This is a genomic window from Streptomyces sp. NPDC057438 (assembly GCF_042802995.1).
GTDB lineage: Bacteria > Actinomycetota > Actinomycetes > Streptomycetales > Streptomycetaceae > Streptomyces.
This window is the reverse complement of record NZ_JBHVDD010000040.1, coordinates 1-56,674: the sequence shown is the minus strand read 5'-3', so window position 1 is coordinate 56,674 and position 56,674 is coordinate 1. Positions and strand designations below refer to the sequence as shown.

The following is a 56,674-nucleotide window of genomic DNA, read 5'->3' as shown; positions in this document are numbered from 1 at the left end:
CCTTCGTCGCCATGCCGGCACTGCGTCTGGACGCCGCGTTCGTGCACGTCAACCGGGCCGACCGGCAGGGCAACGGCCAGTACCTGGGTCCCGACCCCTACTTCGACGACCTCTTCTGCGAGGCCGCCGACACGGCGTACGTCTCCTGCGAACGGATCGTGGACACGGCCGAGTTGACGAAGGACGCCCCGCCCCAGTCGCTGCTGGTCGGCCGCCATGTGGTGACCGGCGTGATCGAGGCCCCGAACGGGGCGCACTTCACCTCCTGCGCCCCCGACCACGACCGGGACGAGGCCTTCCAGAGGATGTACGCGAGCACCCCGTGGGCGGAGTTCGCCGAACGGTTCCTGACCGGTGACGAGCCCGCCTACCAGTCGGCCGTGCGGGCGTGGCACAGGGAGGAGACGTGAGCGCGGCAGCCGTGAGCGGCGCGACGCGCGCCGAGTACTGCGTGATCGCCTGTGCCGAGGCGTGGCGCGGTGCCGGGGAGATCCTCGCCAGTCCGATGGGGCTCGTTCCGTCCCTGGGCGCGCGCCTCGCCAGGCGGACGTTCTCGCCGGACCTGCTGCTGACCGACGGAGAGGCGCTGCTCGTCGGCCTGGACGGCACCGTCGAGGGGTGGCTGCCCTACCGGCGGCACCTGGCCCTGGTCACCGGCGGCCGTCGGCACGTGATGATGGGCGCGAGCCAGATCGACCGGTACGGCAACCAGAACATCAGCTGTGTCGGCGACTGGGAGCGGCCGAGGCGGCAGCTGCTCGGAGTGCGGGGAGCGCCGGTCAACACCCTGAACAACCCGACCAGTTACTGGATCCCGCGGCACTCCCGGCGGGTCTTCGTGGAGAAGGTCGACATGGTGTGCGGGGTCGGCTACGACCGGGTGGCCCTGCATCCGGCCGCCGCCCGCTTCCACCACCTCCCGCGGGTCGTGTCCGACCTCGGGGTCTTCGACTTCGCTACCCCCGACCACACGATGCGGCTGGTGTCGCTGCACCCCGGGGTCACGGTGGAGCAGGTGGCGGAGGCGACGGGCTTCGTGCTCACCGTCCCGGACGAGGTGCCGTACACCCGTGAGCCGACCGGGGAGGAGCTGCGGCTGATCCGCGAGGTGATCGACCCCGGGAACACGCGGGCGCGGGAGGTGGCCGGCTGATGGAGACGGCTCTGACCCGGCTCGTCGGCGTCCGCCGGCCGATCGTGCAGACCGGGATGGGCTGGGTGGCCGGCCCCCGGCTGGTCTCCGCGGCGGCGAACGCGGGGGCACTCGGCGTGCTGGCCTCGGCGACCATGACGACCGGGCAGCTCCGGGCCGCCGTGCGGGAGGTGAGGTCCCGTACGGGCGGGGCGCCGTTCGGGGTGAATCTGCGGGCCGACGCGGGGGACGCGCGGGAGCGGGTGCGGATCATCGTCGAGGAGGGCGTGCGTGTGGCGTCGTTCGCGCTGGCGCCGTCGCGGGAGCTGATCACCGAGCTGAAGGACGCGGGGGTGGTCGTGATCCCGTCGGTGGGTGCCCGGCGGCACGCCGAGAAGGTGGCGGCCTGGGGCGCGGACGCCGTGGTCGTCCAGGGCGGCGAGGGCGGCGGGCACACCGGGGAGGTGGCGACGACCGTCCTGCTGCCGCAGGTCGTGGACGCCGTCGACATCCCCGTCGTGGCCGCCGGGGGCTTCCACGACGGGCGCGGGCTGGTGGCCGCGCTGGCGTACGGGGCGGCGGGGGTGGCGATGGGCACCCGGTTCCTGCTCACCTCGGACTCGACGGTGCCCGACGCGGTGAAGGCCCGCTATCTGGCCGCGACGGTCAGGGACGTCACCGTCACCAGGGCCGTGGACGGGCTGCCGCACCGGATGCTGCGTACGGAGCTCGTGAGCGCGCTGGAGGCGTCCGGCCGGGCGCGCGCCCTGGTGCGCGCCGTGCGCCACGCGGCGGGCTTCCGCCGGCTCTCCGGGCTGACCTGGCGGCGTATGGTCCGCGACGGCCTCGCCATGCGGCACGGCAAGGACCTCACCTGGAGTCAGGTCCTTCTCGCCGCCAACACACCGGTGCTGCTCAGGTCCGCGATGGTCGACGGCCGTACGGACCTCGGGGTGATGGCGGCCGGGCAGGTCGCCGGGGTGATCGACGACCTGCCGTCGTGCGCGGAGCTGGTGGACCGGATCATGAAGGAGGCCGAGGAGACGCTGACGTCCTTGGGGCGGCTCGACGCCCGACGGTGACCGTCACGGCCGACCCAGGTCCCGGCCCTTCCCCCCCACCGCCGCACGCCGACCGTCGTGGCGGCCGCCCGGCGACCGTCACAGCCGCCGGGGCCCGCCTCCCCTCACCCCCGCACGCCGACCGTCACAGCCGCTCGATGATCGTCACGTTCGCCTGCCCGCCGCCCTCGCACATCGTCTGGAGGCCGTAGCGGCCGCCCGTGCGCTCCAGTTCGTGCAGGAGGGTCGTCATGAGCTTGGCGCCGGTCGCGCCCAGCGGGTGGCCGAGGGCGATCGCGCCCCCGTTGACGTTGACCTTCTCAGGATCGGCGCCCGTCTCCTTCAGCCAGGCGAGGACGACCGGCGCGAAGGCCTCGTTGATCTCGACCAGGTCGATGGCGTCGAGGGTGAGGCCGGACTTCTTCAGGGCGTACGCCGTCGCCGGTATGGGCGCGGTGAGCATGCGGATGGGGTCCTCGCCGCGCACGGAGAGGTGGTGCACGCGGGCGCGCGGGGTCAGCCCGTGCTCCCGTACGGCGCGTTCGGAGGCGATAAGGAGTGCGGCGGCGCCGTCGGAGACCTGGGAGGAGCAGGCGGCCGTGACCGTGCCGCCCTCGATGACCGGCTTCAGGGCGGCCATCTTCTCCAGGGAGGTGTCCCGGCGCGGTCCCTCGTCGACGGTGACGTCCCCGTACGGGACGGTCTCGCGCGCGAAGCGGCCCTCGTCCACGGCCCGCACCGCCCGCCGGTGGGAGCGCAGGGCGTACTCCTCCTGGTCGCGGCGGCCGATGCCCCACTTCGCGGCGATCATCTCGGCGCCCGCGAACTGGTTCACCGGCCGGTCCCCGTACCGCGCCCGCCATCCCTCGCTGCCCGCGAAGGGCCCGTCGGTGAGACCGAGGGGGACGGCGGCCTGCCGGGAGGCGAAGGCGATGGGGATCATCGTCATGTTCTGCACGCCGCCCGCGACCACCAGGTCCTGGGTGCCGGAGAGCACTCCTTGCGCGGCGAAGTGCACGGCCTGCTGCGAGGATCCGCACTGCCGGTCGACGGTCGTACCGGGCACCTCCTCGGGCAGGCCGGCGGCCAGCCAGCTGGTCCGCGCGATGTCTCCGGCCTGCGGTCCGACGGTGTCGAGGCAGCCGAAGACGACGTCCTCCACGGCGGCGGGGTCCACGCCCGCGCGTGCGACGAGCGCTTTCAGGGCGTGCGCGCCGAGGTCGGCCGGATGGACCCGGCCGAGCCCTCCCCCGCGCCGCCCGACGGGCGTGCGGACCGCTTCGACGATGTAGGCCTCGGCCATGTCGGCTCCCTCGGTGTCAGAGGACGTTCAGGTCACGTACCGCTCTCCCGTACGGCGATCCCGTCCAGGACCATGGACAGGTACTGTCGGGCGATCTCCTCCGGGCCGTACTGTCCGCCGGACCGGTACCAGGACGCGGCGACCCAGACCGTGTCGCGCACGAACCGGTAGGTGACCCTCGTGTCGAGGTCGGCCCGGAACTCTCCCTGCGCGACCCCGCTCTCCAGCGTGGTCAGCCACGCCTTCTCGAACTTGGTCTGCGACTGCTCCAGGAAGAGGAACCGCGCTTCCCGGGCGATCAGCTGCTTCGCCTCGTTCTGGTAGATCCGGACGGCGTCGCAGTGCCGGCCGATCGCCCGGAAGGACTCCGTGACCAGCGCTTCGAAGGTCTCCCGGGGGCCCGTTCCGGCGTCCAGGACGGCGTCGTAGCGCTCCCAGAGTTCGTCGAGGAAGGTCCGCAGGATCTCCTCCAGCATCGCGTCCTTGGACGCGAAGTAGTAGTAGAGGCTGCCCGCGAGCATGCCCGCGTCGTCCGCGATCCGGCGCACGGTGGTGGCGTTGTACCCCTGGTCGGCGAAGACCTGGGCGGCCGTGTCGAGGAGCTCACGGCGGCGGGCGAGCCCGGCGGCGGGCACCTGCGGGTTGTTCTTCTTGGTCGGCACGTTGCTCGTTGTCCTCAGGGGTGCTGGTTGCTGACGGAGACGATCTCGCCCGTCATGTACGAGGAGTAGCCGGACGCGAGGAACACGATCACGTTGGCCACCTCCCAGGGTTCGGCGTACCGCCCGAAGGCCTCCCGCGCGGTCAGTTCGGCCAGCAGTTCGGGGGTCGTGACCTTCACCAGGTGCGGGTGCATGGCGAGGCTGGGGGACACGGCGTTGACCCGGACCCCGTAGTCGGCCGCCTCGATGGCCGCGCACCTGGTCAGCGCCATCACGCCCGCCTTGGCCGCAGCGTAGTGCGCCTGGCCGGCCTGGGCGCGCCAGCCGACGACGGAGGCGTTGTTGACGATCACCCCGCCACGGCCCGCACCGCCCCCACCGGCTTCCCGCATCAGCCGCAGGGCGGCCCTCGTGCACCGGAACGTGCCGTTCAGTGTCACGTCCAGCACCTTGGACCACTGCTCGTCCGTCATGTCGGCGACATCCGCCGTGCCGCCGAGACCCGCGTTGTTGACGACGATGTCGAGCCGCCCGTGCAGCCGGGCGCCCGCCTCGAACAGGGCCCGCACCTGGTCGTCGTCGGTGACGTCGCACGGCACCGCCGTGACGGACTCCTTACCGAACTCGGCGGTCAGCTCGGCCCTGAACTCCTTGAGCCTGCGCGTGTGGGCGTCACTGATCAGCACGCGCGCGCCCCCCTCCAGGAAGCGCCGGGCGGTCGCTCCGCCGATGCCCGCGCCGGCCGCGGCGGTGATGACGGCGGTGCGGCCGGCGAGGAGGGCGTGGGCCGGGGGGCACGTCGGGGGGTCGACGTTCGTCATGGGGGCACGCTAACCTACCAAACACTTGTTAGGGAAGGCCGAGTGTTCGTCCGGCACGCCGACCGCGCGTTCGCCGGATCGGCCGGACGCTCGTCGGACCCGCACCCTCCACCCCCGGTCAGGCAAAGAGGCGCGCTCCCATGGACCTCACCCCCTCCCCCGCCGACGAAGCCTTCCGCGCCGAGGCCCGCGCCTGGCTGCGCGACCGTGTCCCGGCCGAGCCGCTGCCCTCCCTGGAGACGGCGGAGGGCTTCGCCGCCCACCGCGCCTGGGAGGCCGAACTGGCCGCCGGCCGCTGGTCGGTGGTCGACTGGCCGGCCGCGTACGGCGGCCGTGACGCGGGCCTGCTGCGCAGGCTGGCCTTCGAGGAGGAGTACTCCGCGGCGGGCGCCCCGGGCCGCGTCGGCCAGAACGGCGTCAGCCTCCTCGCCCCGACCCTCTTCGACCACGGCACTCCCGAGCAGCGGGCCCGCGTCCTGCCCCCGATGGCCTCGGGCGAGGTGGTGTGGGCACAGGCCTGGTCGGAGCCCGAGGCCGGGTCCGACCTCGCCTCGCTCACCTCCAGGGCCCGGCGCACGGACGGGGGCTGGCTGCTGACCGGCCAGAAGACCTGGTCGTCGCGGGCCGCCTTCGCGGACCGGGCGTTCGGCCTGTTCCGCAGCGAGCCGGGCGCCCCCAGACCCCACCAGGGCCTGACGTATCTGATGTTCGACCTGCGCGCGCCCGGGGTGACCGTCCGCCCGATAGGCCGCCTGGACGGCAGGCCCGCCTTCGCCGAACTCTTCCTCGACGACGTGTTCGTGCCGGACGAGGACGTCATCGGCGAGCCCGGCCAGGGCTGGCGCATCGCCATGTCCACCGCCGGCAACGAACGCGGGCTGACGCTCCGCCCGCCGGGGCGCTTCCTCGCCTCCGCGGACCGGCTGCTCGGCCTCTGGCACGCCCAGGGCAGCCCGGCGTCCGCCCATGACCGGGTGGCGGACGCGCTGATCGGCGCCCGCGCCTACCAACTCTTCACCTGGGCGGCCGCCTCCCGCTTCCTGGAGGGCACCCCGGTCGGCCCCGAGTCCAGCCTGAACAAGGTCTTCTGGTCCGAGTACGACCTGGCCCTGCACGAGACGGCACTGGACCTGCTCGGCGAGGAGGGCGGGGCGGCGGACAGCCACTGGGCGGAGGGCTATGTCTTCGCCCTGGCCGGCCCGATCTACGCCGGCACCAACGAGATCCAGCGCGACATCATCGCCGAGCGCCTCCTCGGCCTGCCGAAGGGCCGCCGCTGATGGGCGGCCCCAGCCTGAAGGGCCACCGCTGATGCGTTTCCTCCTGGACACCGAGCAGCGGGCGTTCGCCCGGTCGCTGGACGCCATGCTGACGGCGGCGGACACCCCGAAGGCCGTACGGGCCTGGGGGCGGGGCGAGCACCGGGCCGGGCGGGCGCTGTGGTCCCGCCTCGCGGAGGCGGGCGTCTTCGCGCTGGCGGCATCCGAGGCGTACGAGGGCGTCGGCCCCCTCCCCGTGGAGCTGGCCGTCGCCTTCGTGGAGCTGGGGCGGCACGCGGTGCCGGGCCCCCTCGTGGAGACGGTCACGGCGGCGGTCCTGCTGGCCGGCCTGGAGGACCCGGGCCCGGCCGAGCGCCTGCTCCCGGCGCTGCTGTCCGGCGAGGAGATGGCCACGGTGGCGCCGTCACCGGAGGCGTACGCGCTGGACGGGGACGCGGCGGCCATCCACCTGTCGCTCGACCCGGGCCGGGGCGAGCTGCGCCTGCGCCCCGGTCACGGACCCGTGCGGCCCTGTCTTGACCCGGCCCGCCGCCCGACCCCGCTCTCCCCGGGCGGCGAACTCCTCGCGACCGACCCGTCCGGCCTCGCCCGGGCCCTCGTCTGGGCCCGGCTCGCGGTGGCCGCGCAGGCCCTCGGTGTCGGCCTGGCGCTCCTGGACAGGACGGTGGCGTACGTCCGGCAGCGCACCCAGTTCGGCGTGCCCGTCGGTTCGTTCCAGGCGGTGAAGCACCGGCTGGCGGACGCGAAGGTGGCCCTGGAGTTCGCGCGTCCGCTGGTCTTCGGAGCGGCGGTCACGCTGGACCCGGCGGACGCGGCGGCCGCCAAGGTGACGGCGTGCGAGGCGGCGTACACGACCGCGCGCACGGCGCTGCAGCTGCACGGCGCGATCGGTTACACGGCGGAGTACGACCTGTCGCTCTGGCTGACCAGGGCCCGGGCGCTGCGGACGGCGTGGGGCACCCCCGCCGAGTGCCGCGCCGCCGTGCTCAGCGGCGGTGGCCGCCGCTGATCCCCCGGCCGCGCCCTCGGGCGACGATGCCCTCGGCCCGGGCCGCCGCCAGCCACCGCGGGAACTCCCCCACCAGCCGGTCGTACAGCTCGGCGTCGGACACGGCCCGCGGGTCCCGGCCGGCGTGGAAGAAGCCGGCGTTGTCGACGACCCGTTTCCCCGGCACGGCCAGATCGTCGAGCCGCCGCAGGAAGTCGAACTGCTTGCCGCCGGGGTCGCCGAAGCCGATGAACTGCCAGAAGAGGGGGAGCCGGGCGGCCTTGCACATGTACCGTTCGGCGGCGAGCCTGCTGGTGGGCCCGCCGTCGGTCTGGAACACCACGAAGGCCGGGTCCTCTGCTCCGCGGTCGAGGTAGTGGTCGATGACGGCGTCCATGGCCAGGTGGTAGTCGGTCTTCCCCATGTGGCCGAGGCCGGACACGATGCGGTCGATCCGGCCGTGGTGGTCGGCGAGAGAGATCTCCGTGACCGCGTCGACCCCGGTGGAGAAGAAGACGACGGGCACGGTGCCGTCGTCGTCGAGCTGCGCGGACAGTCCGAGCACCCGGTCGGCGAGGGCCTGCACACTGCCGTCCTTGTAGTAGGGCCGCATGGAGCCGCTGTGGTCGATCACGAGATGGACGGCGGCCCGCTGCCCCCGGAGCCCGTGCCGGTCGAGGGAGTCCCCGGCCGCCTTGTAGAGGTTCACGAGCGCGGGGGCGGTCTCCATCATCTTGGTGAGACTGATCGCGGACATTCGGCGGTCCTCCTGACCCAGGGCTCTGCGGCAGCCCCGAGGTTAGGGCACTCCCCCTGTCCCCTCCGCCCTGATCGTTCGCTACTTTGTTCGCCGCCGTCCTCACCGGCTCGTCATCAGCCCCGCATCCCCAAGGAGCCGGCCGTGGAACCCGAGTCCCCGTCGTCGTCCGAGCCCGCCGTCACCACCTGCTACCGCCACCCGAAAGTGGAGTCGTACGTCCGCTGCACGCGCTGCGAGCGGTTCATCTGCCCGGACTGCATGCGGGACGCGGCCGTGGGCCACCAGTGCCCGGAGTGCGTGAAGGAGGGCGCGCGAACCGTCCGGCAGGCCCGCACCGCCTTCGGGGGCCGGATCTCGGCCGTCCCGCTGGTGACGTACGCCCTGATCGGTCTGAACGTCGTCGCCTACGTCGCCGAACTGCTCCGTGAACAGGTCGTGGACGACTTCGCGATGCTGGGCCGGGGGCTGCTCGGCCCGGACGGGCTGCAGTACGTCTGGCAGAGCGCCTACCCGTCCGACTTCCGCCTGGAAGGCGTGATCGACGGCGAGTGGTACCGCCTCCTGACCGGCGCCTTCCTCCATCTCCCACCCACCGAGGGCACGTTCGGCATCCTGCACATCGTGATGAACATGGTCACGCTGTGGAACGTCGGCAGGATCGTCGAGGCCCAGCTCGGCCGCGCCCGCTACCTCGCCCTCTATCTCCTGTCCGCCCTCGGCGGCTCCGTGCTGGTCCTCCTCCTGGCCCCCGACACCAGTACGGTCGGCGCCTCCGGCGCGATCTTCGGCCTGTGCACCGCGTACTACGTGCTGGCCCGTCGTCTCGGCGCCGACCCGGCGGGCATCAACCGCTTCATGGCGGGCCTGCTGATCTGGCTGGTCATCTCGGCGGTCGTGACGTCCTGGCAGGGACACCTCGGCGGCCTGCTGACCGGCGGCCTGATCGCCCTGGGCCTCGCGTACGCGCCTCGGGACCGGCGGAGGGTGCTGGTGCAGGCGGGGACCTGCGCGGCGACGGCGGCCCTGCTGGTGGTGCTGGCGCTCGCCAAGGCCGCGCAGATGACGACCTGAACCGGCCGCGAGCAATGGGGGCCCGCTCCCGACGTGCGACGGCGCCTGCCCAGTCGTCCGGTCGGGGACTGGCGGGCAGGCGCCGTCTCGGGGGGTCTGGGGGGAGTACCCCCAGATGACCCGCCCGTACGCCGTTGTACGGGACGTCTGTCGGCCCGGCGGGCCGGAGGTGGGTCGGGTGTGGGTCAGACCATGAGCGAGCGGTCCGTCGGACGGATCGGGGCCGGCAGTTCGCTCGCGCCGGTCAGGAAGCGGTCGCAGCCCCGGGCCGCCGAGCGGCCCTCGGCGATCGCCCAGACGATGAGCGACTGACCGCGGCCCGCGTCACCGGCCACGAACACCCCGGGCACATTGGTCTGGAAGTCGGCGTCGCGGGCGATGTTGCCGCGCTCGTCGAGGTCCAGGCCGAACTGGTCCACGAGACCGTTCTCGCGGTCCGTGCCGGTGAAGCCCATGGCCAGCGTCACCAACTGGGCGGGGATCTTGCGCTCGGTGCCCGGCTTCGGGGTCAGCCTGCCGTCGATGAACTCGACCTCGGTGAGGTGCAGGAACTGGACGTTGCCGTCCTCGTCGCCCTCGAAGTGGGTGGTGGACACGGAGTAGACCCGCTCGCCGCCCTCCTCGTGCGCCGAGGTGACCTTGTAGAGCATCGGGAAGGTCGGCCACGGCTGGTTCGGGGCACGGTCCTCGCCCGGCTGCGGCATGATCTCCAGCTGGGTGACCGAGGCCGCGCCCTGGCGGTGGGCGGTGCCCACGCAGTCCGCGCCCGTGTCGCCGCCGCCGATGACCACGACGTGCTTGCCCTCGGCCGTGATGGGGGGCGTCACGAAGTCGCCCTCCTGGACCTTGTTGGCCAGCGGCAGGTACTCCATGGCCTGGTGGATGCCGTTCAGCTCACGGCCGGGGACCGGGAGGTCACGGGCGGTGGTGGCGCCCGCGGCGATGACGACGGCGTCGTACCGCTTCTTCAGGTCCGTGGCCTTGAGGTCACGGCCGATCTCGATGCCCGTACGGAAGCGGGTGCCCTCCGCGCGCATCTGCTCGATACGGCGGTTGATGTGCCGCTTCTCCATCTTGAACTCGGGGATGCCGTAGCGCAGCAGGCCACCGACGCGGTCCGCGCGCTCGTACACCGCGACCGTGTGACCGGCCCGCGTCAGCTGCTGCGCGGCGGCCAGGCCCGCCGGGCCGGAGCCGATGACCGCGACCGTCTTGCCGGACAGCCGCTCCGGGGCCTGGGCCGCGACGTCGCCGCTGTCCCACGCCTTGTCGATGATGGAGACCTCGACGTTCTTGATGGTGACGGCCGGCTGGTTGATGCCGAGCACGCACGCCGACTCGCACGGGGCCGGGCACAGCCGCCCGGTGAACTCCGGGAAGTTGTTCGTGGCGTGCAGCCGCTCCGACGCCGCCGCCCAGTCCTCACGGTAGGCGTAGTCGTTCCACTCGGGGATGAGGTTCCCGAGCGGACAGCCGTTGTGACAGAACGGGATGCCGCAGTCCATGCAGCGGGAGGCCTGCTTCGAGATGATCGGGAGCAGCGAGCCCGGGACGTAGACCTCGTTCCAGTCCTTCAGGCGTACGTCGACGGGGCGGGACTTGGCGACCTCGCGCCCGTGGTTCAGAAAGCCCTTCGGGTCAGCCATTGATCGCCGCCTCCATCATCTTCTCGGTGATCTCGGTCTCGGAGAGACCGGCCTGCTCGGCGGCGGCCTTGGCGGCGAGCACTGCCTTGTACGTGCTGGGGATGATCTTGCTGAAGCGCGCCACGGCGACGGGCCAGTCGGCGAGCAGCTTCTCGGCGACCGTGGAGCCGGTCTCCTCGGCGTGGCGGCGCACCACGTCGTGCAGCCACTGCTTGTCGGTGTCGTCGAGGGCCTCGACGGCGCCCAGGTTGCCGACGTTGACGTTGTCGCGGTCCAGGTCGATGACGTAGGCGATGCCGCCGGACATACCGGCCGCGAAGTTGCGGCCCGTCTCGCCGAGGACGACCGCGTGGCCGCCGGTCATGTACTCGCAGCCGTGGTCGCCCACGCCCTCGGACACCACCAGGGCGCCGGAGTTGCGGACACAGAATCGCTCGCCCGTCCGGCCGCGCAGGAACAGCTCGCCGCCGGTGGCGCCGTAGGCGATGGTGTTGCCCGCGATGGTGGAGTACTCGGCGAGGTGGTCGGCGCCCCGGTCGGGACGGACGATCACCCGGCCGCCGGAAAGGCCCTTGCCGACGTAGTCGTTGGCGTCGCCCTCCAGGCGCAGCGTGACGCCGCGCGGGAGGAAGGCGCCGAAGGACTGGCCGGCCGAGCCGGTGAAGGTGATGTCGATGGTGTCGTCGGGCAGACCGGCCCCGCCGAACTTCTTGGTCACCTCGTGGCCGAGCATGGTGCCGACCGTGCGGTTGATGTTGCGGACCTTGACCTGGGCGCGGACCGGCTGGGCGTCGGTCGCGTCGTTCGCGGCCAGCGCGTCGGCGGCGAGCTTGATCAGCTCGTTGTCGAGCGCCTTCTCCAGGCCGTGGTCCTGCTCGATCAGCTGGTGGCGGACGGCGCCCTCGGGCAGTGCGGGCACGTGGAACAGCGGTTCCAGGTCCAGGCCCTGCGCCTTCCAGTGGTCGACCGCGCGGGTCACGTCGAGCGTCTCGGCGTGGCCGACGGCCTCCTCGATGGAGCGGAAGCCCAGTTCGGCGAGGATCTCGCGGACCTCCTCGGCGATGAACTCGAAGAAGTTCACGACGTACTCGGCCTTGCCGGAGAACCGGTCGCGCAGCGTCGGGTTCTGGGTGGCGATGCCGACCGGGCAGGTGTCCAGGTGGCAGACGCGCATCATGACGCAGCCGGAGACGACCAGCGGCGCGGTCGCGAAGCCGAACTCCTCGGCGCCGAGGAGCGCGGCGATGACGACGTCACGGCCGGTCTTCAGCTGGCCGTCGGTCTGGACGACGATGCGGTCACGCAGGCCGTTGAGCAGCAGCGTCTGCTGGGTCTCGGCGAGGCCGAGCTCCCAGGGGCCGCCCGCGTGCTTCAGCGAGGTGAGCGGCGAGGCGCCCGTACCGCCGTCGTGGCCGGAGATGAGGACGACGTCCGCGTGCGCCTTGGAGACACCGGCGGCGACCGTGCCGACGCCGACCTCGGAGACCAGCTTCACGTGGATCCGCGCCTGCGGGTTCGCGTTCTTCAGGTCGTGGATGAGCTGGGCGAGGTCCTCGATGGAGTAGATGTCGTGGTGCGGCGGCGGGGAGATCAGACCGACACCCGGGGTCGAGTGACGGGTCTTGGCGACCCACGGGTAGACCTTGTGGCCGGGCAGCTGGCCGCCCTCACCGGGCTTGGCGCCCTGGGCCATCTTGATCTGGATGTCGTCCGCGTTGACCAGGTACTCGGAGGTCACGCCGAAGCGGCCGGAGGCGACCTGCTTGATCGACGAACGGCGCGCCGGGTCGTAGAGACGGTCCGGGTCCTCGCCGCCCTCACCGGTGTTGGACTTGCCGCCCAGCTGGTTCATGGCGATGGCGAGCGTCTCGTGCGCCTCGCGGGAGATCGAGCCGTACGACATGGCGCCGGTCGAGAACCGCTTGACGATCTCGGTGACCGGCTCGACCTCGTCGATGGAGATCGGCTGACGGTCGCCGGACTTGAACCCGAACAGGCCGCGCAGCGTCATCAGACGCTCGGACTGCTCGTTCACGCGGTCCGTGTACTTCTTGAAGATGTCGTAACGGCGCGTGCGCGTGGAGTGCTGGAGGCGGAAGACCGTCTCCGGGTCGAACAGGTGCGGCTCGCCCTCGCGGCGCCACTGGTACTCGCCGCCTATCTCCAGGGCGCGGTGGGCCGGCGCGATGCCGCTGGCCGGGTACGCCTTGGCGTGGCGGGCGGCGACCTCCTTGGCGATGACGTCGATGCCGACGCCGCCGATCTTGGTGGCCGTGCCGTTGAAGTACTTCTCGACGAACTCGTCCGCGAGGCCGACGGCCTCGAAGACCTGGGCGCCCCGGTAGGAGGCGACCGTGGAGATGCCCATCTTGGACATGACCTTGAGGACGCCCTTGCCGAGGGCGTAGATCAGGTTGCGGATGGCCTGCTCGGACTCGATGCCGGAGAGGAAGGTGCCGGCGCGGACGAGGTCCTCGACGGTCTCCATCGCCAGGTACGGGTTGACTGCGGCGGCGCCGAAGCCGATGAGCAGGGCGACGTGGTGGACCTCGCGGACGTCACCGGCCTCGACGAGCAGGCCCACCTGGGTGCGCTGCTTGGTGCGGATGAGGTGGTGGTGGACGGCCGCGGTGAGCAGCAGCGACGGGATCGGCGCATGCTCGGCGTCGGAGTGGCGGTCGGACAGGACGATCAGCCGGGCGCCGTTGTCGATGGCGGCGTCGGCCTCGGCGCAGATCTCCTCGATGCGCGCGGCAAGGGAGTCGCCGCCGCCGGAGACCCGGTAGAGACCGGAGAGGGTGGCCGCCTTCATGCCGGGCATGTCGCCGTCGGCGTTGATGTGGATGAGCTTGGCCAGCTCGTCGTTGTCGATCACCGGGAAGGGCAGGGTGACGCTGCGGCACGACGCGGCGGTCGGCTCCAGGATGTTGCCCTCGGGGCCCAGCGAGGAGCGCAGCGAGGTGACGAGTTCCTCGCGGATGGCGTCCAGCGGCGGGTTGGTGACCTGCGCGAACAGCTGGGTGAAGTAGTCGAAGAGCAGCCGCGGGCGCGAGGACAGCGCGGCGATCGGCGAGTCGGTGCCCATGGAGCCGAGCGGCTCGCCGCCGGTCTTGGCCATCGGCGCGAGGATGACGCGCAGCTCTTCCTCGGTGTAGCCGAACGTCTGCTGGCGCCGGGTGACCGAGGCGTGGGTGTGCACGATGTGCTCACGCTCGGGCAGGTCGGACAGCTCGATCTCGCCGGCCTCCAGCCACTCCGCGTACGGGTTCTCCGCGGCGAGCTGGGCCTTGATCTCGTCGTCCTCGATGATGCGGTGCTCGACGGTGTCGACGAGGAACATCCGGCCGGGCTGCAGCCGGCCCTTGCGGACGACCTTGGCGGGGTCGATGTCGAGGACGCCGACCTCGGAGCCGAGGACGACGAGTCCGTCGTCGGTGACCCAGTAGCGGCCGGGGCGCAGACCGTTGCGGTCCAGGACCGCGCCGACCTGACGGCCGTCGGTGAAGGTGACACAGGCCGGGCCGTCCCACGGCTCCATCATCGTGGAGTGGAACTGGTAGAAGGCGCGGCGGGCCGGCTCCATGGAGTCGTGGTTCTCCCACGCCTCCGGGATCATCATCAGCACGGAGTGCGGCAGGGAGCGGCCGCCGAGGTGGAGCAGTTCCAGGACCTCGTCGAAGGACGCCGAGTCGGAGGCGTCCGGCGTACAGATCGGGAAGATCCGGTTCAGGGTCTCCTGACCGCCGAAGAGGTCGGAGGCGAGCTGGGACTCGCGGGCGACCATCCAGTTGCGGTTGCCCTTGACCGTGTTGATCTCGCCGTTGTGCGCGACGAAGCGGTACGGGTGGGCGAGCGGCCACGACGGGAAGGTGTTGGTGGAGAACCGGGAGTGCACGAGCGCGATCGCGGAGGCGAAGCGGCGGTCGGACAGGTCCGGGAAGAAGGGCTCCAGCTGGCCGGTGGTCAGCATGCCCTTGTAGACGATGGTCCGCGCGGACAGCGAGGGGAAGTAGACGTCGACCTCGCGCTCGGCGCGCTTGCGCAGCACGAAGCTCTTGCGGTCGAGGTCGATGCCCGTGGCGGACGCGGCCGATCCGTCGGCGACGAAGACCTGACGGAAGGAGGGCATCGTCGAGCGGGCGGTGGCACCGAGCAGCGCGGGGGCGACGGGCACCTCGCGCCAGCCGAGGACGGTCAGGCCCTCCTCGGCCGCGATGGCCTCGATACGGGCCGCGGCGTCGTCGGCGCCGTGCTCGGGCAGGAAGGCGATGCCGACGGCGTACGCGCCGGCCTCGGGCAGCTCGAACCCGGCCACCTCGCGGAAGAACGCGTCGGGGACCTGCGAGAGGATGCCGGCGCCGTCACCCGAGTCGGGCTCCGAACCGGTCGCCCCTCGGTGCTCCAGGTTGCGCAGAACCGTGAGCGCCTGCTCGACCAGCGCATGGCTCGCCTCGCCGGTGAGGGTGGCCACGAAGCCGACGCCACAGGCGTCGCGCTCGTTGCGGGGGTCGTACATACCCTGCGCAGCAGGGCGAGCATCCATGAAGGACCACTTCTGGCCGTTCGTGGAGTGCTGGGACGGCTGGCGCGGCGTACGCATCGGCTCTCCCGTCGTCGTCATCTGGCATGTGCATGTGCCGAGGGACGACGCTGGCCCTCTGCGTAAGGTGCAAAATTTCGTGCAGGTTACATGATGGAACGGTTCTCGGGAAGCGGATACTACGTCCCAACATGCGGACGCCACGGGCGCGGAGGAGTGCCGCGCACAGTGGCGTGGACAGGCGTCGACTGGCGTGTACTGGGGGGTCGGCCGGACAGATCCGTGTCGGCAGACCGCGGGGCGCAGGAGGCGTCGTCGCCACTGCTCGAGGTGCTTGGCAGGCGTCATTGCCTGCGGCGCTTACGGCTCATGCCCAGCGGTTAAGCGTTCGAAACCGCCTGGTAACGACTACTTATGCGGTCCCGCGCATACGTAGCCATCCGATCCATCATACGGCCGCGCCGATCAGGCTGCCCAGGGCGTACGTCACACCCGCCGCGGCACCCCCGAGGGCGAGCTGGCGCAGACCGCTGAACCACCAGCTCCTGGCCGTCACCCTGGCCACCACCGCCCCGCACCCGAACAGCCCCAGGAGCGCCACCAGCACGGCGGGCCACAGCGCGCCCGCGCCGAGCAGATACGGCAGTACGGGCAGCAGGGCACCCAGGGCGAAGGCACCGAAGCTCGACGCGGCGGCCACGGCCGGCGACGGGAGGTCACCGGGATCGATGCCCAGTTCCTCGCGAGCATGGATCTCCAGGGCCTGCTCAGGATCGCGCGAGAGCTGGCGCGCGACCTCCCGGGCGAGGCCCGCCTCGACGCCGCGGCTCTCGTAGAGCGCGGCCAGCTCCCGCTCCTCGTCCTTGGGGTGCTTGCGCAACTCCCGCCGCTCCACGTCGAGTTCGGCCTCGACGAGCTCCCGCTGGGAGGCCACCGAGGTGTACTCGCCGGCGGCCATGGAGAAGGCCCCGGCGGCGAGCCCCGCGAGCCCGGCGAGGACGACCGCCTCCCGGCCGGCCGAGCCGCCCGCGACACCGGTCATCAGGGCCAGGTTGGACACGAGCCCGTCCATCGCACCGAACACGGCGGGCCGCAGCCAGCCTCCGTTCACGTCCCGGTGGGTGTGGTTGTCGCGGTGCGCCTCGTGCAGCGCGGCCTCGGTGTCGATGATCGCCACGATCGTGCCCCTTTCCTCACGTCGAACGTACGCTCGGAAAATCTCTTCTGCCAGCAAGGAAGGCCGTACTTACCAGGCGATCCACCAGGGGCGGCGACTGTTCGAGAATCCCTGGCCGCTCATTCGTACAGGGCTCTGCACAGATGTCGACCGGGTGACACGTGGGTGTTCCGGCAGCCGGTGGGGCGCCCGGTGTGGCAGAGATCTTCACAGCGAGAGTCTTCGATCCCCACATCGCCGCATCACCGCATCACCGCATCGCCGCATCACCGCATCACCGCATCGCCGCATCACCGCATCGCCGCATCACCGCATCACCGCATCGCCGCATCACCGCATCACCGCATCGCCGCATCTTCCGATCTTCAGAGCGGATCGACCGCCCACGGGCCGGACGTGCCCCGAGGGCCAGACCTGCCCTCAGGGCCAGAGAGGCGCCATATGCCTTCCATCGCCTGCATTCCTTCCGTACCGGCGCCGGGGGACGCCACCGATCTGCGCGAACGGGCCCGCGGGGCCATGCTCGGGCTCGCTGTCGGGGACGCGCTGGGGGCGCCCGCGGAGAACATGAAACCCTCCGAGATCCGCGCGCGCTGGGGGCGCATCACGGGGTACGTGGCCGAGCACCCCTCGGGCACGGACGACACCGAGTACGCCATCTTCTCCGGGCTGCTGCTGGCCCGGCACGGCTCGGCGCTCACCGTCACGCACGTGGAGGCGGCCTGGCACCAGTGGATCGCGGACCGGGACGAGGGCCCGTTCCGGGGCGCCGGCTTCAGCGAACGCGGCACCCTGGAGAACCTCCGCCGGGGCCTCGCCGCGCCGATCTCCGCGCAGCACCGGCACGCCTGGAGCGACGGGCTGGCGATGCGCGCGGCCCCCTTCGGCGTCTTCGCCGCGGGCCGCCCGGCGGAGGCCGCCCGGCTGGTCGCCGTCGACGGCTCGGTCAGCCACGACGGCGAGGGCATCTACGGCGGTCAGGCGGTCGCGGCCGGAGTGGCGGCGGCGATGGCGGGCGCCCCCACCATCTCGGTCGTGGCCTCCGCGCTCGCCGTGATCCCCGACGACTCCTGGACGGCCCGCTCCCTGCGCCGGGCGGTCGCCGTCGCCCACCGCGGTGAACGCGCGGTCCGCTCCGCCGTCGTCATCGGCGGCTATCCCTGGACCGACCTGGCCCCCGAGGCCGTCGCCCTGGCCTTCGGCGCCTACGCGGCGGCCGACGGCGACTTCACCGAGTCGGTGCTGACGGCGGTCAACATGGGCCGCGACGCCGACACGACCGCCGCCGTCGCCGGCGCGCTGGCCGGAGCGACCCGGGGCGCGTCCTCGATCCCCCCGGAGTGGGCGGCGGCCATCGGCCCGGCGCGGGGTAGCTGCCTGCCCTCCATGGCGGGCCACCACGTCCTCGACGTCGCCGAACTCCTGGTCCCCGGCGAGGGCGGCAAATGGGCCACCGGCACGGCCCCCTTCCCTCACGGCGCCCGCCCCCTGCCGACCCGGACCACGCTCACCCCGACCACCCCCGCTCCGGCCGCCTTCACCCCGGCCGCCCCGGCTCCGGCCGCCTTCACCCCGGCCGCTCCCGCTCCTCCGGCCGCCCTCGCCCCGCCCGCCTTCACCCCGGCCGCCCCAACTCCAGCCGCCCCCACCCCGACCGCCTTCACCCCCGCCCCGGCCGACACGACGGAGACCCCGGCATGACCCCACCCACCCCGTGGGACGACACCATCCCCACCGCCCCCTCCGCACCGTACGACGAGCCGCCCCGCAGGAGACCGGCCGCGTCGCGCGCGACCCCGGCGGACAGGGCGGACGCGACGGACAGGACGGACACCGCAGTCACGGCAGTCACGGCAGCCGGCATCAGCGACCCGCGGCCCACGGCGGAGCCGACCGTGACCGAACCCCCGACTCCCACCCCCGCGACGGCGGCCCAAGCGCTCGCCCCCACCCCCTGGAACGTCAGCGAAGCGTCCGCCCCGGCGCGCTCGGCCGCGACCGGTCCTCTCGCCCCCAGGCACTTCGAACCCGCCCGCCCGCTCTCGGCGAAGCCGCTCACCCTCGGAGCCGCGGCCGCCGACGGTGAGGGAGTCCCACAGGGGCCACCCGCACCCGACGACGAAAGTGGCACGGGCGGGGCGGGTGGGGAGACAAAGGCCGAAGGCGGAGCCGAGGCCACGGCACACACCCCCCGCTCCCCCCGCCGTATCGAGGGCCTCCTCCTGGGCCTCGCCGCGGGGGACGCCGCCGGCTGGCCCGCCGCCCGCCACCGGGCCGCCCGCATGCCGGAGTGGACCCGCCGCCTCACCCGCGAACTGGACACCTTCGCCGAGCAGAACGCCACCACCACGCTCCCGGTCCCCATCGCCCTCAACCAACCGCCCGAGCCCCTGCGCCTCGGCCCCTCCGACGACGCGGAATGGGCGGCCTTCGCCGCGGAGGCCCTCCTGCGCGCCGGTGACGCCGCCGCACTCGGCGACCTCAGCCTGGAACGCCGCACCCGCGCCTCCATCGACCTCTCCTGGAACGCCGTGGCCAGCGAGATCGCCGCCGCCGCCGAACGCGCCCCCGAGGTCGAGTCCGCCGTACTCCCCCTGCGCGCCCGCATCTCGGTGCGCGCCGGCCTCGGCAACCTCGCCACCGGCCTGCGCCCGCCCGCCACCGGCCACGACAACCCGCACTACTTCGACGACGCGGCCTGCGTACGCGCCTGCGTGCTCGCCGTGGCCCACCCCGGCGACCCGCGAGGCGCCGCCGATCTCGCCGAGTTCGACGCCCGCTACACCCAGGACGGCGACGGCGTGCACGGCGCACGCGCGATGGCCGCCGCGCTGGCGCTGGCGCTCGCCGGCGCGGAGGTCGACGACTGCACGGCGGCCGCTCTGGCCGAACTCCCCGCCGGGACGGAGATCGGCCGCAACGCCCGCCACGCCCTGGACCTCGCCCACCGCCACAGAGAAGAAGGAACATTCGCTCTGGTACCGCTCCTGGAGCACCAGATCGTCGACCACGTCTACAGCTACGGCATCGCCGCCGCCGAGACCGTCCCCGTGGCACTCGCCCTGGCCACCGCCGCCGAGGGCCGGATCGCCGAGGCCGTCCCCGCCGCCGCCTGCCTCTCCCGCGTCGCCGACTCCGCCCCGGCCCTCGTCGGCGCCCTGACCGGCGCGCTCGGCGGCGGCGCCGCCGTCCCCGCCTCCTGGCGGGACGCCTGCCGCACCCTCTCCGGCTGCGCCCTCCCCCGCCTCACCGGAACCGATCTCGTACACCTCGCCGAACTTCTCGCAACCACGGAACTCGCCGCCCCCGGAGGATGATTCGGGCATGACGCCCTCGAAGGAACCCCCCACCGCGATGAGCCTCGAAGAACGCATCACCGGCGCCCTGGTCGGCGCCGCCGTCGGCGACGCCCTCGGCGGCCCCGTCGAGGGCTACACCCCGGAGCAGATCACCGAACGCCACGGCGGCCGCGTGCACGGCGTCGTCGGCCCCTGGAACGGCGACGACTGGCGCACCGCCCGCCCCATCGCGCCGTACCACAAGGGCGACGGCCACGTCACCGACGACACCCTCATGACCCACGCGCTGGTCCGGGTCTACGACCGCGTACGCGACCACCTGGACGCGTACGCCGTCGCCGAGCACCTGGTGCCGGACATGATGACGACCCCGCGCTGGATCCCCGAACTGGAGGCGGAGGCCCTCCCCCTGCAACGGGTCTTCCTCGCCGAGAAGTGGCTGGTGGCCCGTATTCACTACGGCCACGTCGACCCGCGCGAGGCCGGCACCGGCAACATCGTCAACTGCGGCGCGGCGATGTACATGGCCCCGGTCGGCCTGGTCAACGCGGCCGACCCGCGCGGCGCGTACGCCGAGGCCCTGGACATCGCCGGCGCTCACCAGTCGTCGTACGGCAGGGAGGCGGCGGGCGTGTTCGCGGCGGGGGTCGCGGCGGCGTGCACGCCGGGCGCGACCGCCGAGTCTGTGGTCGAGGCGTGCCTCACCCTGGCGAAGGACGGCACCCGCGCGGCGATCGAGGCCGTGTGCGAAACGGCCGCCCGTCACACGGACTTCGAGTCGGCGCTGCGCCCGCTCCGCGAGGCGGTGACCCCGTTCGACACGGTCGGCCCGGACTACCGCGCCCCCTCCCTGGGCGCCCGCCGCCCCTCCCGCCTCCACTCCATCGAGGAACTCCCCGTCGCCCTGGGCATGTTGCTCGTGGCCCGCGGCGACTACCGTCACGCGGTCCTGGGTTCGGTGAACTACGGCCGCGACTGCGACTCGATCGCCACGATGTCGGGTGCCCTCGCGGGCGCGCTGGGCTCGGACGTCCCGTCCGACTGGGCCAAGACCGTCGCGGAGGCCAGCCGCCTGGACCTGCACGCGCCGGCCGCGACCCTGGCCGAGGTCGCCCGCCAGATCCATGCGCGGGACGTACGGCGCCGCCGCGCCCACGAGTCCGCCTTCGCCACGCTGGCCTCCCTCCGGTGACCGCGCCGCGTCTCACCTGGGTCCAGCCGGAGGACCTCCTGGGCCACGAACTCCACCAGGCGGTCCAGGACGGCCGTGAGCCCTCGGCCGTCGCCGCCCGCTGGCGAGCGGCCGGCGGCCCCCCGGCCCCCCTGCGCGCCGGCGCCTCCCCGGGGCGCGTCTCCCGCTACCTGCGGCAGCTCGCCGAGGACCTGCTGGACGAACTCGCGGACCTGCCGAGCGGGTTCAGCGAGGCCGAGCCGACCGCCCTGAGCGGGATCAAGGCGCTGTGCCCCCACTGGCCGGCACCCCCGTCCGCCCCCGGCGCCCCGGGGGCACCACCCCGCCCCGCCCCGGCCGCGTACCTCCCCCGCCTGGAAGCCGCCTGGCTGGGCCGCGCCGCCGGCTGCCTGCTCGGCAAACCGGTCGAGAAACTCCCCCTCGCCGCGATCCGCGACCTCGCGCGGGCGTCCGGCAACTGGCCCCTCACCACCTGGTTCACCGCCCGGGGCGTCCCGGCGGAACTCCTCGCCGCCCACCCCTGGAACCGCCGCTCGGCCCCCACCTCCCTCGCCGAGAACATCGACGGCATGCCCGAGGACGACGACCTCAACTACCCCCTCCTCAACCTCCTCCTGCTCACCCGTCACGGCCGCGGCTTCACCACCACCGACGTGGCCACCCTCTGGCTGGACGAGCTCCCCGCGGGCCGCACCTTCACCGCCGAACGCGTCGCCTACCGCAACCTCCTGTGCGGCATCGACCCCCCGCTGACCGCCCGCCACCGCAACCCGTTCCGCGAATGGATCGGCGCTCTCATCCGCGCCGACGTCCACGGCTGGACCAACCCCGGCGACCCCGGCGCGGCGGCCGAACAGGCCCACCGCGACGCCACCCTCACCCACACCGCCAACGGCGTCTACGCGGCGATGTTCGTCGCGGCCACCATCGCGGAGGCCGCCACCGGCACGCACGACATCCACCACTGTCTGCGCACCGGCCTGACGGTCGTCCCCCCGGGCTCCCGTCTGGCGGGGGCGATCACCCACGCCGTCCGTCTCGCCACCCGCACCCGGGACTTCGACGTGGTCGTCGACGAACTCCACACCGCCCACGCCGGCCACCACTGGGTCCACGCCCTTCCCAACACCGCCCTGCTCACCGCCGCCCTCACCCACGCGGACGGCGACTTCACGACCTCCATCTGCCGTGCGGTGTCGGGTGGTTGGGACACCGATTCCAACGGCGCGACGGCGGGCAGCATCGCCGGCCTCCTCACCGGCTCCCCGGACGCGCTCCCCGGGCGCTGGACGGCCCCCCTCAAGAACCGCCTGGCCACCTCGATCGCCGACTTCAACGGCGTCGGCTTCGACACCCTGGCCCACCTCACGCTCCGGGAGACCCCTCACCCATGACCCAGGCGTACGACCCCCCGCTCTCCCACCTGCGCGTCCTCGATCTCGCCACCCTCTTCGCCGGCCCCCTCGCCGCCACGATGCTCGGCGACTTCGGTGCGGAGGTCATCAAGGTCGAGCACCCGACGAAGCCGGACCCGTCCCGCGGCCACGGCCCGTCGAAGGACGGCGTGGGCCTGTGGTGGAAGCTGCTGGGCCGCAACAAACGCACCCTGACGCTGAACCTCTCCACCCCCGGCGGCCGGGACACCCTCCTGCGCCTGGCCGCCACCGCCGACGTCGTCATCGAGAACTTCCGCCCCGGCACCCTGGAGAAATGGGGCCTGGGCTGGAAGGAACTCTCGGCGGTGAACCCCGGCCTGGTCCTCGCCCGGGTCACCGGCTTCGGCCAGTTCGGCCCGTACGCGCACCGTCCCGGCTTCGGCACGCTCGCCGAGGCGATGAGCGGCTTCGCCGCCATCACCGGCGAGGCGGACACTCCGCCGGTGCTGCCCCCCTTCGGTCTCGCCGACTCCATCGCGGGCCTGGCGACGGCATACGCGGTGATGACCGCACTCGCCGCGCGTGACCGGACCGGTCAGGGGCAGACGGTCGACATGGCGATCATCGAGCCGATCCTCACCGTCCTCGGCCCCCAGCCCCTCTGGTACGACCAGCTCGGGCACGTCCAGCCTCGCACCGGCAACCGCTCCGCCAACAACGCCCCCCGCAACACCTATCGCACGGCGGACGGTTCCTGGGTGGCCGTCTCCACCTCCGCCCAGTCGGTCGCGGAACGGGTGATGCGCCTGGTCGGCCGGCCCGAGCTGATCGACGAGCCCTGGTTCGGCTCGGGGGCGGAACGGGCCCGCCACGCGGACGTCCTGGACGAGGCGGTCGGCGTGTGGATCGCCCGCCACACCCGTGAGGAGGTCATCGAGGTGTTCGAGAAGGCGGAGGCGGCCGTCGCCCCCATCCAGGACATCACCGAGGTGATGACCGACCCGCAGTACCGTGCCCTGGACACCGTCACCACCGTGGACGACCCCGACCTCGGGCCCCTGCGCATGCAGAACGTCCTCTTCCGGCTCTCCGCGACCCCCGGCGCGATCCGCTGGGCGGGCCGCGCCCACGGGGCCGACACGGACGCGGTCCTCACCGAGCTGGGCCTGTCGGAGCCGGACATCGCGGCCCTCCGTCAGGAGGGCGCCCTGTGACCCCCCGCCCGGCCACTCCGTTCCCCCTGACCTGGCTGTACGTCCCCGGCGACCGCCCGGAGGTGGTCGCCAAGGCCCTGACCTGCGGCGCGGACGTGGTGATCGTGGACCTGGAGGACGCGGTGGCCCCGGACCGCAAGGCCTACGCCCGCGCCGCCACCGCCGAGCTGCTCTCGGCCCCGCCCCCCGTGCCGGTCCACGTACGCGTGAACGCCCTGCACACCCCGGAGGCCGAACAGGACCTCAAGGCCCTCTCCCCGCTGCCCGGTCTGTCGGCACTGCGCCTCCCGAAGGTCACGTCCCCCGCCGAGATCGCCGCCGTCGCGGAGGGAACGGCCCTCTCGGAAGGCGGCGCGATCCCCCTGTACGCCCTCCTCGAATCGGCCCTGGGCGTGGAACGCGCCTACGCCATCGCCACCGCCCACCCCGCGCTGCACGGCATCACGCTCGGCGAGGCGGACCTCCGCGCCGACCTGGCCGTCCGCCACGACCGGGCCCTCGACTGGCCCCGCTCCCGCGTGGTCGTCGCCGCGCGCGCCGCGGGGCTGCCCTCACCGGCCCAGTCGGTCCACCCGGACACAAAGGACCTGGACGGCTTGGCCGACTCCTGCGCCCACGGCCGCTCCCTCGGCTTCCTGGGCCGCGCCGCCATCCACCCCCGCCAGCTCCCGGTCATCGAACGCGCCTACGCCCCCACCCCGCAGGAGGTGGAGTCGGCCGAGGAGATCCTCAGGGCCGCGACCGCAGCACCCGGCGCCCAGGCCCTCCCCGACGGCCGCTTCATCGACCCGGCGATAGTGGCCTTCGCCCACAGAACCCTCTCCCTGTCCGACCGCCCCACCAGAACCTGACCCCCGGCCGGCCCGCCAGACCCGGGGGCCGGGCCTTTCAGCCCCACGGGCCCGGGTCCTTCAAGCCCCGCAGGGCTCAGGTCCTTCAAGCCCCACGGCCCGGGTCTTTCAGCCCCGCAGGGCTCAGGTCCTTCAAGCCCATGGGCCCGGGTCTTTCAAGCCCGCAGGGGCTGGCCTTCAAGGGGCGCGGGGAACCGCGCGAGAACCCCCACCGGACCCGCACCCACCCCAGAACCCGGAGCACCCACCCACCCCACAGGGGGCGGATGGGTGCTCGAACATCCTCAAGGAGTAGCGAACCGGCGGATCACCGCTACCGAAGCACGACGTCAGCTCTTGTCCGCGGACTCGGCCTTCTTCTCTGGCTCCGCCTTCTTCTCGACCACGGAGTCGGAAACCTCCGCGCCCTTCTCCCCCTTGGCGCCCGGGACGGCCTTGGTGCCCACGGCCCCCTTGGCGTCCTCGACGTCCTTCACGCCGGACGCGCCCGAACCCTCGTCGCCCTTCTCGGCGTCCACGGCGGCACCGCCCTCACCCTCGTCCCCGTCACCGTCGGAGACACCCGGCTCGACGACCTCTTCCCGCCCCGGCCGCTTCCGGGCCGACAGGACCAGGTAGATCACGGCGAGGACGAAGACGAACAGCGCGGTCCAGTTGTTGAGGCGCAGCCCGAGGATGTGGTGGGCCTCGTCGACCCGCATGTACTCGATCCAGAACCGCCCCGCGCAGTACGAGGCGACGTACAGCGCGAACGCCCGCCCGTGCCCGAGGGTGAAGCGCCGGTCCGCCCAGATGACGAGGAGCGCGACACCGATGCACCAGAGCGACTCGTAGAGGAAGGTCGGGTGGTACGTCCCCGGCAGCCGCCCGTCCGTGGAGGAGGTGATCTCCACCGCCCACGGCAGATCCGTCGGCTTGCCGTACAGCTCCTGGTTGAACCAGTTGCCCCACCGCCCGATCGCCTGCGCCAGCGCGAGACCGGGAGCGACGGCGTCCGCGTAGGCGGGGAGCGGGATACCGCGCCGGCGGCATCCGATCCACGCGCCCACCGCGCCGAGCGCGATCGCGCCCCAGATGCCGAGTCCGCCCTCCCAGACCTTGAAGGCGTCGACCCAGTCACGGCCCTCGCTGAAGTACAGCTCGTAGTCCGTGATCACGTGGTAGAGCCGCCCACCGACCAGGCCGAAGGGCACGGCCCAGACGGCGATGTCGGCGATCGTGCCGGCCTGTCCGCCCCGTGCGACCCAGCGTTTGTTGCCGAGCCAGACGGCTACGAAGACACCGATGATGATGCAGAAGGCGTAGCCGCGCAGCGGGACGGGACCGAGGTACAGCACCCCGCGCGACGGGCTGGGAATGTAGGCAAGTTCCATGGCAGGGTCGACGCTACCCTGCCGGGCCCGGCCGACGGCGGGCGGCCCGGCAACGGGTCCATAACGCCGCGTCACACCCGCCTCGACGGCCCACGGCCCCCTGCGGCCCCTCCCGGCTCACCCGTGGCTCACCCCTGGGCCTTCGCCTCCACCATCTGCTTCAGCTTGGCGGGGGTCATGGACTGGTCCGCGTAGATGTTGGTGCCGTTGAGGAAGACGCTCGGCGTGCCGGAGAAGCCGCCCTTCTGGAACGCCTTGTTCGACTTGGCGACCCAGCTGTTGTGCTTGCCGTCCTCGACGCAGGTGCGGAAGGGGGCGGTGTCCAGTCCGTCCACCTTCTTCGCCAGCTCGAGCAGCCTGGCCTCACCGGCGAAGTCGTCGTTCGTCTCGGGCGGCTGGTTCTGGTAGAGCACGTCGTGGTACTCGGGGAACTTGCCCTCGTTCTGCGCGCACGCGGCGGCGTTGGCGGCCTTGCGGGAGCCGCTGCCGCCCATGTTCCCGTCGATCAGGGTGGCGAGGTGGTACTCGACCTTCAGTTTCCCGGCCGCGGTCAGCTCGTGGATCGTCGAGCGGTAGGCGTCCTCGAAGGACTTGCAGGCCGGGCAGCGGAAGTCCTCCCACACGGAGAGGGTCGACCTGGCTCCGGCGTCCCCGACGGGGATCGCGAGGCTGTCCTCGCCGTTCGCCCCCGAGGGCGCCACCACCGGGCCCGAGGCGTCCGACTCGTCGTCCTTGCCCGCGTTCGCCGCGACCACGCCGATGCCGGCGGCCAGCCCCAGGACGCACACCACGGAGGCGCCCACGATCAGTACCCGGCGGCGCTTCTCGGCGGTCTTCTGCTTCTCGCGCTCCTCCGCCAGCCGTTCACGGGCGGTGCGCTTTCCCTCACGGTTCTTCTCGCTCACATCCCGCAGAACGAACCGGGGAGGCGCACCGCGCCTCCCCGGTCCCACTTCCACCCGTTCGAGTGAGCGGATCACCCGTTACGTCCGGCAGCCCCCGTACGACAAACGGGTGAACGTCACGAGGTGTCCCACGCCCCGGGTCACACGCCCCGGCGCACGCCCTTGGCTAGGTCGCCCGCCAGGTCCCGGACGGCGTCCAGACCGGCCGCCTCGTCGGGGGCGTCCAGCATCAGCTTCACGAACGCGGAGCCGACGATCACGCCGTCGGCGAACCCGGCGACCTCGGCGGCCTGCTCGGCGTTGGAGACGCCGAGGCCGACGCAGACCGGCAGGCCGGAGCCGGTGGCGCGGGTGCGTTCCACCAGGTCCTGGGCCTGCGCGCCCACCGACTCCCGGGTGCCCGTGACCCCCATCAGCGAAGCGGCGTAGACGAAGCCGCTGCCCGCCGCGGTGATCTCGGCGAGCCGGGCGTCCCTGCTGCTCGGCGCGACGACGAAGACCGTGCCGAGGCCGTGCTTCTCGGCGTGCTCCCTCCACAGCGCGGACTCCTGGACGGGCAGGTCGGGCAGGATGCAGCCCGCGCCGCCCGCCTGAGCCAGCTCGGCCGTGAAGCGCTCGACGCCGTAGCGGTCGATGGGGTTCCAGTACGTCATGACGAGGACGGGCTTCCCGGTGGCCTCGAATGCCTCCCGGACCGTCCGCATCACGTCCGCGATCTTGACGCCGCCGCGCAGGGCGATGTCGTCGGCGGTCTGGATGACGGGGCCGTCGAGGACCGGGTCGCTGTGCGGCAACCCGACCTCGACGACGTCGGCGCCGCCCTCGAAGACCGCCTTGACGGCGGCGATGCCGCCGTCGACGGTCGGGAACCCGGCCGGCAGATAGGCGATGAGCGCGGACCGCCCCTCCGCCTTGGCGGCGGCGAGGGTGTCACTCAACAGCTGGATGTTCCCGCTCACTTGGCGTCCCCCTCGATCTCGGCGAGATCGGCCGCGTCGGCGGCGACCTCGGCGTCGGCACCACCGTCATACAGGCCGAAGTACCGCGCGGCCGTGTCCATGTCCTTGTCGCCACGCCCGGACAGGTTGACGACGATCAACCCGTCCTTGCCCAGCTCCTGGCCGACCTCCAGGGCACCGGCGAGCGCGTGGGCGCTCTCGATCGCCGGGATGATGCCCTCGGTGCGCGACAGCAGCCGCAGCGCCTGCATGGCCGCGTCGTCGGTGACGGCGCGGTACTCGCCGCGGCCGCTGTCCTTGAGGTACGCGTGCTCGGGGCCGATACCGGGGTAGTCCAGGCCGGCCGAGATCGAGTACGGCTCGGTGATCTGGCCCTCCTCGTCCTGCAGGACGTAGGAGCGCGAGCCGTGCAGGATGCCCGGTTCACCGGCGGTGAGCGTCGCCGCGTGCTCACCGGTCTCGACGCCGTGGCCTGCGGGTTCGCAGCCGACGAGACGGACACCGGCGTCCGGGATGAAGGCGTGGAAGAGACCGATGGCGTTGGAGCCGCCGCCCACGCACGCGACGGCGGCATCGGGCAGCCGCCCCGCGCGTTCGAGGATCTGCCGCCTGGCCTCGACGCCGATGACCCGGTGGAAGTCGCGGACCATCGCGGGGAAGGGGTGGGGCCCGGCCACGGTCCCGAACAGGTAGTGCGTGCGGTCGACGTTGGCGACCCAGTCCCGGAACGCCTCGTTGATGGCGTCCTTCAGGGTCCGCGAACCGGACTTCACGGCGATGACCTCGGCGCCCAGCATGCGCATGCGGGCGACGTTCAGGGCCTGCCGCTGCGTGTCGATCTCGCCCATGTAGATGGTGCAGTCGAGGCCGAAGAGCGCACAGGCCGTGGCGGTGGCGACGCCGTGCTGGCCCGCTCCGGTCTCGGCGATGACCCGGGTCTTGCCCATGCGCCTGGTGAGCAGGGCCTGCCCGAGCACGTTGTTGATCTTGTGGGACCCGGTGTGGTTCAGGTCCTCGCGCTTGAGGAAGACGCGCGCGCCGCCGGCGTGCTCGGCGAACCGGGGCACCTCGGTGAGCGAACTGGGCCGCCCGGTGTAGTGGACGAGCAGGTCGTCGAGCTCGCGCGCGAACTCGGGGTCGTGCTTGGCCTTGTCGTACTCCACGGCGACCTCGTCCACGGCGGCGACCAGCGCCTCCGGGATGAACTTGCCGCCGAACGCGCCGAAATACCCCTCGGCGCTGGGAACCTGACCCTCGGGGTCGGGAATGAAGAACTCACTGGACATGCGCATACCTCGCAGGGGCGTGGCCCCGTCGTCGATCGGAATCCGGCTCACAGCGATCACGTACGCCACACACCACCCCGCGGCACCGGGGTCCCCCGCGTTCCGCCGGGACCCCGCACTCGGCCGCCGTCGCCCACCGGCCGCCGGGGACACGACACCCGGCGTTTCGGCGAGGGGAGACGCGGCTCAGCCGCCCACAGGGCGTCGGCGCGTACGTGTCCTGGGCCATCGCATGCCGTTCACCTGACCCGGCTCGTCACCGATGACGTAGCGGACCCGGCGCCCGTGGACGCGACGGGCGGGGGCCCGGCAGCCACGGGGACGGCACCCGCGCGCGAGGCGGGCGTAGGGGTCCCGGGGAGTCATGGTGATCGAGAACATCGGGGCACAGCCTACCGGCCCCGGCTCACCCGTGTGGGTGAACACGAGCGGTACGGCGGCTCCGCCGCACCCCGGCGCCCCGGCCGGGACGGATCCCGGCCGGTCGGCGGCGAGGGCGCGGCCGGTCATGGCCGGGTCAGCCCCGCCCGTGCCGCAGCGCCGGGTGCTCGCCGGCGGCGACGAGGTCGGCGACGGCGGTCTTGGGGTCCTTGCCGGTGACGAGGGACTCGCCCACGAGGACGGCGTCGGCGCCGGCGTTGGCGTAGGCGATGAGGTCGTGCGGGCCCCGGACACCGGACTCGGCGATCTTGACGATGGAGTCGGGGATCTCGGGGGCGACCCGCTCGAACGTGGAGCGGTCGACCTCCAGGGTCTTGAGGTTGCGGGCGTTCACACCGATCACCCGCGCACCGGCGTCGACCGCGCGCTCGACCTCGTCCTCGTCGTGGACCTCGACGAGCGGGGTGAGCCCGATGGACTCGGCGCGCTCGATCAGCGATTCCAGCGCCGGCTGATCGAGCGCGGCGACGATCAGCAGGACGACGTCGGCGCCGTACGCCCGCGCCTCCCACAGCTGGTACGAGGTGACGATGAAGTCCTTGCGCAGGACGGGGATGTCCACGCGCGCGCGGACGGCCTCCAGGTCGGCCAGCGAGCCGCCGAAGCGGCGCTGTTCGGTGAGGACGGAGATGATCGCCGCGCCGCCCGCCTCGTAGTCGGCGGCGAGACCGGCCGGGTCGGCGATCGCGGCGAGCGCGCCCTTCGAGGGGCTGGACCGCTTGACCTCGCAGATCACCTTGACGCCGTCGCCGCGGAGCGCGGCCACTCCGTCCTTGGCCGCCGGAGCCTTGGCCGCGCGCTCCTTGAGCTCGTCGAGGCTGACGCGCGCCTGCCGTTCCGCGAGGTCGGCACGGACTCCGTCGATGATCTCGTCGAGCACACTCACGCGAGCGGCCCCCTTTCAGACGGTGGGAACGATGAAAACGGCAAAAATCAGTGACAACGTTTGACGGTCATGTATTGACAGTCGGGCGGTTCTCAGGGTTCAGGCAGTTCACTGCGATGGTATCCGCAGGAAGGCGTAGGCCTCGCATCCGGTTGACGGCGGTCCCACTACCTGGACGTTCACGGTTCGATCAAGGATGGAGCCAGCCACCGAACGGCAGGTTCCGGACAACCGTGAAGACCAGCGCCAACGCGCCCAGGGACCACAGGTGGACGGGCCCGAGGCGCGGGCGCAGGGATCGTCCGCGCGCCGTACGGATCACCCAGACGGTCCACAGCACCGCGAAGCCCAGGAAGCCCGCCACGGCCAGCGCGTTGTCGGTGAGGGCGGTCGCGAGGTCCCCGTGCGCGAAGGCGTGCGCGCTGCGCAGGCCGCCGCAGCCGGGGCAGTACAGGCCGGTCAGGCGCCACAGCGGGCAGACCGGGTAGTGGCCGGGTTCGTCGGGGTCCACGGCTGCGACGTACGCGAAGGCCCCGGCCACGGCCGCGAGCACTCCGGCGGGCACCACGAGCGCGCGGAGCCTGTGCCCCGTGGCCCGGACGGGACCGGCGGTCGCCTCGCCCGGATCACCCGTGTCGCCCGTCGTGCCGTTCACGGCGCGGGGCGGTGGCGCGGTCGGCTGGGTCTCGGCGTTCACACACCGCATTCTGCCCCGCGCGGACCGTACGCGCGCCTGAGGGACGGCCCGCGGTGTCGCGGAACCGTCCCTCGGGCGGATGTCAGCCGTTGGCGCCGGCCGGCTCGGGGGTGGTCCCGGCCTGCGCGCGCACCGTCGCCGTCTCGTACACGGCGTGCGCGTCCTTCGGCTGGCCCATGCCCATGGCGCGCATGATCATGCCGACGACGCCGCCGAGGACGGTGATGACCATGCCGGCCCAGAATCCCAGCGGCTCGGCCATCACCATGAAGGCGCCCGAGACGCAGAAACCGATGAAGGCGATGGTGACGCCGGTCCAGGCGGCCGGGGTGTGACCGTGGCTGCTGCCCGCCATGACTTGCTCCTCGTTGTCCATTGCGTGGTGCTCGATGCGTGTCGCTCGATGCCTGTGCTGAGTCGGACGCTCGTCGTCCATTGTCCCGTACGGGTACGGGTGCCTTGAGCGGGGGTGTCCACTCCCGGCGTTCGGGGCGTCGTTGGGGGTCGTCCTGCGGGTGGCCCTAGGCGGGGCCGGGTCCCGTCGGGTCCTCGCCCCGGTCCAGGGCCTTCCACATGTCCTCGGGCCGGTCGGGGTCGACCGGCCGGGCCTTGCGCGGCCGGGGGGTGCCGTCGCGTTCGTAGCGGCCGGACATCGCGGGCCACCGCCGTCCGTGGCGCAGGGCGAGCAGTCCGGCGAGCAGGATGAGCGCGCCGCCGACGGCCGCGACGTAGGGCCAGCCGGTGTGACCGAGCGCGTCGACGGTCGCTGCGGTGTCGCCGGAGGCCTCGGCCGCCTTGTCGTCGAGCGCTGCGCTGTCCTGGGCGCCGAACAGCGCGGCGGCGATGGTGCCCGCCCCGGAGAGCGCGAGCAGCGCGGAGACCAGGACGCGCCCGGAGCGGCGTACGGCGAAGACGGCGACGAGCGCGGCGAGGCCCACCACGGCCAGCGCCGCGGGCACGCCCGTGACATCGCTGCCCTGGGCGGTCAGCGGAAAGTCGCCGCCCGCCACCGCGATGGTGCCCTGCGACCAGCGCTGCCGGCTGGCGAGCAGCACGACGGCCGCGCCCAGGGCACCGCTGAGCAGCGCCAGGGCGAGACTGCGCCGGCCGGCGCGGACGGACGCGGGTTCGGAACGGGGATGGTCAGGTGCTGCGGTCACGTACTCCACTATCGCCTGCCCCCCGGGTGCGTTGTCACCCGGGGCGCACGTGAGAAGCGCCCTACTCTCCGAGCCGGTTGGCCGTGTGGACCGCGCGCAGGACCGCCGCCGCCTTGTTGCGGCACTCGGTGTCCTCGGCGACGGGGTCGGAGTCGGCGACGATGCCGGCGCCGGCCTGGACGTACGCCGTGCCGTCGCGCAGCAGTGCCGTGCGGATGGCGATGGCGGTGTCGGAGTCGCCGGCGAAGTCGAGATAGCCGACGCAGCCGCCGTACAGGCCCCGGCGGGACGGTTCCAGCTCGTCGATGATCTGCATCGCGCGCGGTTTGGGGGCACCCGAGAGGGTGCCGGCGGGGAAGCAGGCCGTCAGGACGTCGAAGGCCGTACGGCCGGCCGCGACCCGGCCGGTGACGGTGGACACGATGTGCATGACGTGCGAGTACCGCTCGACGGACATGAAGTCGACGACCTCGACCGAGCCCGGCTCGCAGACCCGGCCCAGGTCGTTGCGGCCCAGGTCGACGAGCATCAGGTGCTCGGCGCGCTCCTTGGGGTCGGCGAGCAGTTCGTCGGCGAGGGCCTGGTCCTCCTGCGGGCTCGCACCCCGGTGCCGGGTGCCGGCGATGGGGTGGAGCATGGCGTGCCCGTCCTCGACCTTGACCAGGGCCTCGGGGGAGGATCCGACGACGTCGAAGCCGTCGAAGCGGAACAGGTACATGTACGGGGACGGGTTGGTCGCCCTCAGGACCCGGTAGACGTCCAACGCGCTTGCCGTGCAGGGGGTTTCGAAGCGCTGGGAGGGGACGACCTGGAAGGCCTCGCCGGCCCGGATGCGCTCCTTGATGTCCTCGACGGCCTCCTGGAAGTCGGGGCCGCCCCACAGCGCGGTGTACTCGGGCAGCTCGGAGGGCGGGAGGGCGGCGGGGGGCTGGGCGACGGGCCGGGCGAGGTCGGCCTCCATGGCGTCGAGGCGGGCGATCGCGTCGGCGTGGGCCTCGTCGACGCCGGTGTCCAGGTCGTTGTGGTTGATCGCGTTGGCGATCAGCAGGACCGAGCCCTCCCAGTGGTCCATGACCGCCAGGTCGCTGGTCAGCAGCATGGTCAGCTCGGGCAGCCGCAGGTCGTCCCGCCCGCCCGGGCCGATCTTCTCCAGGCGGCGCACGATGTCGTAGCCGAGGTACCCGACCATGCCGCCGGTGAAGGGGGGCATGCCCTCCTGGTGGGGGGTGTGGAGGGCCTCGATGGTGGCGCGCAGGGCGGCGAGGGGGTCGCCGTCGACGGGGACGCCGACGGGCGGGGTGCCGAGCCAGTGGGCCTGCCCGTCGCGGGCGGTGAGGGTGGCGTGGCTGCGGACGCCCACGAAGGAGTAGCGGGACCACGAGCGGCCGTTCTCCGCGGACTCCAGGAGGAAGGTGCCGGGGCGCTCGGCGGCGAGCTTGCGGTAGAGCCCGACGGGGGTGTCGCCGTCGGCGAGGAGCTTGCGGCTGACGGGGATGACCCGGCGGTCGCCGGCCAGCTTGCGGAACGTCTCGAGGTCCATGGCGGCTGACCTTACTGATCCAGTGACGGTGCGTCGGAATCGGCGCCACCCGGGGCGCCTTCCTCGGCCTTGAGGACGTCCTCGTCGAAGCAGGTACGGGCGCCGGTGTGGCAGGCGGCGCCGACCTGGTCGACCTTCACGAGGACGGTGTCGGCGTCGCAGTCAAGGCTGACGGACTTCACCCACTGGAAGTGACCGGAGGTGTCGCCCTTGACCCAGTACTCGCGGCGGCTGCGCGACCAGTACGTGCAGCGGCCGGTGGTGAGGGTGCGGTGCAGGGCCTCGTCGTCCATCCAGCCGAGCATGAGCACCTCACCGGTGTCGTACTGCTGGGCGATGGCGGGCAGGAGCCCGTCGGCGCCGCGCTTGAGGCGGGCGGCGATCTCGGGGTCCAGCGCGCCGGGAGTGCCGGAGCCGGCGGGGGCTCCGGGACGGTGGGGGCGGCTGGAGGACGGCGTGCTGGTCATGCGTGCCATTGTGCCGCGCCGCGCCGGGCGGCCTCGCCGGTTGTCCACAGGCCGGACCCTCTTGTCGTACGAATGACCGGTACGAATGACCGGCCCGCAGGCGACCGTCCGGGTATCCGTGGGCGGATCGGCCGGACCGGCGCTGGGCGGGGCGGTGGCCCGGTCGTAGGCTGGCTGCCATGTCTACCCATGCCAAGCGTGAACGGCTTCTCTTCGCCGACCTGTTGGAGACCGCGGGCCCAGAGGCCCCCACCCTGTGCGAGGGCTGGACGACCCGTGATCTGGCCGCGCACGTGGTCGTGCGCGAGCGCCGCCCCGACGCCGCCGGCGGCATACTCGTCAAACAGCTCGCGTCCCGCCTCGACCGGGTGATGGCGGAGTTCGCCGCCAAGCCGTACGAGGAGCTGATCCAGCTCGTGCGGACCGGTCCGCCGCGCTTCTCGCCCTTCAACCTCAAGCAGATCGACGAGGCGTCGAACACGATCGAGTTCTACGTGCACGCCGAGGACATCCGCCGGGCCCGGCCCGAGTGGACCCCGCGCGAGCTCGACCACGTCTTCCAGGACGCCCTGTGGTCCCGTCTGGAGCGCACGGCCCGCCTCATGGGCCGCCGCTCCCCCACCGGCCTGGTCCTGCGCCGCCCCGACGGACGGACGGCGGTGGCCCACCGCGGCGCCCCCGTCGTCACCGTCACCGGTGAGCCCGCCGAGCTGCTGCTGTTCCTCTACGGCCGCCAGCAGGTCGCCGATGTCGAACTGGAGGGCGAGAAGGAGGCGATCGCCAAGCTGCACGAGACGAAGCAGCTGGGGATCTGAGCCGAGTCGGCGTGGGCCCCGGTCACCTGGTGACCGGGGCCCAGGTCCAAGGGTCCGACGGCGTCACCGTACGGGGTGCCCGGCCGCCCGCAGCGCGTTCTTGACCTCGCCGATGCGCAGGTCGCCGAAGTGGAAGACGGAGGCGGCGAGGACGGCGTCGGCGCCCGCATCGACGGCCGGGGAGAAGTCCGCGAGCTTGCCGGCGCCGCCGGAGGCGATGACGGGGACGGTGACGTGCTTGCGGACGGCGGTGATCATCTCCAGGTCGTAGCCGTCCTTGGTGCCGTCCGCGTCCATGGAGTTGAGGAGGATCTCGCCCGCGCCCAGTTCGGCGGCCCGGTGGGCCCACTCGACGGCGTCGAGGCCGGTGCCCCTGCGGCCGCCGTGGGTGGTGACCTCGAAGGATCCGGCCTCCGTGCGGCGGGCGTCGACCGACAGGACGAGCACCTGGCGGCCGAAGCGCTCGGCGATCTCGCGGATGAGGTCGGGGCGGGCGATCGCCGCCGTGTTGACGCCGACCTTGTCGGCGCCGGCCCGCAGCAGCTTGTCGACGTCCTCGGCCGTCCGGACGCCACCGCCGACCGTCAGCGGGATGAAGACCTGCTCGGCGGTGCGGCGCACCACGTCGTACGTCGTCTCGCGGTTGCCCGACGAGGCGGTGATGTCCAGGAACGTCAGCTCGTCGGCACCCTCGGCGTCGTACACCTTCGCCATCTCGACGGGGTCGCCCGCGTCGCGCAGGTTCTGGAAGTTGACACCCTTGACGACCCGGCCGTTGTCCACGTCCAGGCAGGGGATGACTCGGACCGCCAGGGTCATGAATCCACGGCTCCTTAGAAATACCCGTAAAGGCTCGGCGAGGCTCTGGAGAGCCCCTAGCCCCGAAATGCTTCGATCTCTACTTCGACGAGGATGCGGGGGTCGACGAAACCCTCCACGACCAGCAAGGTCGCGGCGGGGCGCACCGGGTCGAAGATCTCCTTGTGGGCCCGCCCCACGTCCTCCACGTCCCGCATGTGGGTCAGGTACATCCGGGTACGGATCACCGACTCGGCGCCGAGCCCGAACTCGCCGAGCGCCTGGACCGCGTGGGTGAAGGCCGCCTTGGCCTGTTCGTAGGGGTCGCCCTCCCCGTGCAGCACGTCACCCCTGAAGGCCGTCGTGCCCGCCACCAGGACGCGGTCGCCCGCTGCGACGGCGCGCGCGAAACCGAAGGACTCCTCCCAGGGACTCCCGCTCTGCAGCCGCCGCACGGCTTCGGACGTCATGACGACACAGCCTCCAGGGCCTCTTCCAGGGTGAACGCCTTCGCGTACAGGGCCTTGCCGACGATGGAACCCTCGACGCCGAGGGGCACCAGCTCGGCGATGGCCCGCAGGTCGTCGAGGGACGACACGCCACCGGACGCCACGACCGGACGGTCGGTGGCCGCGCACACGTTCTTCAGCAGCTCCAGGTTGGGCCCCTGGAGGGTGCCGTCCTTGGCGATGTCGGTGACGACGTAGCGGGCGCAGCCCTCCTTGTCGAGGCGCTCCAGCGTCTCGTAGAGGTCCCCGCCGTCGCGGGTCCAGCCGCGGCCCTTCAGTGTCGTGCCGCGCACGTCGAGGCCCACGGCGATCCTGTCGCCGTGCTCGGCGATGACCTTGGCGACCCACTCGGGGCTCTCCAGCGCGGCGGTGCCGAGGTTGACCCGGGTGCAGCCGGTGGCCAGCGCCTTCGCCAGGGAGGCGTCGTCCCGGATGCCGCCGGACAGTTCGACCTTGATGTCCATGGCACGGGTGACCTCGGCGACCAGGTCCCGGTTGTCGCCGGTGCCGAACGCGGCGTCCAGGTCGACCAGGTGCAGCCACTCGGCGCCCGCGCGCTGCCAGGCGAGGGCGGCCTCAAGCGGGGAGCCGTAGGAGGTCTCCGTGCCGGACTCGCCGTGGACGAGCCGGACCGCCTGGCCGTCACGGACGTCGACGGCGGGAAGGAGTTCGAGCTTTGCCATGGCTACAGGGTTCCGATCCAGTTGTTCAGCAGCTGGGCTCCGGCGTCGCCGGACTTCTCGGGGTGGAACTGGGTGGCCCACAGGGCGCCGTTCTCCACGGCCGCCACGAAGGGCTTGCCGTGCGTCGACCAGGTGACCTTGGGGGCGGTGAGCGCGGGGTTGTGCGTCTCCAGGGACCAGTCGTGGACGGCGTAGGAGTGCACGAAGTAGAAACGGGCGTCGGCGTCGAGGCCCGCGAACAGCCGCGTGCCGGCCGGGGCCTCGACCGTGTTCCAGCCCATGTGCGGCACGATCTCGGCCTGGAGCGGCTCGACGGCGCCGGGCCACTCGTCCAGCCCCTCGGTCTCCACCCCGTGCTCGATGCCGCGTGCGAAGAGGATCTGCATGCCGACGCAGATGCCCATCACCGGTCGGCCGCCGGAGAGCCGCCGGTCGATGATCCAGTCGCCGCGCGCCTCCTTCAGCCCCTTCATGCAGGCGGCGAAGGCGCCGACGCCGGGCACCAGCAGCCCGTCGGCGTTCATGGCGCGGTCGAAGTCACGCGTTATCTCGACCTCGGCACCCGTACGTGCGAGGGCGCGCTCGGCGGACCTCACGTTGCCGAAGCCGTAGTCGAAGACGACGACCTTCTTGGGGGCGCTCAATTCCACACCTCCAGCCTCATGACACCGGCGACCAGGCACATCGCGGCGCCGACGGAGAGCAGCACGACGAGCTGCTTCGGCATCCCCTGCTTGACGAAGGAGATGATCCCGCCGACCAGGAAGAGGCCGACGACGATCAGGACGGTCGACAGGCCGTTCACAGCGCGCCCTTCGTGGAGGGAAGGATGCCGGCCGCGCGCGGGTCGCGCTCGGAGGCGTAGCGCAGGGCCCGCGCCAGCGCCTTGAACTGGCACTCGACGATGTGGTGGGCGTTGCGCCCGTAGGGCACGTGCACGTGCAGAGCGATCTGGGCCTGGGCGACGAAGGACTCCAGGATGTGCCGGGTCATCGTGGTGTCGTACTCGCCGATCATCGGCGCCATCTTCTCGGGCTCGGTGTGCACGAGGTAGGGGCGGCCGGAGAGGTCGACGGTGACCTGGGCGAGGGACTCGTCCAGCGGGACCGTGCAGTTGCCGAAGCGGTAGATGCCCACCTTGTCGCCGAGGGCCTGCTTGAAGGCGGCGCCCAGCGCGAGGGCGGTGTCCTCGATGGTGTGGTGGGAGTCGATGTGCAGGTCGCCGTCGGTCTTCACGGTCAGGTCGAACAGACCGTGGCGGCCGAGCTGGTCGAGCATGTGGTCGTAGAAGCCGACCCCGGTGGAGATCTCCGTCCGGCCGGTGCCGTCGAGGTTGATCTCGACGAGGACCGAGGTCTCCTTGGTCGTCCGCTCTATCCTGCCGACGCGGCCTTCGCGAGTCATGCGTCCGTCTCCTTCTTCAGTTCACGTACCGCGTCGAGGAACGCGTCGTTCTCTTCCGGGGTGCCGGCGGTGACCCGGAGCCAGCCCGGTACTCCGTTGTCCCGGACCAGGACGCCCCGGTCGAGGATCTGCTGCCACACGGTGTGGGAGTCGTCGAAGCGGCCGAACTGCACGAAGTTGGCGTCGGACGCGGTCACCTCGTAGCCGATCGCCAGCAGCTCGCCGACCAGGCGGTCCCGCTCCGACTTCAGCTGCTCGACGTACTTCAGCAGCGTGCCGGTGTGCTCCAGGGCGGCCAGGGCGGTCGCCTGGGTGACGGCCGACAGGTGGTACGGCAGCCGGACCAGCTGGACGGCGTCCACGACCGCCGGGTGGGCGGCGAGGTAGCCGAGGCGCAGGCCCGCCGCGCCGAACGCCTTCGACATCGTGCGCGAGACGACGAGGTTCGGCCGGCCCTCGATGAGGGGCAGCAGCGAGTCACTGTGACTGAACTCGACGTACGCCTCGTCGACCACGACGAGCGACGGCTTCGCCGCCTGCGCGGCCTCGTACAGCGCGAGGACGGTCTCGCCCGGGACGGCGGTGCCCGTGGGGTTGTTGGGGGTGGTGACGAAGACGACGTCGGGACGGTGCTCGGCGATCGCCTTCTCGGCGGCGGCGAGGTCGATCGTGAAGTCGTCGTTGCGGGGGCCGGAGATCCATGTGGTGCCGGTGCCGCGGGAGATCAGACCGTGCATCGAGTACGAGGGCTCGAACCCGATCGCGCTGCGGCCGGGCCCGCCGAAGGTCTGCAGCAGCTGCTGGATGACCTCGTTGGAGCCGTTGGCCGCCCACACGTTCGCCACGCCGACCTCGTACCCGGAGGTCTTCGTCAGGTACTCGGCGAGCCGCGTCCGCAGCTCCACCGCGTCCCGGTCCGGGTAGCGGTTGAGGTCGCGGGCCGCCTCCCGCACCCGCTCGGCGATCCGCTCGACCAGCGCCTCGGGCAGGGGGTAGGGGTTCTCGTTGGTGTTGAGGCGTACGGGGACGTCGAGCTGGGGGGCGCCGTAGGGGCTCTTGCCGCGCAGTTCGTCCCGTACGGGGAGGTCGTCGATTCCGAAGCTCACTTGCCGGGTACCTTCCAGCCGAACCTTGCCTTGATCGCCGCGCCGTGCGCGGGCAGGTCCTCCGCCTCCGCCAGCGTGACCACGTGGTGCGCGACCTCGGCCAGCGCGTCCTTCGTGTAGTCGACGATGTGGATGCCGCGCAGGAAGGACTGGACGGACAGACCGGAGGAGTGGCAGGCGCAGCCGCCGGTCGGCAGGACGTGGTTGGAGCCGGCCGCGTAGTCGCCCAGGGAGACCGGCGCCCAGGGGCCGATGAAGATCGCGCCGGCGTTGACGACCCGCTCGGCGACCCGGGCGGCGTCGGCCGTCTGGATCTCCAGGTGCTCGGCGCCGTACGCGTTGACCACCCGCAGGCCCTCGTCGACGCCGTCGACCAGCACGATCGCGGACTGCCGGCCGGCCAGCGACGGCCGGATCCGGTCCTCGACGTGCTTGGTGGCCTCGACCTGCGGCTCCAGTTCCTTCTCTACCGCGTCGGCGAGCGCGAGGGAGTCGGTGACGAGCACCGCGGCGGCGAGCGGGTCGTGCTCGGCCTGGCTGATCAGGTCGGCGGCGACGTGCACCGGGTCGGCGGTGTCGTCGGCGAGGACGGCGATCTCGGTCGGGCCCGCCTCGGAGTCGATGCCGATGACACCGGTGTAGTACCGCTTGGCTGCGGCCACCCAGATGTTGCCCGGCCCGGTGACCATGACGGCGGGCGGGCAGGACTCGGTGCCGTGGGCGAACATCGCCACGGCGGTGGCGCCACCGGCCGCGTACACCTCGTCGACGCCGAGCAGCGCGCAGGCCGCGAGGATCGTGGGGTGCGGGAGTCCGTCGAACTCGGCCTGCGCCGGGGAGGCCAGGGCGATCGAGGGGACACCGGCCTCCTGCGCCGGGACCACGTTCATGATCACGGAGGAGGGGTACACCGAGCGGCCGCCGGGGGCGTAGAGGCCGACGCGCTCGACGGGCACCCACTTCTCGGTGACCGTGCCGCCGGGGACGACCTGGGTGGTGTGGGTGGTGCGGCGCTGCTCGCGGTGGACGATGCGGGCGCGGCGGATCGACTCCTCCAGGGCCGCGCGGACGGCCGGATCGAGGTCCTTCAGCGCCTGGGCGATGGCCTCGGCCGGGACCCGTACGGAGGTCAGACGTACCCCGTCGAACTTCTCCGCGAAGTCGATCAGCGCCGCGTCTCCCCGATGATGCACGGCCTCGCAGATCGGCCGCACCTTCTCCAGGGCGGCCGAGACGTCGAAGTCGGCTCGGGGCAGCAGGTCGCGCAGGGCGGGTCCCTCCGGGAGGGCGTCGCCGCGCAGATCGATTCGGGAGATCACGTCCCCAATTCTCTCAGACCCGCGTCGGCCTACATCCGCGCGTTCCACTGGCTGATACGGGGCGGTCCGGGAACCCGGAAGATCACCTTCACGTCTTGCGTTCAGGACGTCACTCAGCGGGCATCACCAGCGTAAAACAGGTGCGCGATACACGTGAGTGCACGTGGGTGTGCGCGAGTGGCACGGGACGGGGGAAGGAAGCGCTGTGAGCGAGGGGCCCGGCATCCGGGACGACGGAGAGCTGCCGGACGACCTGACCGCCGCCGAAGCGGGCATGTGGCAGGCCTTCCGCAACGGCAGCGTGTACGACCTGAGCGACGGGGACCTCCCCGTGGACGACCCGCACGGCGGCCACCCCTGGGGGCCCGAGCGGACCGTACGGGCACGGATCGTGGCGTGGCTGCTGCTGGACGGGCCGCCCGCGCTGGCCGGGCGGGTGTCGGCACTGAAGCTGGTCGGTGTGCAGATCAAGGGCGTCCTGGAACTGGCGGGCGGCCAGGTGGTGCCGTACGTGGAGATGAAGGGGTGCCGGTTCGAGAAGGAGATCCTGCTGCCGGAGGCCCGGTTCACGACCGTGCGCCTGGTGGACTGCTCGGTGCCCCGGCTGGAGGCGGCCCGGCTGCACACCGAGGGCGATCTGCATCTGCCGCGCTGCCGGTTCCACAACGGGGTGCGGCTGGCGGACGCCCACATCGGCACCGATCTGCTGCTCAACCAGGCCGTCGTCTACCGTGACCGGCACGGACGCTCGCTCTCCGCCGACGGGCTGACCGTCGCCCAGGACGTCCAGGCCGAGATGCTGGAGTCGCACGGCGAGCTGAGCCTGCGCGGCGCGACCGTCGGTGCCTCGCTCAGCCTGCGCGGCAGCCGGCTCGCCAACCCCTACGGCCGCCTCGCGCTGAACGCGCCCCAGCTGACCGTCGAACGCACCCTCTATCTGACCCCGGCCGGCATCGGCAATCCGCTGCACACCAGCGGCAGTACGCCGGCGCGCGGCACCCGGGTGCAGCGGTTCGAGTGCACGGGCGGGATCCGGCTGGACGACGGGCGGTTCGGTGACTCCGTCGACCTGGAGCGGGCCCGCTTCACCTTCACGGACGAACAGGAGCTGTCGCTGCGCCGCGTCCAGGTGCCCGAGCTGCGGTTCCTCGGCGACCGGCCGGAGCGCGGCAAGGTCGTCCTGTCCGGCGCGCGCGTCGGCGTCCTGATCGACAGTTCGGAGAGCTGGCCGGGCCCCGGCAACCTCCACATGGGCGGCTTCCAGTACGAGTCGCTGGTGCCGCGCGACCGGTTCCCGCTGGCCAGACGGCTGGAGTGGGTGGCGGCGGCGACCGCCGAGTACAGCCCGGAGCCGTACGAGCGGCTGGCGAGCGTGCTGCGGGCCGGCGGGGACGACGAGGGGGCCCGCGAGGTGCTCCTCGCCAAGCAGCGCCATCGGCGGCAGGGCCTGCCGCTCGCGGCCAAGCTCTGGGGCCACGCGCAGGACTGGACCGTCGCCTACGGGTACCGGCCGGGCCGGGCGGCGGTGTGGATGACGGTGCTGTGGGCGCTGACCTCGCTGGCCTTCTCGCAGTCGGACCATCCGCCGATGAAGAGCGGCGAGCACCCGAACTGGAGTGCCTCCCTGTTCGCCCTGGACCTGCTGCTGCCGATCGTCGACCTCGGCCAGGTCGGGTACTGGCAGCTGGACGGCGGCTGGCAGTGGCTCGCCGCGGTGGTGATCATCCTGGGCTGGATCCTCGCGACGACGGTGGCGGCGGGCGCCACCCGGCTCCTGAGCAGGAACTGACCCGTCCTCCCGCCGGCCGCCGGGCGGTCCGGACCCTGATGGGGGCGGCACACAACCGGACTCGCCGTCCCGTCGTCTTGCTACCGGGAGCGCCGATCGCGACCTCGCCGATCGCGCGACCACGACAGCGGGAACCCGGTCCGCGCGGGCGGCGCCGGTCCGAGCGCAAGGGGGTGTCATGGGGCCGCTGCGCGCGTTCGTGCGTACCGTCCGGATGGCACGGCACACCTCGCGGCTCGCCGCCGGGCTGGTCCCCGACGACGAGGTGCTGCTCGACGCCCCCGACGAACGGCTCGGGCCCGCGCTGGTGGCGGCCGGCCGCGGCGTGTACGCGCCGGCGGCGCAGCTGCTGGCGACCACCCGGGAGGCCGCCGAGTGGGAGAACCGCGACCGGTACGTGTTGCGTCTCGCCGCCTTCGCACGCTCGCGCGACGCGTGGCTGCGGGCCTGGCAGGCGGCGGCCCCGCGCGACCCGGACGTCCTGCTGATCAGGGCCGAGCTGGCGGTGGTTCGCGGCCTGCGCTCCCCCGCCCGCGTCGAACGGCTGCGCGACGTGGGCCCGTTGATCGCCGCGGCCGCGGAGGGCGAGCCGCGCGACCCGGTGCCCTGGCGGATCGCCCTCGACCACGCCCGGGGCACGGGCCTCGGCCACGCCGGGTTCGAGCGGCTGTGGGCGGAGGCGGTCCGTCGCTCCCCGCACCACTACGGATGTCATGTATCGGCCCTGCAGTACCTCTCGGCCGCCTGCTGTGCCCGGTGGGGGGACACTCCCCACACTTCCCGGTGCGAGCACCGGGAGGGCTTCGACTTCGCCGAGCGGGCCGCCGAGGACGCGCTGCCCGGCTCCCTCGTCCGGGCCCTGCCGGTCCGGGCGGCCCTGGCCCACCTCACCGAGGACGGAGGGGCCGTGGTCCCGCGCGCACGGCTGGACGCGGCGGCGGACGGCGCGATCGCGCTCTCCGCCGCGTACGGGCCGGGCGACCCCTGGCCCGCGGAGGTCCGCAACCTGCTGACGTACGTCCTGGTCCGCCTGGAACGCTGGCCGGACGCCCTGGCCCAGCTGCGCATGATCGGCCCGTACGCCACGTCCTTCCCGTGGGACCGGGTGTCGGGCGATCCCCTGGGCCAGTTCCTGCAGTTGCGGGACGGCGTACGGCTGGAGGTGGCGTGCTCGATCCCGCTCCGTGCACGGCCGCTGCGGCCTGGGCGGGCCGGCTGACGGACACCGCCGGAGGTCACCAAACGAGTACGGAGAGACGCGCGCGGCCCGACGACCATTAGGCTCTGGCCTCGTGACCACCGTCCGGCTGCCGCTCTTCCCCCTGAACTCGGTGTTGTACCCGGGGCTCGTGCTTCCTCTGAACATCTTCGAGGAGCGCTATCGCGCCATGATGCGCGAGTTGCTGAAGACCCCCGAGGAGCAACCCCGCCGCTTCGCCGTCGTCGCCATCCGCGACGGCCACGAGGTCGCGCCGAGTGCTCCCGGCATGCCCGATCCGACCGCCCAGCCCGACCGGGGCCCGACCGCGGGCTTCGGCGGCGAACCGACCAAGGCGTTCCACTCCGTGGGCTGCATCGCGGACGCGGCGACGATCCGGGAGCGCGACAACGGCACGTACGAAGTGCTGGCTACCGGGACGACCCGGGTGCGGCTGCTCTCGGTGGACACCACGGGCCCGTTCCTCGTGGCGGATCTGGAGGAGTTGCCGGAGGACGCAGGTGACGAGGCGGGCGCGCTCGCGGAGGGCGTCCTGCGGGCGTTCCGCCAATACCAGAAGCGGCTCGCGGGGGCCCGGGAGCGCTCGCTGTCCACGGGTGCGGACCTGCCGGACGAGCCGGCCGTCGTCTCGTACCTGGTCGCCGCCGCGATGATGCTCGACACGCCCGCCAAGCAGCGGCTCCTGCAGGCTCCCGACACGGCGTCCCGGCTGCGCGACGAGCTGAAACTCCTGCGCGCCGAGTCCGCCATCATCCGTAGTCTGCCGTCGTTGCCCGCGTCGGAGCTGACGCGGAGCCCGACGAGCCTCAACTGACGTACACGAGAAGGCCGATGGCGAAGAAGTCGAAGAAGCAGCAGGCGGGCGGCACGCCCGCGACGGTGGCCCTGAGCGCGGCGGGCGTGGAGTTCACCGTGCACGCCTACGAGCACGATCCGGCGCATCCGTCCTACGGCGAGGAGGCGGCCGAGGCGATGGGCGTGTCCCCCGAGCGGGTGTTCAAGACCCTGGTGGCGGACGTCGACGGCGCGCTCGTGGTCGCGGTCGTGCCGGTGGCGGGCTCGCTGGACCTGAAGGCGCTGGCGACGGCGGTCGGCGGCAAGCGGGCGGCGATGGCCGACCCCGCGCTGGCGGAGCGCACGACGGGCTATGTCCGGGGCGGTATCTCCCCCCTCGGCCAGCGCAAGAGGCTCCGCACGGTGCTGGACGCGTCCGCGGAGGGCCACGAGACGATCTGTGTCTCGGCGGGGCGGCGCGGTCTGGAGGTGGAGCTGGCCCCTCAGGACCTGCTGAAACTGACGGAGGCGGTCGCGGCGCCGATCGGCCGCGGGTGACCCTCCGGGGGCGGGTGGGGTGCGCTGTCGGGTGCGGGTGAGTGGGGGCTGGTCGCGCAATTCCCCGCGCCCCTGAAAAGCAGGAGCCGCGCCCCGAGCTTTTCAGGCCCGCAGGGCCGTTGGCTTCCAGGAGCACACAGCCTGGGCCGGGCTAGGCGACAGGCTCAGGGGCGCGGGGAACTGCGCGAGGAGCCCCACCGGACCCGCACCCGTCGATGAACTCCGGCCCTCCTGGCGATCAGGCGCCCAAAACCGTCACGCGGCCGGCGCCCCGTACCCGTCCTTGAACGGCGGCTCGTGTTCCGGCGGCTCCGGGTCCCGCGGACCGAACAGCGCGGTCAGGCACAGGTGCACCAGCAGCGCCGCCATCGGCCACACCAGCAGCACCCCCTTCGCGGCCAGCTTCAGCGGCGCGGAGAACGTCACGCCCCGCCCGACCTCCTTCGCCCGTGCGGCGACGTCGGTCTCGGGCCCGAGCCAGACCCCGAGCCGCCACGCCAGCACGCCTGCGAGCAGGCCGCCGACGGTGAGCGCCACGACGAGCGGCACCCCGCCGTGCCGGCGCAGCAGGAAGACGACGAGCGCGGACAGCGCGCCGGCGCCGAGGGCCAGGAGGGTGAAGGTCCCGTCGACCCCTACGGCCTGTTCGCCCTCGGTGTCCTTGAAGTAGACCGCCGACCCGTCGGAGACGAGCGGCACGTGCGGCGCGAGCCACCACCAGAGCAGACCCAGCAGCACCCCGCCGAGCAGCGCCGTGACCACGGTGACGACGGCGGCCTCGATCAGTTCGGTCCGCAGTCCGGGACCGGCCGGCTTCTGCGGCTCGTACCAGAGGTCCGCCCCGCCCCCGCCGCCGGTGGGCGGCGGACCCCAGGGGTCGTTCGGGGACTGGTTGTGCGGCGGCGGAGGGGGAGTCAACGGTGCGGTCACCCTGCCATCGTGCCAGGCCCGGCCGCGCGCCGCGTCACCGGACGGCGGCCCGCCGGTACGCCCAGGTGGCGACGGCGAGCGAGACGACCCCGACCCCCGCGCACACGGCGAGGTCCCCCAGTACGAAGGCCCAGTCGGGGTTCGGCCCGAAGGTCCGCGCGAGGGCCTCCACGCCGTACGTCGAGGGCAGCAGGTCCCGTGCGAACTGGATGAAGCCCGGCATCCGGTCGGCCGGCAGCACGCCCAGCAGCAGCGCCGCCGACATGCCCAGCTGTCCGAGGACGGTGGCCAGTTCCGGTCGCGGGGCGAGCAGGCCCAGCGCGGCGCCCAGCCCGGCGAGGGCGGCACCGGCGAGCGGGATCACGGCGGCGAGCACCCAGAGGTGGGTCAGCGGCAGTCCGAAGAGCACACAGCCGAAGACGGCGGTCACGACGGTGCCCGGCACGGTGAACGAGGCGTACGCCCCCGCCGCGCCCAGCACCACCGCCGCCGGCGGCACCGGCAGCGTCGCGTAGTGGTCGAGTCCGCCGCTGGACCGCAGCTGCCCGAAGTACTGGGCCAGCAGGTTCAGGGCGACGAAGGCGACGACCAGGACCGCCGAGCCGGCGACGACGGCGTGCGCCTCGGCCCCGCCGTCCACCACTCCGCGCATCAGGATCATGATCCCGATCGACTGGAAGGTGGCCACGAACAGCAGCGGGATCCGGGCGACCCGCGCCCGGGACAGCTGTGCCCGGTACACGGCGCAGAGCGAGGGCCACAGGCGCGCACGGGGCCCGAGCTCGGCGGCTGCGCGCTCCACGCGCCCCCCTGGGCCCAGGGCCTGGCCCGGCAGGATCTCGGCGGGTACGACACTCACGTCGAGCTGCTCCTCTGCGCTTCGGCTGTCGCCCATTGTCGTACGGCCGCGACAGCCCTGCCGTTCACGTCCGCACCGGCCCTGCTGCGGTTCATGCTGCGGTTCACGCCCGTGTCCCTCACCCCTTGACCAGTCCCTGTGCGCTGCCCGCGCTGCCGCCGAGCGCCAGGTAGACGTCCTCCAGGCTCGGCGTGGCGAGGGTGAAGTCGTCCAGCGCCACGAAGGCGGCGCCCCCGGTCACCGTGGCCACCACGGCGCGCGCCTCCTCGGGCGCGAGCCGGAGCGTCCAGCTGCGTCCGGACTCCACGGCGCGCGGGCGCAGCGCGGCCACCTCGGGCACGTCCAGCGGGGCGCTGTCCCGCCACACCAGCTCGACGCGCACCTCGCCCGCTACGCGCTCCTTCAGACCGGCCGGGGTGTCGCAGGCGATGACCCGTCCCTGGTCGAGGACGGCGACCCGGTCGAGGACGGTCTCCGCCTCGATGACGTTGTGGGTGACCAGCAGGACCGTGGTCCCGGACTGGGCCCGCCGCCGGTCGACGGCGGCCCACACGGCCCGCCGGGCCACCGGGTCCATGCCGCTGGTCGGCTCGTCGAGCACCAGCAGGGGCCGTTCCCCGACGAGCGCGGTGGCGAAGCAGGCGAGCCGCCGCTGTCCGCCGGACAGCTTCTTCAGTGGCCGTGCGGCGAGCCCGGTCAGGCCCAGCTCCTCCAGCACGGCGTCCCGCTCGGCCCGCGCCCGCCGTACCTCCAGCCCCCGCAGCCGCCCCGTGGTCTCCGCGGCGAGGGCCACGGTCAGCTCGTCCAGGGCGGTCGATTCCTGCCCGAGATAGGCGAGGATCCGCGCGGCCCGCTCGGGATGGCGCACGATGTCGTGGCCCAGGATGTCGACGGTGCCGTCGTCGGGCCGCATCAGCCCGGTCAGCTGACGTACGAGCGTGGTCTTGCCCGCCCCGTTGGGTCCGAGCAGTCCGAAGATCTCACCGCGCCGGATCTCCAGCGCCACCGCGTCGTTGGCCCGCACCTCGGGGGTCCCCGGCGTCCCACGGCGTCCCCGGGTCGCCGGATAGGTCTTGGTGAGCCCCCGCACAGCACACACGACATCCCCACCATGCCGGACCGCCTGTGCCGTACGCGTACTCACGAGGAACGAGCCTAAGGGGTCCGGAGGGTCGCCCCCTGCCCGGGGCACCGCAGCGTGCCCCGTCAGGGGCATGGGCAACCGCGCTACCAGCCGGAATCAGCCCGCAGCCGCCCGAAAACAGTCGGCCCCGGCCCGTGGGGCGCCCTCACCGCTCCCCCGTCGGCGCGTGCTCGACCCCCGTCCGCACGTCGATCTCCCGCCAGAACCCGGCCCGGATCGCGTACCGGTCGTGCTCGTCGATCTGGTCGTCCTTGTGCGCCAGCAGCCCGAACCGGGCCGCGTAGCGCAGCAGCTCCCCGTCGACCCGGTGCGGCACCCGCGGGTACATGCCCGACAGCTTCTGCAGATGCGTCTGGTCGGTCAGCCGGGCCATCCACCGTCGGGCGAACACCTGTCCGACCTCGAAGGGGTCGCCGCCGACCGTGGTGATGTCCTCCTCCCGGTCGGCCCACCGCTGCTCCGCGCTGGTCAGCTGGGCCAGGGTCGGCATCGCCGCCGCCTCGGGCGGCTCCGCCGCGCCGCCGGGCCGGTCCACCCAGCCCTTGTCGGAGGACCACCGCAGGGTGGCCGTCGCCGGGTGCTGCGCGGCGTGCGCCCCCGGCCCCCGCATCGCCGCGAGATCCTTCGGCGTCGGCACGCCCTTGTGCGGGGCCACCCGCTCCTCGGTCCCGTTGCGCGCGGCGCCCGCCGCCGAGGCGTGTTCGGGCTCCCCCGGCGGCCGCTCGGCGGCGGCCGCGAGGGCCGACTCGGGCAGCGGCGCCGACAGGATCGCGGCGATCTCCGGCCGCGGCACCGGCTGCGGCGCGCAGACCCCGCCGAGATCCTTCGCCCGCACCGCCTTGGTGATCCACATCCGGTCGAGCACACGCCGCTCGTCGGCCTCGGCCACCAGGTCCTCGGACTGGTTGTAGTCGCCGTCGGCGGCCTGCACGGCCCACAGGTGCACGGCGACGCCGTGCTCCTTGGCGGCCATCATGCCCGGCAGCAGATCTCCGTCGCCGGTCACGAGGACCACGTCGGAGCAGGCGCCGTTGCGGGCCAGTTCGGTCAGTTCGGCGTGCATGGCGGCGTCCACACCCTTCTGCGCCCACCGCCCGTCGCTGCGGGTCAGCGCACCGAGCCGCACGGTCACCCGGGGCATCACGCGCAGCCTGCGGTGCTCGGGCTGCGGGACGCGGTCGGGGGCGCCGTCGAACCAGTAGATGCGCAGCAACGGCCGCTCGGTGTCGGCCTCGGCGCGCTCGCGCAGCCCCTGGATGAGGGCGGCGTGATCGACGGTGATGCGGGAGCGGGAGGGTTCCCCGGCGAGGAGGCTGGCGGCCGCGCCGAGCAGATACCCGGCGTCCACCAGGACGATGCAGCGGTCCACGCGATCCACCCTCTTTCCGGGAGGTTTGCTTCGGGCTTCCTTCGAGTCTGCCCGACCGCGCGGAGGTTAACGGCCGGAACTCGATCTTCGGCGTGGCGTCTTCGCCGTACGCCCTCCCGTGACACGGCGCACAGGGCGACAACTCTCGTCACCGACGGTGATTTTCCGAAATGCGCGCCTTGTCATGCTATGTGAATCTGGTCGCGGCCCTGGCCCCTAGACCCCCTTCAGGAGGCAGATCACCATGGCCAAGAACAAGAAGCAGGACCGCAAGCAGCCGCAGTCCGAGCGTGGCCGTCAGGAGGCCCAGCAGCCCTCGCCGGCGTCGCAGACCGAGACGCGCATGACGCAGGTGACACCCGGCGACATGGCCCGCAAGGGCCGGGAGAAGCGTTTCGGTCACAACTGACATCGGTGCAACGGGCTGTTGCAGCCCGGACACACCGAAGGGCGCGTCCGGAACACCGGATGCGCCCCTCGCGCGTTCACGCCCTCCCGGGTCCGCCGCGGTCCGCTCAGCCGGCCAGGCAGGACGGGCCGAGCAGCACCTTCAGATCGCCGAACAGGGCCGGGTCCGGCTTCACCCGGTGCCGGTCCAGGCGCAGCACGGTCGTCTTGGTGGGGCCCTGGAGCCTGATCCGGACCTCGCTGTCGCCCTTGTGGTGGGTGAGGATCTCGCCGAGCCGGCTGACCATGGGCGGGGTGACGCGGGTGGCCGGGATGGTGAGGATCACCGGCGCGTTGGTCCCCGCGTTGGACAGGTCGGGGACCTGCATCTCCATGGCGACCAGCCGCGGCACCTCCTCGCGCTTGTCGAGGCGGCCCTTGACGAACACGACCGCGTCCTCGACGAGTTGGGTCGAGACGAGCTGGTAGGACGCAGGGAAGAACATGCACTCGATGGAACCGGCGAGGTCCTCCACCGTGGCGATGGCCCAGGCGTTGCCCTGCTTGGTCATCTTGCGCTGGAGGCCGGAGATGATGCCGCCGATGGTGACGACCGCGCCGTCCGCGTGCTCGCCGCCGGTGAGCTGGGAGATGCCCGCGTCGGCCTTGTCGGAGAGCACGTGCTCCAGACCGAAGAGGGGGTGGTCGGAGACGTAGAGACCGAGCATCTCCCGCTCCTGGGCGAGGAGATAGGTCTTCTCCCACTCGTCGGTGGTGAACTCGACGTCGAGTCCGAAGCCCGGCTCGGTGCTCTCCTCCTCGCCCATACCGCCGAAGAGGTCGAACTGTCCCTCGGCCTCCTTGCGCTTGACCGCGACCACGTTGTCGATCATGGAGTCGAAGTGCGCGGTCAGGCCCTTGCGGGTGTGCCCCATCGTGTCGAACGCGCCCGCCTTGATCAGCGACTCGGTGGTGCGCTTGTTGCAGGCGACGGCCTCGACCTTGTCGAGGTAGTCGGGGAAGGAGGCGTACTTCCCCTTGGCCTTGCGGCTGCGGATGATCGACTCGACCACGTTCGTGCCGACGTTGCGCACGGCCTCGAGGCCGAACAGGATCACGTCGTCGCCCTGGGCGGCGAAGTTGTGCTCGGACTCGTTGACGTTCGGCGGGAGCACCTTGATGCGCATGCGCCGGCACTCGTTGAGGTAGACCGCCGACTTGTCCTTGTCGTCCTTGACCGAGGTGAGCAGGGCGGCCATGTACTCGGCCGGGTAGTTGGCCTTGAGGTAGGCGGTCCAGTAGGAGACGAGGCCGTACGCGGCGGAGTGGGCCTTGTTGAAGGCGTAGCCGGCGAAGGGGACCAGGACGTCCCACAGGGCCTGGATGGCCTCGTCGCTGTAGCCGTTCTTCTTGGCGCCGGCCTGGAAGATGGTGAAGTTCTTCGCCAGTTCCTCGGGCTTCTTCTTGCCCATCACGCGGCGGAGGATGTCGGCCTCGCCGAGCGAGTACCCGGCGATGATCTGGGCGGCCTTCTGCACCTGCTCCTGGTAGACGATCAGGCCGTAGGTGACCGCGAGGACCTCTTCGAGCGGCTCCTCCAGTTCCTTGTGGATCGGCGTGATCTCCTGGCGCTTGTTCTTGCGCTCCGCGTAGTTGATGTGCGAGTTCATGCCCATCGGACCCGGCCGGTAGAGGGCCGAGACGGCGGAGATGTCCTCGAAGTTGTCGGGCTGCATCTGGCGGAGCAGCGAGCGCATGGGGCCGCCGTCGAACTGGAAGACGCCGAGGGTGTCACCGCGGCAGAGCAGTTCGAAGGTCTTGGGGTCGTCCAGCGGGAGGGCGAGCATCTCCAGGTCGATGCCCTTGTTGGCCTTCACCATCTTGATGGCGTCGTCCATGATCGTGAGGTTGCGCAGGCCCAGGAAGTCCATCTTCAGCAGGCCGAGCGACTCGCACTGCGGGTAGTCCCACTGGGTGATGGTCACGCCGTCGGTGTGCCGCACCCAGATCGGGGCGTGGTCGACGATGGGCTCGCTGGACATGATCACGCCGGCCGCGTGCACACCCATCTGCCGGACCAGGCCCTCGACGCCCTTGGCGGTGTCGATGACCTTCTTCACGTCCGGTTCGTTCTCGTACATCGACCGGATCTCGCCCGCCTCGCTGTAGCGCGGGTGGGAGGGGTCGGTGATGCCGTTGAGGTCGATGCCCTTGCCGAGGACGTCGGCGGGCATCGCCTTGGTGAGCCGGTCGCCCATCGCGTACGGGTAGCCCAGCACGCGCGCGGAGTCCTTGATGGCGTTCTTCGCCTTGATCTTGCCGTAGGTGCCGATCATGGCGACCTTGTCGGCGCCGTACTTCTCGGTCACGTACCGGATCACCTCGACGCGCCGGCGCTCGTCGAAGTCGATGTCGACATCGGGCATGGAGATGCGCTCGGGGTTGAGGAACCGCTCGAAGATCAGTCCGTGCGGGATCGGGTCGAGGTCGGTGATGCCCATGGCGTACGCGACGATCGAGCCGGCGGCGGAGCCACGGCCGGGGCCGACCGCGATGCCCTGGCTCTTGGCCCACATGATGAAGTCGGCGACCACGAGGAAGTATCCCGGGAAGCCCATCGAGATGATGGTGTCCATCTCGTACTCGACCTGCTTCATGCGGTCGTCCGGGATGCCGTCCGGGAAGCGGCGGTGCATGCCGCGCATGGTCTCCTCGCGGAACCAGGTGACCTCCGTGAAGCCCTCGGGGATGTCGAACTTCGGCATGAGGTTCTTGGCCTCGAACATGCCGGAGGTGTCGATCTGCTCGGCCACCAGCAGGGTGTTGGCGCAGCCCTCCTGCCAGGCGTCCGAGGAGTCGACGGCGTACATCTCCTCGGTGGACTTGAGGTAGTAGCCGGTGCCGTCGAACTTGAAGCGGTCCGGGTCGGAGAGGTTCTTGCCGGTCTGGATGCACAGCAGCGCGTCGTGCGCGGTCGCCTCGTGCGCGTACGTGTAGTGCGAGTCGTTGGTGACGAGCGGGGGGATGCCGAGCTTCTTGCCGACGCGCAGCAGGTCCTCCCGGACCCGGTGCTCGATCTCGATGCCGTGGTCCATCAGCTCCAGGAAGTACCGGTCCTTGCCGAAGATGTCCTGGTACTCGGAGGCCGCCTTCACCGCCTCGTCGAACTGGCCGAGGCGCAGCCGGGTCTGCAGCTCGCCGGAGGGGCAGCCGGTGGAGGCGATCAGCCCCTCGGACCACTGGGAGATGGTCTCCTTGTCCATCCGGGGCCACTTCTGCAGCCAGCCCTCGGCGTACGCGTCGGACGAGAGCTTGAAGAGGTTGTGCAGACCCGTGCGGTTCGCCGCCCAGATCGTCTTGTGGGTGTAACCACCCGAACCGGACACGTCGTCCCGCTTCTGGTGCGGCTGGCCCCACTGGATCTTGCGCTTGTTGCGCCGGGACTCGGGGGCGACGTACGCCTCGATGCCGATGATCGGGGTGACGCCGGCCTTCTTGGCGGTGTGGAAGAAGTCGTAGGCGCCGTGGAGGTTGCCGTGGTCGGACATGGCGATGTGGGTCATGCCCATCTCGTTGCACGCGTTGAACATGTCCTTGAGCCGCGCGGCACCGTCCAGCAGCGAGTACTGGGTGTGGACGTGCAGGTGCGTGAACGGCGGCTTTGACACGGCTTCGGCCTCCAGGGGACACGGGGGAAACAGGCGTGAACGACTGCCCCACGGGCTGCGGACAGTCTGGGGGACAGCGTCGAAGTCTATGCCTCGGGACTGACACCGCGAGGGGTGTCCCCCGTACCTTTCGACAGTGGAGTCGCGGGCACTCGCGCGCGCCTTCGCACGTTGAGAAGTCGACCCACCCGTGATCACCAGGAGGCACCCCGCGATGTCGGTCCCCCAGCTCGACGACGAGCGACGCGGCGAGGAGATCCTCGCCGTCTTCGACACCGCCTTCGGCCAGCTCCTGGCCGCCGACCCGGCCGCGTTCCGCGTGAAGTTCCGGAAGATGGCGGCATCGGCCTTCGCGTTCTACCGGGGCACGGCATGCCTGTTCTACAAGGACCTGGACGACGAGAAGGCCTCCGGTCCGTACCTGGACGAGCGCACCTCGCGCGTGTGGATCCACGGCGACCTGCACTCGGAGAACTTCGGCACGTACATGGACTCCACGGGCCGCCTGATCTTCAACGTGAACGACTTCGACGAGGCGTACGTCGCCCCCTTCACCTGGGACCTGAAGCGGTTCGCCGCCTCCGTGGCGCTCATCGGGTACGCGAAGGCGCTGAGCGACGAGCAGATCACGGAGCTGGTGGAGACCTACGCGGCCGCCTACCGCGAGCGGATCCACGCCGTGGCGGCCGGCGCCAAGCGGGACGAGGTGCCTCCGTTCACGCTGGACACGGCCCAGGGCCCGCTGCTGGACGCGTTGCGCGACGCCCGCTCGCTCACCCGTTTCGGCCTGCTGGACTCGATGACGGAGATCCGTGACTTCGAGCGCCGGTTCGCGCCGGGGGGCGGCTCCATCGAGCTGGACGCGGCCACGCGCTACAAGGTGCTGGCCGCCTTCGACGGCTATCTGGAGACGCTCCCGGAGTCCTCCCTGACCCGCCCCGACTCGTACCGGGTGAAGGACGTGGTCGGCCGCCGGGGCATCGGCATCGGCTCGGCGGGCCTGCCGTCGTACAACATCCTGCTGGAGGGGCAGAGCGACGCCCTGGAGAACGATGTGGTGATCTACATCAAGCAGGCCCAGACCCCGGCCGTCTCCCGGCACGTCACCGACCGGCGGATCCGGGACTACTTCCAGCACGAGGGCCACCGCACGGTCATCTCCCAGCGGGCCCTCCAGGCGCACGCGGACCCGTGGCTGGGCTGGACCGAGCTGGACGGCGCCGGGCAGCTGGTCGCCGAGGTGTCGCCGTACGCGGTGGACCTGGACTGGAGCGACATCGACGACCTGGAGGAGATCGCGGCGGTCGTCGCCGACCTCGGCCGGGCGACGGCCACGATGCACGCGGCGGCGGACGACCTGACCGGGCAGTCCCTGGTGCCGTTCTCCACGGAGCGTGCCATCGACGCGGCGATCGCGGCCGACGAGGAGGGCTTCGCCCCGCTCCTGGTGGACTTCGCGCACGCGTACGGGGCACGCGCGCGCAAGGACCACCAGATCTTCGTCGACCTCTTCCGCAACGGCCGGATCCCCGGCCTGCGCAACCACTGAGGCCCCCGGGAGGGACAGCGACGGGACGAGATCCCGTGCACTCACAGGGACCTTTTAGCGGTCCCTTACGTGCCCGCGTGGGACACTCTCCAACGGCATGGACATATCCGGGACCCCCTTCAGAGCCGTACGCGCGGCGCTGTTCACGGCTGTCGTCGTGACACTCGGCACCGCGTCGCACGTCCTGCTGTCCGGGGTCCCGCTGCCGCTCACCACCGTCGTCGCGATCACCCTCGTCGTCTTCCTCGTCGCCTACGCCCTGGCCGGCCGCGAGCGCGGCTTCGCGCGGATCGCCGGAGTGCTGATCCCTCTGGAGCTGGCCGCCGACACGGTCTTCACCACGGGTCAGCACGCCTGTTACGGCGAGGCGGGCGGCCCGGTCACGGGCCCGCTGCGCCAGGTCGGGCTGGACGTGCTGTGCGGCGGCGGCAGCGTCGGCGCGCCGCTGGCGCGGGTCGCCGGCGGCTCCGAGCGGGCGTCCGCGCTGCTCGCCGGTGCCGGTCCGGGGGCCGCCTGGCTGCTGCTCGCCGCGCACATCGGCGTCGGTCTGCTGGCCGCCGCCTGGCTGCGGCGCGGTGAACGGGCACTGGACCGGCTGCTGGACGCCGCGGTCGCCGCCGGTTTCCGGCCGCTGCTGATCGCGGTCGCCGCGGTCCTGGTACGGCCCCTGCGGGCACAGCACCGGCCGACGCGCTCCGCGGACCGTACGGCCGGCGCGCGCACCCTTCTCCTCACCCACTCCCTCGGGCGGCGTGGACCGCCGTGCTCGGTCACCTTCGCGTGACCACCTCCTGAGCACGAGCAGGTCCCCACCCATCCGCGCACCCCGTGTGCGCGTCCCCCAGGGAGTTCATCCACATGAGCAAGCGGAACAGCAGCGCGGCGAAGTCGGCGGCCCGTGAGCGGCTGCGTCTGGAGCGCGAGCGTCAGGCCAAGCGCGCGAAGGTCAGGCGGCAGGCGATCGTCGCCTCCTCGATCGTCGCGGTCCTCGCGATAGCCGGCGGCATCGGCTACGCCGTCGTCCAGAACGACAAGCCGGGCAAGTGGGAGGAGGCCGCCAAGGCCACGGTGGTCGCCCCGGCGAACACCTCGGGCAAGAACGGCACGACCGTGCTGATCGGCGACTCCACGTCCAAGAACGTGGTCCACCTGTACGAGGACCCGCGCTGCCCGGCCTGCGCCGCCTTCGAGCAGACCGTCGGCGAGACGGTCGACAAGGGCATGGAGGACGGCGACTACAAGCTCTCCTTCACCATGGGCACCTTCCTCGACGGCAACCTCACCGGAGAGGGCTCGAAGAACGCGCTGAGCGCGCTCGGCGCGGCCCTGAACGTCAGCCCTGAGGCGTTCCTCGACTACAAGACCGCGCTGTACTCGACGAAGTACCACCCGCAGGAGACGACCGACGAGTTCGCCAAGGACAGTTATCTGATCAAGGTGGCGAACACGGTCGACGCGCTGAAGAACAACACGAAGTTCCAGGACGCCGTGAAGAAGGGCACCTACGACGCCTGGGCGATGAGGATGAGCAAGTCCTTCGACGAGGCCGACGGGGTCAAGTCGACCCCGACCATCAAGATCAACGACAAGGTGATCACCAACCCGTCCACGGTCGCGCAGTGGCAGACGGCGCTCAAGGACGCGGGCGTCACGAAGTAGCCGCCGCGGGGCACGCGTGAGCGGGCGGGCGCCCCCGGAGTCCGGCTC

Annotated in this window: 52 protein-coding genes (1 of these 52 cut by a window edge); 21 read left to right on the top strand and 31 right to left on the bottom strand. The window is 72.2% G+C overall.

Annotated features, from left to right (window positions below; all coding sequences use genetic code 11):
• The 3 genes in view from ACFU5F_RS22345 to ACFU5F_RS22335 are tightly spaced (each overlapping or abutting the next) and all read left to right on the top strand, a layout consistent with a single transcriptional unit that may run on beyond the window.
• Window positions 1-410, top strand: partial view of a CoA transferase subunit A gene (locus tag ACFU5F_RS22345; protein WP_383889965.1) — the 3' end only. The gene continues 439 nt to the left of window position 1, outside the view; the window shows 410 of its 849 coding nt (coding positions 440-849); its start codon lies beyond the left edge, outside the window; it ends in the stop codon at window positions 408-410.
• The gene (locus tag ACFU5F_RS22340) at window positions 407-1,153 is read left to right on the top strand and encodes a CoA-transferase subunit beta (RefSeq protein WP_383889962.1); all 747 of its coding nucleotides are present in this window, start codon (window positions 407-409) and stop codon (window positions 1,151-1,153) included. Before ACFU5F_RS22345 ends, ACFU5F_RS22340 begins: the two co-directional genes overlap by 4 nt.
• Window positions 1,153-2,214, top strand: coding sequence for an NAD(P)H-dependent flavin oxidoreductase (locus ACFU5F_RS22335; protein ID WP_383889959.1), 1,062 nt, complete (start codon window positions 1,153-1,155; stop codon window positions 2,212-2,214). Before ACFU5F_RS22340 ends, ACFU5F_RS22335 begins: the two co-directional genes overlap by 1 nt.
• 124 nt (window positions 2,215-2,338) lie before the next feature.
• On the opposite strand, the gene ACFU5F_RS22330 is transcribed toward ACFU5F_RS22335, so the two are convergent.
• The 3 genes from ACFU5F_RS22330 to ACFU5F_RS22320 are packed head-to-tail and all read right to left on the bottom strand — an operon-like array spanning window position 2,339 to window position 4,979.
• Complete coding sequence (locus ACFU5F_RS22330; protein ID WP_383889956.1) at window positions 2,339-3,496, bottom strand: acetyl-CoA C-acetyltransferase; 1,158 nt, start codon at window positions 3,494-3,496, stop codon at window positions 2,339-2,341.
• Window positions 3,497-3,528: 32 nt separating this feature from the next.
• Window positions 3,529-4,158 carry a TetR/AcrR family transcriptional regulator gene (locus ACFU5F_RS22325; protein ID WP_383889954.1) on the bottom strand — a complete coding sequence of 210 codons (630 nt, stop codon included), beginning with the start codon at window positions 4,156-4,158 and terminating at the stop codon, window positions 3,529-3,531.
• 14 nt (window positions 4,159-4,172) lie between these two features.
• Window positions 4,173-4,979, bottom strand: a complete 807-nt coding sequence (locus ACFU5F_RS22320) for an SDR family oxidoreductase (protein WP_383889951.1) — start codon at window positions 4,977-4,979, stop codon at window positions 4,173-4,175.
• A gap of 140 nt (window positions 4,980-5,119) precedes the next feature.
• Between ACFU5F_RS22320 and ACFU5F_RS22315 the strand changes: the two genes are divergently transcribed.
• Complete coding sequence (locus tag ACFU5F_RS22315; RefSeq protein WP_383889948.1) at window positions 5,120-6,259, top strand: acyl-CoA dehydrogenase family protein; 1,140 nt, start codon at window positions 5,120-5,122, stop codon at window positions 6,257-6,259.
• A gap of 31 nt (window positions 6,260-6,290) precedes the next feature.
• Complete coding sequence (locus tag ACFU5F_RS22310) at window positions 6,291-7,268, top strand: acyl-CoA dehydrogenase family protein (RefSeq protein WP_383889945.1); 978 nt, start codon at window positions 6,291-6,293, stop codon at window positions 7,266-7,268.
• Here ACFU5F_RS22310 and ACFU5F_RS22305 read toward each other — a convergent pair.
• Entirely contained in the window at window positions 7,246-8,004 is a 759-nt protein-coding gene (locus ACFU5F_RS22305; RefSeq protein ID WP_383889943.1) for a vWA domain-containing protein, read from the bottom strand. The genes ACFU5F_RS22310 and ACFU5F_RS22305 overlap by 23 nt on opposite strands.
• 144 nt (window positions 8,005-8,148) lie before the next feature.
• Between ACFU5F_RS22305 and ACFU5F_RS22300 the strand changes: the two genes are divergently transcribed.
• Window positions 8,149-9,078: a rhomboid family intramembrane serine protease gene (locus ACFU5F_RS22300; RefSeq protein ID WP_383889940.1), complete on the top strand. Its 930-nt coding sequence runs from the start codon at window positions 8,149-8,151 to the stop codon at window positions 9,076-9,078.
• Window positions 9,079-9,263: 185 nt separating this feature from the next.
• Here the strand turns inward: ACFU5F_RS22300 and ACFU5F_RS22295 are convergent, their stop codons facing one another.
• From ACFU5F_RS22295 to ACFU5F_RS22285, 3 genes are all read right to left on the bottom strand, one after another.
• Complete coding sequence (locus ACFU5F_RS22295) at window positions 9,264-10,724, bottom strand: glutamate synthase subunit beta (protein WP_383889937.1); 1,461 nt, start codon at window positions 10,722-10,724, stop codon at window positions 9,264-9,266.
• Window positions 10,717-15,324: a glutamate synthase large subunit gene (gene gltB / locus ACFU5F_RS22290; protein ID WP_383889934.1), complete on the bottom strand. Its 4,608-nt coding sequence runs from the start codon at window positions 15,322-15,324 to the stop codon at window positions 10,717-10,719. Before gltB ends, ACFU5F_RS22295 begins: the two co-directional genes overlap by 8 nt.
• Window positions 15,325-15,712: 388 nt before the next feature.
• Window positions 15,713-16,441, bottom strand: a complete 729-nt coding sequence (locus tag ACFU5F_RS22285) for a VIT1/CCC1 transporter family protein (RefSeq protein WP_383889931.1) — start codon at window positions 16,439-16,441, stop codon at window positions 15,713-15,715.
• 441 nt (window positions 16,442-16,882) lie between these two features.
• Between ACFU5F_RS22285 and ACFU5F_RS22280 the strand changes: the two genes are divergently transcribed.
• From ACFU5F_RS22280 to ACFU5F_RS22255, 6 genes are all read left to right on the top strand, one after another.
• Complete coding sequence (locus ACFU5F_RS22280) at window positions 16,883-18,142, top strand: ADP-ribosylglycohydrolase family protein (RefSeq protein ID WP_383889928.1); 1,260 nt, start codon at window positions 16,883-16,885, stop codon at window positions 18,140-18,142.
• A 506-nt stretch (window positions 18,143-18,648) separates the two neighbouring features.
• On the top strand, window positions 18,649-19,758 hold the full coding sequence (locus ACFU5F_RS22275; protein ID WP_383890005.1) for an ADP-ribosylglycohydrolase family protein: 1,110 nt from the start codon (window positions 18,649-18,651) through the stop codon (window positions 19,756-19,758).
• A 7-nt stretch (window positions 19,759-19,765) separates the two neighbouring features.
• Window positions 19,766-20,932 (top strand): ADP-ribosylglycohydrolase family protein, encoded by a 1,167-nt coding sequence (locus ACFU5F_RS22270; protein ID WP_383889926.1) that lies wholly within the window; start codon window positions 19,766-19,768, stop codon window positions 20,930-20,932.
• Window positions 20,929-22,326, top strand: a complete 1,398-nt coding sequence (locus tag ACFU5F_RS22265) for an ADP-ribosylglycohydrolase family protein (protein WP_383889923.1) — start codon at window positions 20,929-20,931, stop codon at window positions 22,324-22,326. Before ACFU5F_RS22270 ends, ACFU5F_RS22265 begins: the two co-directional genes overlap by 4 nt.
• The gene (locus ACFU5F_RS22260) at window positions 22,323-23,522 is read left to right on the top strand and encodes a CaiB/BaiF CoA transferase family protein (protein WP_383889920.1); all 1,200 of its coding nucleotides are present in this window, start codon (window positions 22,323-22,325) and stop codon (window positions 23,520-23,522) included. Before ACFU5F_RS22265 ends, ACFU5F_RS22260 begins: the two co-directional genes overlap by 4 nt.
• Entirely contained in the window at window positions 23,519-24,373 is an 855-nt protein-coding gene (locus tag ACFU5F_RS22255; RefSeq protein ID WP_383889917.1) for an HpcH/HpaI aldolase/citrate lyase family protein, read from the top strand. The genes ACFU5F_RS22260 and ACFU5F_RS22255 overlap by 4 nt, the downstream gene beginning before the upstream one ends.
• A 329-nt stretch (window positions 24,374-24,702) precedes the next feature.
• Here the strand turns inward: ACFU5F_RS22255 and lgt are convergent, their stop codons facing one another.
• From lgt to hisI, 11 genes are all read right to left on the bottom strand, one after another.
• Window positions 24,703-25,746 carry a prolipoprotein diacylglyceryl transferase gene (gene lgt, locus ACFU5F_RS22250; RefSeq protein ID WP_383889914.1) on the bottom strand — a complete coding sequence of 348 codons (1,044 nt, stop codon included), beginning with the start codon at window positions 25,744-25,746 and terminating at the stop codon, window positions 24,703-24,705.
• Between the two features lie 128 nt (window positions 25,747-25,874).
• Complete coding sequence (locus tag ACFU5F_RS22245) at window positions 25,875-26,651, bottom strand: thioredoxin domain-containing protein (protein ID WP_383889911.1); 777 nt, start codon at window positions 26,649-26,651, stop codon at window positions 25,875-25,877.
• Window positions 26,652-26,791: 140 nt separating this feature from the next.
• Window positions 26,792-27,610 (bottom strand): tryptophan synthase subunit alpha, encoded by an 819-nt coding sequence (trpA, locus tag ACFU5F_RS22240; RefSeq protein WP_383889909.1) that lies wholly within the window; start codon window positions 27,608-27,610, stop codon window positions 26,792-26,794.
• Window positions 27,607-28,896: a tryptophan synthase subunit beta gene (gene trpB / locus ACFU5F_RS22235; RefSeq protein WP_383889906.1), complete on the bottom strand. Its 1,290-nt coding sequence runs from the start codon at window positions 28,894-28,896 to the stop codon at window positions 27,607-27,609. The genes trpA and trpB overlap by 4 nt, the downstream gene beginning before the upstream one ends.
• Before the next feature lie 186 nt (window positions 28,897-29,082).
• The gene (gene trpM, locus ACFU5F_RS22230; RefSeq protein WP_383890002.1) at window positions 29,083-29,262 is read right to left on the bottom strand and encodes a tryptophan biosynthesis modulator TrpM; all 180 of its coding nucleotides are present in this window, start codon (window positions 29,260-29,262) and stop codon (window positions 29,083-29,085) included.
• Between the two features lie 151 nt (window positions 29,263-29,413).
• Entirely contained in the window at window positions 29,414-30,223 is an 810-nt protein-coding gene (gene trpC / locus ACFU5F_RS22225; RefSeq protein WP_383889903.1) for an indole-3-glycerol phosphate synthase TrpC, read from the bottom strand.
• A gap of 190 nt (window positions 30,224-30,413) precedes the next feature.
• On the bottom strand, window positions 30,414-30,929 hold the full coding sequence (locus tag ACFU5F_RS22220; RefSeq protein WP_383889900.1) for a DUF2752 domain-containing protein: 516 nt from the start codon (window positions 30,927-30,929) through the stop codon (window positions 30,414-30,416).
• A gap of 73 nt (window positions 30,930-31,002) precedes the next feature.
• Window positions 31,003-31,275, bottom strand: coding sequence for an HGxxPAAW family protein (locus ACFU5F_RS22215; RefSeq protein WP_383889897.1), 273 nt, complete (start codon window positions 31,273-31,275; stop codon window positions 31,003-31,005).
• A gap of 166 nt (window positions 31,276-31,441) precedes the next feature.
• On the bottom strand, window positions 31,442-32,089 hold the full coding sequence (locus ACFU5F_RS22210) for a TIGR02234 family membrane protein (RefSeq protein ID WP_383889894.1): 648 nt from the start codon (window positions 32,087-32,089) through the stop codon (window positions 31,442-31,444).
• A 52-nt stretch (window positions 32,090-32,141) separates the two neighbouring features.
• Entirely contained in the window at window positions 32,142-33,620 is a 1,479-nt protein-coding gene (locus ACFU5F_RS22205; protein ID WP_383889891.1) for an anthranilate synthase component I, read from the bottom strand.
• Between the two features lie 11 nt (window positions 33,621-33,631).
• On the bottom strand, window positions 33,632-34,087 hold the full coding sequence (gene hisI, locus ACFU5F_RS22200; RefSeq protein WP_383889889.1) for a phosphoribosyl-AMP cyclohydrolase: 456 nt from the start codon (window positions 34,085-34,087) through the stop codon (window positions 33,632-33,634).
• 179 nt (window positions 34,088-34,266) lie between these two features.
• On the opposite strand from hisI, the gene ACFU5F_RS22195 reads away from it, so the two are divergent.
• Entirely contained in the window at window positions 34,267-34,902 is a 636-nt protein-coding gene (locus tag ACFU5F_RS22195) for a TIGR03085 family metal-binding protein (RefSeq protein ID WP_383889886.1), read from the top strand.
• Window positions 34,903-34,965: 63 nt separating this feature from the next.
• On the opposite strand, the gene hisF is transcribed toward ACFU5F_RS22195, so the two are convergent.
• The 8 genes from hisF to hisD are packed head-to-tail and all read right to left on the bottom strand — an operon-like array spanning window position 34,966 to window position 40,721.
• Window positions 34,966-35,721, bottom strand: coding sequence for an imidazole glycerol phosphate synthase subunit HisF (hisF, locus tag ACFU5F_RS22190; RefSeq protein ID WP_383889883.1), 756 nt, complete (start codon window positions 35,719-35,721; stop codon window positions 34,966-34,968).
• A gap of 56 nt (window positions 35,722-35,777) precedes the next feature.
• Window positions 35,778-36,170, bottom strand: a complete 393-nt coding sequence (locus ACFU5F_RS22185; protein WP_383889880.1) for a RidA family protein — start codon at window positions 36,168-36,170, stop codon at window positions 35,778-35,780.
• Complete coding sequence (gene priA, locus ACFU5F_RS22180; protein WP_383889877.1) at window positions 36,167-36,892, bottom strand: bifunctional 1-(5-phosphoribosyl)-5-((5-phosphoribosylamino)methylideneamino)imidazole-4-carboxamide isomerase/phosphoribosylanthranilate isomerase PriA; 726 nt, start codon at window positions 36,890-36,892, stop codon at window positions 36,167-36,169. The genes ACFU5F_RS22185 and priA overlap by 4 nt, the downstream gene beginning before the upstream one ends.
• 2 nt (window positions 36,893-36,894) lie before the next feature.
• The gene (gene hisH / locus ACFU5F_RS22175; protein WP_383889874.1) at window positions 36,895-37,542 is read right to left on the bottom strand and encodes an imidazole glycerol phosphate synthase subunit HisH; all 648 of its coding nucleotides are present in this window, start codon (window positions 37,540-37,542) and stop codon (window positions 36,895-36,897) included.
• Window positions 37,533-37,697, bottom strand: a complete 165-nt coding sequence (locus ACFU5F_RS22170; RefSeq protein WP_005478154.1) for a hypothetical protein — start codon at window positions 37,695-37,697, stop codon at window positions 37,533-37,535. Before ACFU5F_RS22170 ends, hisH begins: the two co-directional genes overlap by 10 nt.
• Window positions 37,694-38,296, bottom strand: coding sequence for an imidazoleglycerol-phosphate dehydratase HisB (hisB, locus tag ACFU5F_RS22165; RefSeq protein WP_383889871.1), 603 nt, complete (start codon window positions 38,294-38,296; stop codon window positions 37,694-37,696). Before hisB ends, ACFU5F_RS22170 begins: the two co-directional genes overlap by 4 nt.
• Window positions 38,293-39,402 (bottom strand): histidinol-phosphate transaminase, encoded by a 1,110-nt coding sequence (locus ACFU5F_RS22160; RefSeq protein WP_383889868.1) that lies wholly within the window; start codon window positions 39,400-39,402, stop codon window positions 38,293-38,295. The genes hisB and ACFU5F_RS22160 overlap by 4 nt, the downstream gene beginning before the upstream one ends.
• A complete protein-coding gene (hisD, locus tag ACFU5F_RS22155) occupies window positions 39,399-40,721 on the bottom strand; it encodes a histidinol dehydrogenase (RefSeq protein WP_383889865.1) in 1,323 nt (440 codons plus the stop codon). Before hisD ends, ACFU5F_RS22160 begins: the two co-directional genes overlap by 4 nt.
• A 205-nt stretch (window positions 40,722-40,926) precedes the next feature.
• Between hisD and ACFU5F_RS22150 the strand changes: the two genes are divergently transcribed.
• From ACFU5F_RS22150 to ybaK, 4 genes are all read left to right on the top strand, one after another.
• A complete protein-coding gene (locus ACFU5F_RS22150; protein ID WP_383889862.1) occupies window positions 40,927-42,510 on the top strand; it encodes an oxidoreductase in 1,584 nt (527 codons plus the stop codon).
• 178 nt (window positions 42,511-42,688) lie between these two features.
• Complete coding sequence (locus ACFU5F_RS22145; protein ID WP_383889860.1) at window positions 42,689-43,729, top strand: hypothetical protein; 1,041 nt, start codon at window positions 42,689-42,691, stop codon at window positions 43,727-43,729.
• A 73-nt stretch (window positions 43,730-43,802) separates the two neighbouring features.
• Window positions 43,803-44,543, top strand: a complete 741-nt coding sequence (locus tag ACFU5F_RS22140) for an LON peptidase substrate-binding domain-containing protein (protein WP_383889857.1) — start codon at window positions 43,803-43,805, stop codon at window positions 44,541-44,543.
• A gap of 17 nt (window positions 44,544-44,560) precedes the next feature.
• Window positions 44,561-45,061, top strand: coding sequence for a Cys-tRNA(Pro) deacylase (gene ybaK / locus ACFU5F_RS22135; protein ID WP_383889854.1), 501 nt, complete (start codon window positions 44,561-44,563; stop codon window positions 45,059-45,061).
• 255 nt (window positions 45,062-45,316) lie between these two features.
• Here ybaK and ACFU5F_RS22130 read toward each other — a convergent pair whose 3' ends face one another.
• The 4 genes from ACFU5F_RS22130 to ACFU5F_RS22115 form a co-directional block, all read right to left on the bottom strand.
• Entirely contained in the window at window positions 45,317-45,991 is a 675-nt protein-coding gene (locus ACFU5F_RS22130) for a DUF2567 domain-containing protein (protein ID WP_383889851.1), read from the bottom strand.
• 34 nt (window positions 45,992-46,025) lie between these two features.
• A complete protein-coding gene (locus ACFU5F_RS22125; RefSeq protein ID WP_383889849.1) occupies window positions 46,026-46,886 on the bottom strand; it encodes an ABC transporter permease in 861 nt (286 codons plus the stop codon).
• Between the two features lie 82 nt (window positions 46,887-46,968).
• Window positions 46,969-47,994, bottom strand: a complete 1,026-nt coding sequence (locus ACFU5F_RS22120) for an ABC transporter ATP-binding protein (protein WP_383889846.1) — start codon at window positions 47,992-47,994, stop codon at window positions 46,969-46,971.
• A gap of 145 nt (window positions 47,995-48,139) precedes the next feature.
• Window positions 48,140-49,363: an NYN domain-containing protein gene (locus ACFU5F_RS22115; RefSeq protein WP_383889843.1), complete on the bottom strand. Its 1,224-nt coding sequence runs from the start codon at window positions 49,361-49,363 to the stop codon at window positions 48,140-48,142.
• A gap of 244 nt (window positions 49,364-49,607) precedes the next feature.
• On the opposite strand from ACFU5F_RS22115, the gene ACFU5F_RS22110 reads away from it, so the two are divergent.
• Window positions 49,608-49,772 carry a hypothetical protein gene (locus ACFU5F_RS22110; protein ID WP_383889839.1) on the top strand — a complete coding sequence of 55 codons (165 nt, stop codon included), beginning with the start codon at window positions 49,608-49,610 and terminating at the stop codon, window positions 49,770-49,772.
• Between the two features lie 106 nt (window positions 49,773-49,878).
• On the opposite strand, the gene dnaE is transcribed toward ACFU5F_RS22110, so the two are convergent.
• Window positions 49,879-53,418, bottom strand: a complete 3,540-nt coding sequence (gene dnaE, locus ACFU5F_RS22105) for a DNA polymerase III subunit alpha (protein WP_383889836.1) — start codon at window positions 53,416-53,418, stop codon at window positions 49,879-49,881.
• Between the two features lie 214 nt (window positions 53,419-53,632).
• Between dnaE and ACFU5F_RS22100 the strand changes: the two genes are divergently transcribed.
• From ACFU5F_RS22100 to ACFU5F_RS22090, 3 genes are all read left to right on the top strand, one after another.
• Window positions 53,633-54,967, top strand: a complete 1,335-nt coding sequence (locus ACFU5F_RS22100; RefSeq protein WP_383889833.1) for a DUF2252 domain-containing protein — start codon at window positions 53,633-53,635, stop codon at window positions 54,965-54,967.
• 97 nt (window positions 54,968-55,064) lie between these two features.
• On the top strand, window positions 55,065-55,751 hold the full coding sequence (locus tag ACFU5F_RS22095) for a hypothetical protein (protein WP_383889831.1): 687 nt from the start codon (window positions 55,065-55,067) through the stop codon (window positions 55,749-55,751).
• Between the two features lie 74 nt (window positions 55,752-55,825).
• Entirely contained in the window at window positions 55,826-56,626 is an 801-nt protein-coding gene (locus tag ACFU5F_RS22090) for a DsbA family protein (protein WP_383889828.1), read from the top strand.
• The last annotated feature ends 48 nt before the right edge of the window (window positions 56,627-56,674 follow it).

Excerpts from the sequence above, each read along its gene's own strand:
- hisB (WP_383889871.1), bottom strand. The coding sequence starts at position 38,296 with ATGACTCGCGAAGGCCGCGTCGGCAGGATAGAGCGGACGACCAAGGAG.
- ACFU5F_RS22260 (WP_383889920.1), top strand. The coding sequence starts at position 22,323 with ATGACCCAGGCGTACGACCCCCCGCTCTCCCACCTGCGCGTCCTCGAT.
- ACFU5F_RS22145 (WP_383889860.1), top strand. The coding sequence starts at position 42,689 with ATGGGGCCGCTGCGCGCGTTCGTGCGTACCGTCCGGATGGCACGGCAC.
- ACFU5F_RS22100 (WP_383889833.1), top strand. The coding sequence starts at position 53,633 with ATGTCGGTCCCCCAGCTCGACGACGAGCGACGCGGCGAGGAGATCCTC.
- ACFU5F_RS22280 (WP_383889928.1), top strand. The coding sequence starts at position 16,883 with ATGCCTTCCATCGCCTGCATTCCTTCCGTACCGGCGCCGGGGGACGCC.
- hisI (WP_383889889.1), bottom strand. The coding sequence starts at position 34,087 with ATGACCAGCACGCCGTCCTCCAGCCGCCCCCACCGTCCCGGAGCCCCC.
- ACFU5F_RS22095 (WP_383889831.1), top strand. The coding sequence starts at position 55,065 with ATGGACATATCCGGGACCCCCTTCAGAGCCGTACGCGCGGCGCTGTTC.
- ACFU5F_RS22125 (WP_383889849.1), bottom strand. The coding sequence starts at position 46,886 with ATGGGCGACAGCCGAAGCGCAGAGGAGCAGCTCGACGTGAGTGTCGTA.
- priA (WP_383889877.1), bottom strand. The coding sequence starts at position 36,892 with ATGGCAAAGCTCGAACTCCTTCCCGCCGTCGACGTCCGTGACGGCCAG.
- ACFU5F_RS22335 (WP_383889959.1), top strand. The coding sequence starts at position 1,153 with ATGGAGACGGCTCTGACCCGGCTCGTCGGCGTCCGCCGGCCGATCGTG.
- trpM (WP_383890002.1), bottom strand. The coding sequence starts at position 29,262 with ATGACTCCCCGGGACCCCTACGCCCGCCTCGCGCGCGGGTGCCGTCCC.
- ACFU5F_RS22195 (WP_383889886.1), top strand. The coding sequence starts at position 34,267 with ATGTCTACCCATGCCAAGCGTGAACGGCTTCTCTTCGCCGACCTGTTG.
- ACFU5F_RS22315 (WP_383889948.1), top strand. The coding sequence starts at position 5,120 with ATGGACCTCACCCCCTCCCCCGCCGACGAAGCCTTCCGCGCCGAGGCC.
- ACFU5F_RS22330 (WP_383889956.1), bottom strand. The coding sequence starts at position 3,496 with ATGGCCGAGGCCTACATCGTCGAAGCGGTCCGCACGCCCGTCGGGCGG.
- ACFU5F_RS22320 (WP_383889951.1), bottom strand. The coding sequence starts at position 4,979 with ATGACGAACGTCGACCCCCCGACGTGCCCCCCGGCCCACGCCCTCCTC.
- ACFU5F_RS22270 (WP_383889926.1), top strand. The coding sequence starts at position 19,766 with ATGACGCCCTCGAAGGAACCCCCCACCGCGATGAGCCTCGAAGAACGC.
- ACFU5F_RS22220 (WP_383889900.1), bottom strand. The coding sequence starts at position 30,929 with ATGCGGTGTGTGAACGCCGAGACCCAGCCGACCGCGCCACCGCCCCGC.
- trpB (WP_383889906.1), bottom strand. The coding sequence starts at position 28,896 with ATGTCCAGTGAGTTCTTCATTCCCGACCCCGAGGGTCAGGTTCCCAGC.
- hisF (WP_383889883.1), bottom strand. The coding sequence starts at position 35,721 with ATGACCCTGGCGGTCCGAGTCATCCCCTGCCTGGACGTGGACAACGGC.
- lgt (WP_383889914.1), bottom strand. The coding sequence starts at position 25,746 with ATGGAACTTGCCTACATTCCCAGCCCGTCGCGCGGGGTGCTGTACCTC.
- ACFU5F_RS22310 (WP_383889945.1), top strand. The coding sequence starts at position 6,291 with ATGCGTTTCCTCCTGGACACCGAGCAGCGGGCGTTCGCCCGGTCGCTG.
- ybaK (WP_383889854.1), top strand. The coding sequence starts at position 44,561 with ATGGCGAAGAAGTCGAAGAAGCAGCAGGCGGGCGGCACGCCCGCGACG.
- ACFU5F_RS22110 (WP_383889839.1), top strand. The coding sequence starts at position 49,608 with ATGGCCAAGAACAAGAAGCAGGACCGCAAGCAGCCGCAGTCCGAGCGT.
- ACFU5F_RS22295 (WP_383889937.1), bottom strand. The coding sequence starts at position 10,724 with ATGGCTGACCCGAAGGGCTTTCTGAACCACGGGCGCGAGGTCGCCAAG.
- ACFU5F_RS22305 (WP_383889943.1), bottom strand. The coding sequence starts at position 8,004 with ATGTCCGCGATCAGTCTCACCAAGATGATGGAGACCGCCCCCGCGCTC.
- gltB (WP_383889934.1), bottom strand. The coding sequence starts at position 15,324 with ATGCGTACGCCGCGCCAGCCGTCCCAGCACTCCACGAACGGCCAGAAG.
- ACFU5F_RS22205 (WP_383889891.1), bottom strand. The coding sequence starts at position 33,620 with ATGGACCTCGAGACGTTCCGCAAGCTGGCCGGCGACCGCCGGGTCATC.
- ACFU5F_RS22215 (WP_383889897.1), bottom strand. The coding sequence starts at position 31,275 with ATGGCGGGCAGCAGCCACGGTCACACCCCGGCCGCCTGGACCGGCGTC.
- ACFU5F_RS22090 (WP_383889828.1), top strand. The coding sequence starts at position 55,826 with ATGAGCAAGCGGAACAGCAGCGCGGCGAAGTCGGCGGCCCGTGAGCGG.
- ACFU5F_RS22185 (WP_383889880.1), bottom strand. The coding sequence starts at position 36,170 with ATGACGTCCGAAGCCGTGCGGCGGCTGCAGAGCGGGAGTCCCTGGGAG.